Raw genomic sequence first — 57,671 nt, forward strand, 5'->3', positions numbered from 1 at the left:
CATGCGGGAACTCCCTGCCTGCCCGGCAGCGGTTTTGTGGGCGCAGTCGCTCCCAAACGGTAGGCGGAGAACCCTGCCTACCCTGCCTTGGGTAAGGGTGAGAAAGAGGCCGCTGCCCGGTGAAACAACAAGTTGCGACTCAATAATTTCAACCGAACGGAGTTTACACCGGCTCTGCCCGTAGACTTGGAGCAACGGTTGTTTCACCGGTACAGCGGCCCAAAAGTACCGGTGCAGCGTCTTTTCGCAGCTCACCCTACGTCTTTGATCGGAAGTAGGATATTTCTACCCTGCTTTTATTTTAGCCGGAGGGAAAAAGAAATGGTCCTTTTGGGTCAAAAATATACATCCTTTAAATCAGTTAACTGTCTTCTGGCGGTTGTAATTTCTGTAACCTTTTTGGTTACCGGGTGTGTAGAACGGCCGAAAGACGGAAAAAGCCCGGAAATAACGGTATATCCAATCCCCGGAGACAATAACGCTGCCAACAGTTACATTGTCAGCAGTGGCGGCAAAGCTGCCGTAATCGATGCCGGAAAACCGGCAGAAATTATGTCCAAATTGGAAAAAGAAAAACTCTTGCCCATTCATGTAATCCTGACCCACGGGCATTTTGACCATATCATCGGCCTTACTGCTCTCAAAGAAAAATATCCTTCATTAGAAGTCTTTATCCATGCGGCTGACCAATACAAGCCGGCGGACCCGGTGAAAAACCTGTCCGCTTTATTTGGGTCCAGGGTAAAAACCGGAGTGCAAACCGTTCCATTGTCGGGGCGGTCTGCCCTTAAAATAGGTCGCGTCACTCTGGAAATCATAGAGACGCCGGGGCATTCGCCGGGCAGTATCTGCATTAAGGCCGGCAATCTCCTGTTCAGCGGCGATACCCTCTTCAAAGGCGCAGTAGTGGGCCGTACAGATTTCCCCGACAGCAGCCCCGAAGCTTTAACTGCTTCACTAAAAAAACTCCTAGCCCTCCCGGATAACACAGTGGTTTATCCGGGGCACGGTCCGAGCACCACTCTTGGTACCGAAAAAGAAAACATTATTTCTATTTTGGATAAATAAAACTAAACCGGTCAGCGTGTTCCATCTCATCAATCATGATTTCAAATAACAGGTCCCTTATGTGCATATCCCGGGTCGCCAACAGCATGGCCCGGTAAAACTCTGCCGCCTCCAATTCGTCCTGAAAAGCTTTTCTTAACCCAGCCTTATAAGTGGTCTCGGTCGGAACAGGCTCTTCTACCGCCGGATAGCGGCCCGTAAGACTGTAATATAACCGGCGCAGTTGGCACAAATGCTTTCTTTCATCATCACGGGCATGTTTTATTTGCTCTTTGTCAAATTCCTTCTCGGCCATATCCATTAGCTGCGTATAAAACAGCGCCGCCTGTGCTTCATCATTGGCAGCCTTCTCCACATCCCGCAAGAACTTACCAAAATTGTCAAACAGAGACCGATGGTCGGTGGGATAGTGATAAGGAAACATAACATTATCACCTCAACAGTTTAGTTTCCTTATAATCTATGCGCCCACCCCCCAAAAAGTTATTAGCTTATCACCACAGAGAATTCATTACTTATAAGTTTCTGCTTCTCAGGTATTCTTTGGTTTTAAAAAATTACCACAGAGGACTCAAAGAGCACTGAGAAAATACCGAAAAAAGTGAACGGTAAAATTTATTAGTAAATAAATTAATACACCATTGCCAGATAAACTTTTACAATAAATTCTCTGTGTCCTCAGTGGACTCTGTGTTCTCAGTGGTTAACTATACCTGTCCATAAATTTGCGGGCAAAAAGGGCCTTGCCGTTTAAATAGTCAAATTTGGCCCCCTGCTTGGTATCCAACCGTTCCATCGTCTCCTCGATCAACTGTTTGATCTTCCACCAACTCGTGTCCCAGTTGCAAAAATACATGTTCCCCTGCGGTCCTTTGCCTACCAGCCTTTGGATGACTATAGCCGGGTCCAGGTATTCCAAAAAAGTCACCACCCGCCGCACATATTCTTCCAGGGAAATAACCTTAAACTCCCCGCGACTGTACATATCGCCCAAAACCGTCCTTTTCACTATATACAAGGAATGCAATTTAACATAATCAACCCCCAGGGCCGATAATATCTTTGCGTTTTCGATAACATCGGTTTCATCATCCCAGGGCAGGTTCAGGATGATATGGCTAACCACCGCAAATCCTCTCTGCTTGATTCGCAACACGGCATCTATAAACTCCGCCAGTCCGTGCCCCCGGTTGATTTTCTGCAGCGTATGATAATTTACTGTCTGTAGGCCCAATTCTATATCAATGGCCAGATTCCGTTCCCTTTGCAGGGAGGCCACGAAATCAAGATAAGCGTCATTTATACAGTCAGGCCGGGTGGAGACAGAAATCCCGATTATATCTTCGTCCTCAACAGCTTCCCGCATATTGCTACAAAACCGGTCAAAAGGCAGGTAGGTATTGGTAAAGGCCTGAAAATAGGCAATAAATTTTTGCGCATGGAAACGCTTCATAAAGAATTTTTTATTTTCCCTGATCTGTTCCCTGACCGTGAGGGTGTTGGGCAGACACTCAAAACCGGACCCTTCCTCATCACAAAATATGCACCCACCGTGCCCCAGCACACCGTCCCTGTTCGGGCACGTTCCCGGTATGTTTACAGGCAGTTTATAAACCTTTCCGCCGAATTTTTCAGCCAAGTGGCTGGAATAATCGTTATACCTTTTTCCCTCTGCCAATCTCATCAAATCCCCATTTCCTTATCTGGTCTCAGTGATATTGTACACCGATAACAGGCCAATATAAACCCTATCTTTACAGGGAAAACAAAAACTACCTGCCATGCCTTTAAATTTGCAGGTAAATACTAATTGCGTAAATCTTTTATCGGGGGTGGTTTCCTTTTGCTGCAGTGTTTACAGGATTTGCCTTTCAAACCACACCAATACCAGATCGAAACGGCACACCGCATACTCCACCAGATGGACTGCCGGGCCTTAATCGCCGATGAAGTGGGACTGGGCAAAACAATCGAGGCAGGACTGGTGATTAAAGAACTGGTTCACCAGGACAAAAACAGGAACATCCTGGTGCTCACCCCGGCAACACTGCTACACCAATGGTGTGACGAGCTCTATAAAAAATTTGACCTGAATTTCTGGATTTGCCGTAAAGGACCATGGGGTTGGGATTATAACTTTGTGATCGGTTCTCTCGATAAAGCCAAGCGGGCCGAACACCGGGAGATGCTACTTTCCCGTTTTTACGACCTGGTCATTGTCGATGAAGCACATAAGCTGAAAAACAGGAAAACTGAAAACTGGAAACTGGTCAATGACTTAAAAACCAGGGGATTGATATTATTGACTGCAACCCCACTGCAAAATAACCTGGAAGAAATCTATAACCTGGTCAGTCTGGTCCGCCCTACCCTTTTCAGAGACTATAAAAGTTTCCTGGAATACTACCAACTGCATCCCAAGGCCCTGATGGCCGAATTGAAGGATAAGCTGTCCGATATAATGATTCGCAATCTCACCAGGGACCAGACAGAAAAGAAGGTCCAGAGAAGGGTACAACTTATACCTATCAGGTTGCGGCCGGAAGAAAAACAGATCTACGAGGCCCTGCAGGAGCTCAGGGGGTCCTTTCTGCGCCTCACCCTGACCAAAGAGTATTGCAGCAGCCCTTCGGCTTTGTACGCCACTTTGCAGAATATGGGCCGGGAAGAACTACTGCCTCTGCTCGAAGAATGCCCCCTGCCCATGAAATTATATCATCTGCAGGCTATTTTGCAGAAACATCCAGGTAAAATCCTAGTCTTTACCGAATACATGCAGACGCAGTTCTTTATCGGGCGCTGGCTCAACGAATTGGGTATCAACTTTATCCATTTTAACGGCAAGTTAAGGCGCAATCAAAAAGAGTACACCAAATGGCTGTTTCAAAACAAAGATTACCGGGTCATGATATGCACCGATTCAGGAAGCCAAGGCTTAAACTTCCAGTTCTGCAACGTGATAGTAAACTTTGACCTGCCCTGGAACCCCATGAAGGTGGAACAGAGGATTGGCCGGATTGACCGACTGGGCCAAACCGCCGACGAAGTATACGTATATAATTTTGTGCTGCAGGATACGGTAGAAGAGAAGATTTTTCACATTCTGGGCAGTAAAATCGCCCTGTTTAAGGAATGTATCGGCGAACTGGACAACATTCTGACCGGCGAGGAAGATACAGCAGAAAATGAGAAACTGCTGAAATCCATGCTCAGGCTTTAACAGTTGCCCAATGTTTCCGGCTGAGGTAAAATTAAAATAAGTAAAGGCTTTGGCCGTCCACCTGGGACAGGTGGATGTCAATATTGACGGAAAACCGGTGACCGGTTTCTGACAGTTTTTCCTACATTATTTTTGATATGGTATCAAGAATCACCAGGGATAATCCCGCCATGCAAAGGATTAAGCCAAAGTTAATTAAACTCTCTTTCCAACCATGGTTTTTAAACAACTTATTAAAAAACAAAGTTGTTCCGACCAGGTAAAGAACAGGAACAACAGCCATAAAAACTACGGAATGCGCCTCTTTGCCCGGCATAAATGCATAGGCCGTCATGATTAACAGAACGAAAAACCAAAACAAAAATCCGGTGACAAATGAAACGGCTAATTTGATGGGCAATAACGAATTCATCTCATTCACCTCTAATAACATTTTTCCACCAAAAGCCGTTTTTGTATGTGACCGGTGTCACGAAAAAAATTATTTTGTTTGGGGCGGTTATTTGGTAAGCAAATCAGTTCGTAATTGATAAGCAGCGGTAAAAAAACTGCGGTAAGCCAATGTACTTGCCACAAAGCAGGATATACTCACAGCCGCGCTGATCATAAACACCACCATGATTTGATAGCGTACGGCAATAACGGGATTTGTCCCGGCCAGTATTAAACCCGTCATCATGCCCGGTAACTGGACAATACCCATTGTTTTCAGGGAATCAATGGTTGGCATCATGCCCATTTTAATTGCTTTCTGCAGGCTACCGACAACAGCCTGCCTGGGCGTCGCTCCCAGAGATAAAGAAGTGATAATCTCCCAGCGTTTTTCTTCGATAGCCTGTCTCAAACGAGTCAACGTCAGGCCTGTAGCAGCCATGGAATTGCCGATCACCATGCCGGCCACGGGGATAGTCTCTGAGGGAACAAAAGCAATTGCCTGTACAGTTATAAGAATGGCAAGGGTAATGGAGGCTCCTGCCAGAATGGCGGAAGTGGTAATAAAAAGTACTCTGGGAATGCCCTTCCCTCTTTTGGCGGCATTTACTGAGGCTACAACGGTCATAACAAACAGCATCGCTAACGTGAACCGCCAGTCGTTGAGGTCAAATATGTATTTGAGAACAAACCCGATCACAAACAGTTGCACAACTGCCCGGACCGTACCGATAAAAATTTCTTTTTCTAATTTTAGGTGTTGCCAATATGAAATAAGCAGGGTAAAAAGAACCAATCCCGAAGATGCTAAAAGCGCCGCGTTGCTCACTTTATTCCCCCCTATTTTTTCCACTGGTTAAAAAAGCCCTGGCCTGACGATAAGCAGGGTCCGTCAGAATTGTTTCAGTGTCTCCAAAAGCCGCTGCCCTGCCGTTGATCAACACAAGGATTTTGTCACTGATACGCCGGGCCTGCTCCAGGTTATGGGTAATCCACACACAAGATAGACGTTTTTTCTTTTTTAAAAGCTGGACAGTCTTTTCCACCACGTCTGTTGAACCTGGATCCAGGGCCGAGGTGGGTTCGTCCAGGAGAAGGACCGCCGGTTCATTGGCAAGGGTTCTCGCCAAGGCAACCCGTTGTTTTTCCCCGCCTGAAAGTTCACTTACTTCCCGGTCCAGTGCAATACCGCCCAAACCGGCCAGGTCTATATATTTCCTCAGGTCAACTACCCTATCCCGGCCTGCCAGAAACGGCCCATAAAGGATATTTTCCCTAAGGGTACCCGGGAATAAGACCGGCTGCTGCAGAACCATGCCTATTTGCCGACGCAGTTCCAAAACAGGATAGCAATTTAACGGTTTGTCCAGATAATATATGCTGCCTTCCGTGGGGTCTGCCAGCCGGTTCAGCAAAAAAAGCAAGGTACTCTTCCCCGCTCCTGAAGGTCCGACGATGGCAACAGTTTCACCTTCCAGCACTGAAAAGCTAATGTCCTGCAGGATAGTTTTTTCACTCTTACGAAACCCAACCCTATTTAATCTCAAGACTTCCTTTTGCCCTTCCATCTAATCCTTCGCCGCTTTCTGTCAAAAATTGTTAAGCAAAGAGCTCTTTTCTTCCGGCATTAATTACCGATTCTGAGTTTATTATACCATGAAAAACGTCCTTGCTAGATAAAATTCTGTAGGGGCTCCGCTGAATCTGGTTCACCAGGAGACTTGCCGCAGGATATATCAAACCAAGGTTCCCTGCATATTCGAAAAATTTTCTATTTGTAAATAAAAATCCGGCATATGAAAACAATAATAACGACTGGTAGTAAAATAAGCGAGGTTCGGGAAATAATGAGTAAAAAACTGTCACTTACCGATTGGGTCTGGATTATTCTTATCGTTTTTTTAATAGCGGGCTGGTTTTATCCCCCTATCGGGATAGTAGCCGTTGTATGTATGGCCGCCCCCGTAGTATATGGTTACGTTAAAGGCGGCCGGATATGGTGCGGTTCTTTTTGTCCGCGGGGTAGTTTTTTGGGTAAGATAATAAGCCGCATGAGTACCCGTGGCAAAATCCCCAAACTACTTACCACAGATTACGTAAAAAACGGCATATTAATTTTTCTGTTGGGTAATTTTGCCTGGGGCATCTATAAAGCCCATGGCAACCCCGCCCTCATCGGCCTTGTTTTTGAACGGCTGATTTTGATTACAACCTTTTTTGCCATTGTACTGGGCATAAAATACCAACCCCGGACATGGTGCTCCGTTTGCCCCATGGGAACCCTGTCCACCTTTGCCGTGAGAGCCAGAAAAAAGCTGGACAAACACAATAAAGACAAAAGTTAAAGCTGCCGCCGGGCAGCTTTTTTTCGGCAAAACATTCCTAAAGGTGAGTATCTTTATTTATAGAATTATTTTAACTTATAGTAGTAATTCCCCGGAGACACAAATGTGCACAAAAGCCAAAATATGTTACGGGCAAAAAACGAAACAAATCTTGCCTTAGAGGCAGGAAAATGCATTGTTTTGGCAGAAGATAAGTAATTTACGGTCAAATCACACAATATATTTGAGAAATTATTAGCCTTGGCGTGATAATGGAGGTCTACGATATGAGCAATAAGGACTACCTTGAGTTTATTGACGAACTTACTGTACTAGCTAAAACCAATAATAAAATTAATACAGAAAATTACACAAAATACGATGTCAAAAAAGGTTTGCGCAACAGTAACGGAACAGGTGTATTGGTTGGGCTTACCGAAATCGGCGAGGTACACGGCTACATCGTTGACGAAGAAGAGGTAATCCCTGTTGAAGGGCGCCTTACTTACCGGGGGATTAATATCCAGGACATTGTTAACGGTTTTCAAAAAGAAGGGCGCCACGGTTTCGAGGAAGTTTGTTACCTGCTCCTTTTCGGCCAATTACCTAATGCCGAACACCTGGCTAAATTCCGGCAAATGATGGGTAATTACAGGATCTTACCGGAAGGCTTTATGCGGGACATGATTCTGAAAGCGCCCAGCAAAAACATCATGAATAAATTGGCCCGCAGTGTTTTGGCCTGCTATTCCTACGACCCCAATCCCGACGATATCAGGATTAAAAATGTCCTCAGGCAGAGTATTGAATTGATCGCCCGTTTCCCTGTTTTTGTGGCTTATGGCTATCAGGCCCTGGCCCATTACCATAAAGGGCAGAGTATGTTTATTCATAAACCCCGGCCCGAACTCAGTACAGCGGAAAACTTCCTATACATGATCAGACAGACGGGAGAATATACCAAAACAGAGGCTGACCTGCTTGATCTGTCACTGGTCCTGCATGCTGAACACGGTGGCGGGAATAACTCAGCTTTCACTACCCGGGTGGTGTCTTCCACCGGTACTGATACCTATTCAGCCATTGCCGCAGCTGTGGGTTCCCTGAAAGGGCCCAAGCATGGCGGAGCCAACCTGCAGGTTATGAAGATGATGGAAAATATTAAAGAGCATGTTACCGACTGGACCGATGAAGAAGAAATCGAATGGTACCTGGAAAAAATCCTGACCCGGGAAGCTTTTGATAAATCGGGGCTGATTTATGGCCTCGGGCATGCTGTTTATACCTTGTCAGACCCACGGGCGGTACTGCTGAAAAAGAAGGCTTTCGACTTGGCTCAGGAAAAAAACCGGCTGGACGAATTCAATCTCTATACTACTATAGAAAAACTGGCTCCCAAGGTCTTTGTGCGGGTAAAAAAGTCAAAAAAGCATCTCTGTGTAAATGTAGACTTTTATTCAGGCTTCGTTTACGATATGCTGGGTATTCCCAGTGAACTGTGTACACCGCTTTTTGCCATTTCCAGGATAGCCGGCTGGTGCGCCCATAGGCTGGAAGAACTCATCAGCGTAAAGACTATTATGCGACCGGCTTACAAAAGCGTAGTTACCAGAAAGGAATACGTGCCCCTGGCGGAGCGGCAGTAATAAATTAATTTCCAGCCGGGAAGGCAGGGAGTTCCCGCATGTTCGAAGATGGCGAAGGCCGCCGGGAAGTCCGGCGCTCAACGCAGGTTGAGTGCCCGGACGGGAGGCGGCCTGACTTATTAGAAATGCAATATGAGCCATCGAGTTCGGGAACGCTGCCTGCCTGGCCAGGGTTTGCAGCACAAAGCTCCGGGGTAGCCGGGTCACCCCACCCACCCCTCCTATATACTGGCCTAGTTGGTTTACCCTAGTTTCCTGAACTGGCTGGGCGTCCTGCCTTCTCTGCTTCTGAAAACCCTCGTAAAGTAGCTGGGCTCTTTAAACCCCAGTTTTTCTGAAATCTCATAAATACTGTATTTAGGGTTGCGAAGAAGTATCTTGGCTTTTTCTATCCTGACTTTGGTCAAATATTCTATTACCGAAATCCCTTCAACCTCTTTAAACAAGTGGCTCAGGTAATACTGGCTTATGTGAACAGATTTGGCTATGTCCTCCAAGGTAATTCGCCTGTGGTAATTTTTTAAAATAAATTCCTTAACCTGCTGTACCAATTCCTCTCCTCTGGGGTTTTTTGCTGGCCTACTTTCGATATAAGCCTGTAAAATCTGGCGGGCAAACTGAGATACGCCTTCAATCGTTTTCAGGCCCGCAATATAAGTTACAAAATCGTGGTTTATCTCCGAAATTTTCCCGTAGTCGGCTCCACTGTCAATTGCCGCCCTGGACAATACCAGCATGAGTTCCAAAACCCTGACCTTTATTACTTCAATATTATAAAGTTCCATTCTATATATATTCATAAGTATATCATCAAAAATATCCCAGACATGGTCAAGTTCTCCTACCCTAATCTTGCTTGCCAGTTCCCGTTCCTTTTGCAAAAGATGTTGATTGCGGTTTTTAGTTATAGTGACTAAAGGGCTCATCACTTATGTACTCCTTTCGAATTCCTCTTAGTTTCCTTATTTGCCCAGGACAATTTTCTCCACAGCAAAAATGTATCTACTTGTATATACATGTATTTAATTATAAATTACCACGCTGTCTACCTTTTGTCAAGAGCAGAAAATGACTAAGTCTAACTATCTTATTAGGAATTTCTACCAAACAAAAAAATGACAATATTCGAGAGAATATTGTCACCCCCAGTAATTGACATATAGCTTATAAAAACCTGTTTGCCAACCTCTGTCCCGACCCCTTACTCCTACAGGTTTTAAACCTTGGCTATTCGCCGGCGTATTAGAAACATATAGCACAGAACTGACCCAAAGCCGGCGGCAGCAATCACTACACCAAGAGGTATGGCTGTATGGCTCCCGCCAAGACCGACAAGTGGGGCGGCGAAAGCGCCTAAAATAAATGAGAGCACTCCAAGCAACCCCGATGCGCTGCCTGCCGCATGCCCCTGATTTTGCATGGCCAGCGAAAAACCTGCAGAGCCCACAATCCCAACACTCGAAACTACCATAAACAAAGGTGGTAAAATGGGGAATAATCCTGCCTTAGTCAATATTGCGACAAGAAGCGAAATACCTCCTAAAAACGATATTCCAATTCCCGTGGTAAACAGTTTGGTTTCACTGACTATCCCCGCCAGTCTGCCGGTAACCTGACCGGCAATAATAATTCCAAAGCTGTTAATTGCAAATAACAGGCTGAACATCTGCGGTGAAACACCGAAAATATTTTGCAGAACGAAAGGCGAACCGGAAATATAGGCAAACATGGCCGCAGAAACCATGCCTTGAGCTAATGCATATCCCATAAAAGTGCGGTCGCAAACCAATTGGCGCAATACTCCTAAGGTGTTGCCGATCCCTCCCCTGGCCCGGCTTGCAACAGGCAGTGTCTCAGGTATCCAGAAAAAAACTGCCATAAATAAGCTAATCCCCACAACAGTCAAAACAACAAACACTCCGTGCCAGGAGGTGAACCGCAAAAGCTGGCCCCCCGCAATGGGTGCAAGGACCGGTGCGGCACCGTTAACCAACATTAAACGGGAAACAAATTTGGTTAGCTTTGACCCCGAATAAAGATCCCTGGCAATGGCGCGGGCTATTACTATACCCGCAGCTCCCGCCAGGCCTTGCAGGAACCGCAGCACAATCAGCATCCAGGCAGAAGGGCTAAGAGCACACAGCAACGATGAAACCGAATAGATTATAAGCCCACCGAGTAATGGTACACGGCGCCCGCGTATATCACTGAAAGGCCCGGCCAGTAATTGTCCTAATGCTAATCCTAAGAGAAAAGAAGTCAAGCTTAATTGCGCGAGGGATGCAGTGGTATGCAAATCCCTGGCCAGCCCAGGCAAGGCCGGTAGATACATATCAATGGATAACGGCCCCAATGCGGTCAATGCGCCCAGCACTATGGCCATCCGTACCCGCTGTGGTTTTGTAGACAATCGAACTGAAGTCGTAACACTTAAACCTTGTGCAAGATTTGCCATTCTGAACACTCAAACCTTTCTTGGAATATATCTAATCATTTTGACAATAGTTCCTCGGTACTATCAATTAACAGCGCTTAGACCCAAATTTATTCATATTACAGTTTTTTTGACGGTCGCAAAAATCACAATGGGTTTTCCCTTTCATGTCCGGCAGATTTTGTCCCACCCCTGTTACCATCGCAATGGATTTACGGGGTATAATAATGTTTGAATCCGTCAGGTGAAGGCCGATTTTACCTGCTTGAAGAAAGTGAACAATAGTCTGCATATCATCAAGAGATGTCCAGTAGGAGTGACCGGGTCCCAAAGGGAAAGTTATTTCCCGTCCCGAGTGTCGGCATACCTCCTCAATTTTCCCCACTGCGGACATACTGCTTTTGGCAACAAAGGCGCTCCCGGCCGCATCAAGGACAAAAGCCTGAAATATTTTGCCCGTCTTCTTATAGTAATCTACACGATCTTCCAGGTCTTTTCCAATAGTCACGGCAAAGAACATTAACTTATCGGCCGTTCCTGCCACCTTCACCAAGAGCCGACTGGTTAACTTCTGCCCTCCCTCAAGAAATAGCTCCTGTCCCCCGGTGCCGGATATACCAACCTCACGCCATATCGCGATGGGACAAATCAAAGATGCTGCTTCCTCTAATATCTGGCGGCGTAATTCCACCATACCCGGGCGGGGAGGGCTTTTAAGGTAATCCGCCCCTTCGGCCTGGAAAAGTTCGTCCAAAGTCACTTCCGGCAGAGGAATTTCCCAAATTGTCGGTTCTTTCATTTTCCATCAATCCTTTTTCCTTAAGCTTAGATAAACAAAATAAAGCAATTAAACACTAGAAACAAAGTAAAGCAACTAACCGGAAGCCTTGCTGAATATAATTTCCAACCAAATAACCGGTATAATTAACGAGTCGGCTGAAAATACGTAGATTGGGCAAAAATGCTGTTGAATTTGGGGTAACTGCCTAATTCAACAAAATTTACCTTACCGGCAATTTCAGCAGCTCTGCGGTATTCACTTGCGGAAAGTAAAGCCAGTTTGGCACCGGTACCCGCAGCGTTGCCAATTGTCTTAATCTTGCTTTCCAGCTCCGGCGGAATCAGTCCGATCACACATGCGCTGTGCGGGTTTAAATAGTTGCCGAAAGCACCGGCCAGCAGAACTTCTTTTATATCACTTACCCGGATACCAAGCGTATCCATCAAAACCTGCACACCTGCCGCCATTGCGCCCTTGGCCAACTGCAATTGCCGGATATCGTTCTGGGTAACCATAATCGGCCTGCCGTGGCCCGTTTGCTCTGCGTCCACAAGCATAAATGCCGGTTGGTCCTCATACTGAACAAGGTGGTCTTTGTATACTTTAGCCGCAGGATTGGTTAATTTATCATAAGACAGTAATCTCCCCCGTTTATCAATAATGCCCAGCTCCACTAATCCTGCTATTACGTCAAGTAAAGCAGACCCGCAGATACCCAGGGGACTAACCCCTCCTATCACAGTATAATCCAGTTTATCTCTGAAGAAAACATGGTCAATGGCACCTATGGCCCCCCTCATTCCACTGCTGATCTGGGCCCCTTCAAAAGCCGGCCCCGCTGCAGCGGAACAGGCCACCATCTTTTCTTTTGATCCGAGGGCAATTTCCCCGTTGGTGCCAATATCTATGACCAGCTTGATATCGTCACTCCGGTCCAATTCCACAGCCAATAATACCGCTGCCGTATCGGCCCCGACAAAGCCGGCAATATTGGGCAGCACAAATATCTTTCCGGCCGGATTTATGTCAATTCGGAGTTCTGCAGCCTTTGCCACTACCGGTTCACTGACAGCCGGTACATATGGCGATACGGCAATACTTTGGGGACTAATGCCCAAAAAAAGATGATGCATACAGGTGTTGGCAGCAATTGAAACCCCGTAGATATGGTTCCTGCTGATTCCTGCTTTTTCTGCCGCTTCACCAATCAGTTTATTCAGTGCTTCTACTACAGCAGTCTGCAACTTATTAAGCCCCTGTTCTTCCTGACCTACAAAATTGATACGTGAAATGACATCAGCGCCGTATTTGGTCTGAGGATTAAGAGTTGATACAACGCTCAACTCTTTTCCAGAATAAAGGTCCAGGAGGTATCCCACAATGGTAGTGGTCCCGATATCAAACGCCATTCCCAGCATAGTTGCAGTGGTATCCTGTTCCTCGATTCCCACTACTTTACCGCCATACATAACGGCAGTGACCCGATGTTGAGCTGCACGAAGGGTCTCCGGCAGCCGGCGAAGAAGGGCAATCGGCGTCTCCCCGTCAAGACGGTCGTAACCGCCTCTGGCAAGACTGTCCCTGAAACGCTGCCAGTCTGAGCGCTGGTTTTCCAGGACCGGCCTGTCCACTTCAACAAATACTTTCTTCAGGTGCGGCTCAACCTGAAAAGACCTTTCCTCTGAAGCTATTAAGATATTGTGCTCCAGCTTTTTATAATTTGGCAGCTCTACGGAAATATTGCCGTAAACTTTAGTTAAACAAGCCAGGCGGACACCCTGTTTAAGTTCTTCTTCTTCAAGGATATCCATTTCCTGAGCTGTCGGTTGACCCGCTCCCTGTAAAATTTTCACCCGGCATTTGCCGCACTTCCCCCTGCCTCCGCAAGGGAAATCTAAGTCGATTCCCGCCTCATTCATTATTTCCATTATAGTACTGCCTTCCATTACTTCTACTTTCAGGTCCCCCGGTTGAAATAATACCTGGTAACGGTTCAATAGTAATCACCCCAGTTATTGATATGACTTCGCAGTTTGACTGCCGAGACAAATTGCCAACCTTCATTATGCCAGAAGATAATACAAAGAGAGAGAAAAACTCTCTCTTTGTATTAATCTTCTTTTTTCTATTCCCAGACATATTTTAGCTCTTTCAGCGCATTTGTTGTTGCGCCTGCACCATTCGTTAGGCAGCAATACTCTTTCTGGCCTGAATTTCCTGTCTTATTTCCTGAACTCTTTTTTCATCTAGGCGGTAAAAAAATACTCCGATAAGTGCCAAGGCAGCTATAGAGCCCGGTACCATAGAGGCTACCAAAATAATGGACCTGGTTAACTCAGCAGTTGGTTCTGCCCCGGCCACATAGCCAATGGCGGCCAGACTAAAGCCGATAATGGCGCCGCTTAAAGCTACCCCCAGTTTAATTGGAAGAGCGCTTAAGGACATAATCAGTCCCTTAGCATTCTTACCGGTTTTCCATTCACTGTATTCAGATATATCGGCATAGACAGCGTACATCACCGAATTGGCCAGGCCTGTGCCGAAGGATACTAAACCGTTCAGGGCAATAAAAGCTATAGGATTTTCAGCAACTACCCACATCAGGGCAAAGCAAATGACCTCAAAACTCAAACCCAATACATAAATTTGTTTCTTGGTAGCCTTTTTGGCCAGTAATCCACCGGCAAAAGCACCCACTAACATTCCCACACTGACAACGGTAAAGAAAGCAGAGGAGAGCATCATGTTCTGGGCGACATATTTGAAATAGTAAACGTTCAGCCCCAGAATCATGTACCTGGCAGTAAGGATACATACCTCAACCATAAAGAATATCAACAAATACTTGTTAGAGAAAATCTGCTTCAACATATCTCCCAGTGTCACGGTCTGCTTTGCTTCCGTTTGAAGGTCCATTACCCAGGGTTTGGACACACGGGCCATTAATCTATAACCGAGCACCTGCAAAATGGCAAAAACAGTAACGGTGAGGAAGAAGCCTCTGGCCTCGTTACCCCCTCCCAGGGTGATGACCATGGGCATGGCAATAATACCCAACAGGATCTGAGCGGCAGAAACAGCTTGCTGTCTTCGGGAAGAAAGGGCTACCCTATCCTCCTGTTCTACGCCGATAACAGGTATAAGGGCAGTTTGTGCGCTCCAGGCAAGGTTCACAGAAAAATGCGCACACACATATAATACCCCCAGGACTACAGCCTTTGTTGCAGTGTTCATGGCGCTGAAGTTAGTAAACATCAGGATAAACAGGATGGCCGTGACCGGAGGCGCCATCAACAGCCAGGAACGGTATTTTCCCCATCTGGGGTTGGTTTTTTCTATGATCGCCCCGGCAATAGGCACGGAAATCGCATCACCGATGCGGGCAATTAACAGTATTGTACCTGCTGTTGCCGCCCCAACAGCCGCCACATCCGTTAAAAAATAGGCATAATAGGTAACCGCCAAATACATCATAAGCTGAAAGCCCGTTTCTCCAATACTAAAAAGATTTATAACACTGGCAGAAGGTCTGACCGCCATGTGACTTCTCCTTTCTGTATAAACATTTTAACTAACCATTCGTCATTGACAAACAAAACAATTCATGCTATACTAGACATGTATATACAAGTAGATACCATTTTAAACGGTAGATTTTTTGTATATTATTTGCAAGGTATTCAAACTTTTTACTTTTTTATTTATGGGAAGAGAGATGATCCCAGTCATCTCTCTTCCCCGTGTTTTTGCAATGCGCTTCTCTGGCAAGGATCAGCTTGTTCAAGCAAATAGCTTAAATTAAACAGCTTGTCCTGCCTTTCCTGCTGCAATCTCTTTTTGCATTTGCTCCAATTTCTGAGGCGTGATTTTATACAGGAATGATATTAGTAACAGCCCTGCCAACAAGATAAGAGCAGGTATCAGCGTAATTCCGCTTTTGATACCGTTTACCAGTTCCGGTGTAGGCGCCATCTCCGCAACATACCCTGCCCCTGCAAGGATAGCAGTAATAACAACGCTCCTTAAAAGTATCGCAGTCTTAATGGGGAAACTAATCAGCGACATAATAAAGCCTCTCGCATTTTTCCCTGTTTTCCATTCACCATATTCAACAGTAGCTGAGTACATGGCAACACTTAATGCATCAGGCATTGCATATCCCAAATAGGCCACGAACATTAAGATCATAAAAGAAACGTAATTCATTGGAAATGCCCATATTGCCAGCAAGCAGCAAATAAATATTAACAGTGATAAAATATAAACATTCCTCTCACCGAATTTTTTGGCCAATGGGTTGGCAAGTGCAGAACCCAGGAATATAACCACGTTAAGACCGGTAAAGAATATGGTAATTACAGCCAGATTGTTAACAACATATTTGAAATAGTAGAAGGCCAAACCGAATATAACAAATCTTCCCATAAACCTACCAAGTTCACCTAACATTAACCCTATAAGAGGCGGGTTGATTACAATTTGCTTCAGCATGTCTGCCACAGACAGTTTTTCTGACGGCTGACCGGCTTCTGCCGTTCCGCTGTGAGCGTAGTCCTTAGTTATAAAGAAAAGCACATAATAGCAGGCTATCATTACAAGACCGGTAATTACAACAGTAAGGGTATAACCTATGGCCGGATTGTCTTTGCTTCCCAGAGCAGTAATCAGCGGCATACCGACCAATGAAAAAGCTATGGCTCCTAATCCGTTGAACATACCCCTGTTTGACGCCATAGCAATTCTTTCTTCTCTTACAGGCGTCAATGAGGAGTTCATGGCAATGTGCCCTGCATAATATATGTTCCAAATCAGGTGGCTTACAACAAAGCCGATTGTAATTAAAACAGCATTCAACGTTGGGGAACCAATTTTAGAAAACTGCAAAACGAAAAACAAAGCTGCGAAAGGAGGCCCTACCAGTAACCATGAACGGTATTTGCCCCACCTCATGTTGCTCTTTTCCAAAATAACTCCTGCTGTAGGCACCCATACAATATCGAATATACTGGTAATAAGCAATACGGTGCCGACTAAAGCCATCGGGAGCTTTGCAAAGTCAGTCAAAAAGGCTGCAAAATAGAATACTTCCATATTTACAAACAACTGAAATCCGAATGAAGGTAATCCGTACAAATTAATAATTGACTTTTTTAATTGCTGTACCATTACATTCTCCCCCTTTTAATCAATGTGGCCTCCTCTACCCTATTTATCCGCCGGATTATTCCGGCGGACCATTACAGCAGTAAGTTCAAAATGAAATTGAACATCATGTCTTCATACTTTTCTATTTTCGGAGCGATTACTTTTTCCGGTCGTCCTTCCAGTTCAGGATGCTTTTCCCTGTATTCTTCCCAGGTCATGTAATATTTGGAATTCATATTCCCCCTCCTTCCTTGGCTAAATGTAGCCGCTTTAATAACTACCGTTTTCCATAATGTAGCTTAATACAGCCCGCAGGTTTTTGGCTACCTTGCCTTCTTTATCAGCGTTGATGATACTCTTGTCAGCCTGGAACCAATATTTGCCGGTTGGCGCCAGAATATCCAGTAATTCTTTAGCTTTATCAATACATTGTTCTTCAGTTCCAGTCTGCAGCAAGGTAACAGGATAGAAGCCGGAAATAATGTGCTTTTTGCCCAGTTTTTCTGCAACAAGTTTCGGGTCACCGTATTCAAACCTCATAATTGTGTTTTCCGGTAATTCATACAGGTAATCCAGATATCTCATCCAATCATGTTCTACAAACAGTTGCACATTTTGTCCCATAGCAACACATTCTTCTACCAGTTTCTTAAACGTGGGCCAGTAGAATTTTTCAAAGTCCTTATCACGCATATAAGGAGCCATGTGCAAAGGAATAAAGGTAAAACCAAGAATCCCCGGAGCCGGCAGCTTGCCCTTCTTGATCATCAAAGGCAGTACTGCTTCACAGGCCGCCAGAACCTTATCAGGATATCTCCTTACATCACCGGAAATCCCTTTAAAGCTCCTCAGAAAATCAGCTAAAAAATCAAAAGGAGCTTCTGTCAAGGCAACCGCCGGGGCCACCAGACCATGTTTGGCATTAATTCTTTCCCTAATCTGGGCCAGGGTACCGTAATCGTCGTAATAAGCCTTCATTGCTTTGGCCAAAACCAGAGCCTTTTGACTGGGCTCTGCATCAAGCTCGGTATATAACCTGGGCAAAACAGTGTCAATAATAAAATCATAGGGGGCTGCAATAAAGTCATCGTATTCTTCTGCCAGCAGACCCACTACCTCCGGGTGCTGCATAAAACCGCCGGAACCCATGACAATAGCCTTGGAACCCAACATTTGGTAAAAGGCAGGGAGCCTTAAACTGCCTATGGGAGTAGTATCCGTCGGAAACTCCTGGCAAAACTTGTCAAGAATCGGTTCCATGCTGGGTACATCCCATTGAACCACTGCCAGGTCCTCACCATAATACTGAATCGCATATTCCAGAGTTGCCGGATTGCTCACCGGCACCCTTTTAGGGGTCTTTCCGCTGAAAAGATCCCTGAAAATCTGTTCCCTTTCTTTGGCTAATGCGGTAACATCCGCCATCATTACATCACCCACCCCTGACAGATTTTTACGCCTTCAGCGGCGTTGGTCGTGAATGCATCAGCGCCTATCTGCTTGCATGCATCGTCAGTAACAGGGTTTCCTCCGATGATTATTTTTATGTCATCACGCAGTCCTGCTTCTTTAACGGCATCTACTGTCTTTTTCATGGCATCCAGGGCAAGGGTCAGCACCCCGCTCATCCCCAGGATTTGCGGCTTTATTTCTTTTACTTTTTCTACAAACTTATCGGCCGGCACATCTATTCCCAGGTCATATACCTCAAATCCTGCCGCTTCAGCCATGCTGGCAAAAATATTTTTGCCTATGTCATGTAAGTCCCCTTCAACTGTACCAAGTACTATTTTCCCAATCTTGGAGGCCTTCTCCCCACCTAAAACGGGTTTTAAGGTATCAATGGCTGCCGTAAGTAATTCCCCGGCAAATATCAAATCCCCAACAAAGTACTCGCCTTTCTCAAATAAATCTCCGACTATGGCCATTCCCTGCTGACACGCGTTAACTACTTTGTTTGCTTCTTCCCCACTTGGGTTAGTTCCCACAAATTCTTTCAACATCGCCAATACTTTTTCTTCGTCAAGTTCTCCTACTGCCTGAGTCAACTTTTCCAAATCCACCATAATCATTTCTCCTCCTTTAATAGTTGTATTAGGCCGAATCTCTCTGCACTTTTCCGGTTAACTCAATTACACCCCCTGCCCGTCATCAAACATGCTAATATTTCTTATTTTCTGACAATTTTAGTCGCTCATAAATTTCAGACAATTGCATTGCCAACTAATTTCAATTGTAATGCCAATTATTTTTCGACCACTTTAACGGGTCCAATTTTGTTTTTCCGGTATGCGTTGGCAAAGTTCCTGCAGAACCGGTCGCGTCCAAGCAACGCTTCCGTTGCCAACAGCGTCGTTAACATGTCCCTGTTACAGGGGTCCAAAATGGCTGAATCCATGCCGGCATACATTGCTATAGTTAAAAAGTGTTGATTTATTACCTTTCTTAAAGGCATACCAAAAGAAATATTGCTTAAACCTGAGGTAACTTTTATGGTGGGGTACAATTCTTTTACAGCGGTCAGTGTCTCAATGAAGTTCAGCAGAGATTTGTTATCAGCGGAAAGGGCCATTACCAATGGGTCTATGTGGATCCTGTCGGGGGTTATGCCGTATTTTTGTGCTTTTTCTACCATAATCTTTGTTATATCTACCCTGGTCTGAACATCTGACGGAATTCCCCTGTTGTCGCAGGTCAATGCGATAACCTGCCATTCTGTGCCCTGTATCATCGGGTAAATAACTTCGCATTTGTCGCCTTCCTCGGATACTGAGTTAATTATTCCGGGCCGCTTGGCATATGGAAAAACCTTTTCAATTGTTCTTGGATTGGGGCTGTCAATGCATAATGGTTTATCAACGGCATCCTGGACAATGTCCATCAGCCAGATCAAAGTTTCCTCTTCGATCTCCGGCGCTGTACCTGCACAGACATCGATGTAATCGGCTCCTGCCTCGGCCTGCCTGACAGCCAGGTCCCGAATAAACTCTTCATCCTTGGCCTCTATTGCTTTTTTGACACTTGGAATGGTACCGTTAATTTTTTCCCCAATGATAATCAATTAATTCACCCCCTTTGTCTTCTCGTAAGCAAGTAATTACCTGTATATACATGCAATTTCATTTTATCACATTTTATCATTTTGTCAAGAAGTACTAAAATGCGACAAAATATGAATTGCCCCCAATCCAACTGCCTAAGGCCCCGAAAAAAATAAACTGCACCAAAATTTTTGATGCAGTCCTTTCCAAGGGTTTTTATATTGCAAAATATTCATTGGCTAATTCCCTGCAATTTAATATAGTCTCCACGAAAGTATGTAATTCCCAGCCCCATTGGCTTATCTTCACTGTTATAAAGTTTCTGCTCCACAACCATTAAGGCCAATTCATTATAAATATTTAGATATCGTTTTATATCCTCATCCGGAGTTCGAGCATAAATGGTGAGTTCTTTTTTTATCGCAAAAAGGGACGTGCTGCCGGAAATCATTTCTGTGAAGGTAGCATGTTCGATTTCTTTTTCCACTATAGGCATCCCCTTACGGTAAATTAAATATTTAACGTCATAAGCTACAGGGTCGCCGTCAGTATAAAACAACCGACGGATCATAATAACGTTTTTGTTCCTGGTAATCTGTAATTCATCGGCCAGCTTTTCATCGGGCATGATAATATTGACTTCCAGCAACTTGGTTTTGTCAACACTATTAATAGCGTTGTTCATTTCGTCGTAATAAAGAATATATTTATTATGTTGCGGCTTTCGAACAAAGTTACCTTTACCGGGAATTGAGTAAATGTATCCTTCGTTGGCCAGAATGGCCAAGCTTTTTCTTACAGTCATCCGGCTGGTCCCAAATTCTTTACACAATGCAGCTTCCGAAGCAATAGCATCACCTGGTTTTAATTCGGCGCGGTTTATCTTATTCTTTATTTCTTCAGCTATTTTTATATAAACAGGATTACTCATTTTTATTTACTCCCTGTCCGGTCCGATTAATCCATTCGATGCATTTTTTTACGCCAACAGCAGCGTCATTGGCAAAAGCATCGGCGCCAATAAATCTTAATGCATCCTCTGTAAGATGGTTACCGCCAACGATAAATTTAGCTTTATGTCTTAACCCGGCTTCCACAAAAGCATCAATTGTCTCTTTCATTGCATCCACAGTAGATGTGAGTACACCGCTTAACCCAACAATATCGGGTTTGTGTTCCTCAACTTCTTTTACAAAAATCTCTTTCGGAACATCTACCCCGAGATCAATAACTTCAAAGCCGTTGGCTTCCATCATGCCCCTGAATATGTCTTTTCCAATATCATGAATGTCGCCTTTTACAGTTCCAACGATAACTTTCCCAATCTTTTGCTCGTGGTTGCTTTGGAAATGAGCGGTCATTTTATCTAATTCCAACACTTGCTTAAAAATAAGCCCGGCCATAATCAGGTCTGCTATATAATAGTCCTTGCTCTCATACAGCTTGCCAACCCTGTTCATACCTTCGTTAATCAGTTCCAGCAGGCGGAGCGGATGCATTCCTGCATTTAGCGCCTCGTTAGCCAGTTTTATGGCATTTTCTTCGTCTAATTGCTCTACCAGCTTTATAATTGTTCCTTCCATTTTCTTTAGATCTTTCATTTGATCCTCCACAATAAAGTATTTTGAGGTGGTAACCTAAATAGCCTGGTGGGATGGCTCACTGTACTGATGCCGAAAATGACCGATATTGACTGTTTCACCCTTTTTAACGACGCAGAAATTTTCATCATATGGCCCTGTTAACAGCTTTTTCAGAAACCAAATGCCGCCTTCTGTTACAGCCAGTTCCAGGTGGGTATTTTGGGCTAACTCCCGGGCTTTGTTCAACCACTCTTCCAGGTTATATGCTTTTGTGTCAATAAGCATTAAATGATGATAGTGCTTGAGCATTAGCGCAAAAATTTTCTTAGCCCTTTTTTCTCCATAACGTTTTAAAGTATGCCAGTATTCATTCAACAAGCCTTTAGAACTTTCCATCCAGCCTTTAGTTAAGAAATAGGTTTCTTTCCGGCGTTCAAATATTTTGCCGGGCTCGCTTAATACCATAGATATGCAATCATCAGTCTTAGGAATAATTAAATTAGCCGTAGAAGCCTTTAAACCTACCAGACCGTTACCGCAGCAACCGTAGGCGAATAATATGTTGTCCACGTTAGTCAGTGCATCTATTTCCTTTTGCAACCTTTTCCTTAATTCATTAGGATCTATATGATATTCTGATTCTACCCAAATTACCGGATATTGGCATCCCGTTTCCCGTATCGCCAAATTTAATTCATCAAGCAGCGTCTCACAGGCAATAATTGTATAATTCATATAAATCATTCCTCGCCTAAAATAATGTAAGGTCACAATACAGCATCTGGTGTTAGTTTAACCGGGAAAACCGCCCTCAAGACGTATATACAGCAGTATACCACTAATTATTATATTATAATTATTAAATATTTTTGTCAACTCTTGGATTCCGGTGGTTTTCTCTTTTATGACCCGATGCACATGTTAGGAGGTGCCGGGGGCCAGGCGCCTCTTTTGGCTAGATGGCTTCTATAGAGTTAGGACCCGCCTCAGCCCGGGCTTTGGCGCCCAATTCAGGCAGAAACAAGGCCACTACGCCCATCATTAAAAATGACAAACTGCCCAGGGCAAATAGCATATTGTAGTTTTGGCCCGCCAACGGGGCAATAATAAAAGATGGAATAAAGACAGCCCCGACAACTTGCAGAGTACCGATGATACCTCCGGCGCTTCCGGCATAAACAGGGCCTATTTCCGGAAGCAGCATCGGGAACGCCATAAGTAAAGGCGTGCATATTCCCGAGAAGATTCCAAGCAGGGCAAGCAGCGCTACCATGTCTGCCCCTTGAGCAACCAGCCAGGACGAATATCCGGCAATTGCTCCCAGAACCGCCACAGGGGCCAAAAAGGGCTTAATTTTTCCAATGCGGTCGGACATAACGGGACCTAAGATGCTGCCCACAATGGTACCAAAGGTCACTATAGAGGCCATAAACCCGGCTGTTACCGGACTCATCCTATGCACTTTGTTTAATGCATTAGGAAGAAAACCGGAAAATACCATTGATGAACCCATGAAAAACATCAAGGCTAAACCCACCAGCCAGACATTTTTGCTTCTGGCAGCTACGCCAATATATTTGGTCACGGACATGACCGGCAGATCAGGTGCGCCCTCAGGCTTGGGCTTAATAAAGGCCATCCATAAAATCCATATTACCAGCATAATTAAACCCGCAGTAATAAAGGCGCTCTTGGTTGTTGGAAAGAAAGCCGACGTGGCCAAAGCGACACTCATACCAACACCGCTGGCAGAAAAATAGATACCCATGGCAGTGCCCATCTGTTCCCTGGGAAACCATGCCCCCAGCAGCTTGGATACGTTGGCGTTCAAGAGGCCCGGACTGATTCCGGCCAGGAACATCAGCATAAACATTTCCCAGAAGTTGTGGGCGGCAAACCGGAAAAACACTCCTACTATCGAAAAGACAAACCCTACTGCTACCACTTTTTTGACACCAAAGCGGTCAGCTAAGGCGCCCGCCGCGAAACTGAAACATACACCGGCCAACATAGGCGCTGTCAGGATCATGGAATACTGCCCAGGTGTCAGTTTGAAATCAGGGATAATTTTATATGCCAAGGCTGCTACCTGAAACTGGGCGGCGATACCGATAAATACAGCAGACCACATGATTATGAGAATCACCCAGCGATATGGCGACAGCAAAGGCTTTGTACCTTCACTCATGATTTAATTCACTCCTCTCCTGCATCATCAATTTACTTGGTAAAAAAATAAAAAAACAGAAAATAATACAGAGAGAGAATCAGGTCTCTCTCTGTATCGATTAGTAAGCAGTTTTCTAGATACACAGGAACATGATAAATGCAAACAGCCGTTCCTCATAACTCTGCATTTTAGGAGCGATTACCTTCTCCTGTTTCTCATCAATTTCCGGATGTTCTGCCTTATACTGTTCCCAGGTTTTATAATACTTGGCCTGCACTTACAACCCCTCCTTAATAATTAGCGTTGGTAGCTACGTATTCCAGCACAGCCTGGAGGTTTCTGGTGTTAACACTGTCCACTGTGATAGGTGACTTATCAAAACCAAAGAAGTACCTGCCACCCGGGGCCAAAATATCGATAAGCTCTTTAGCCTTGTCAATACACTCCTGCTCGGTCCCGGTTTTTAACAGGGAAATTGGATAGAAACCGGTAATGATATGCTTTTTGCCAAGTTTTTCTTTGACTAATTTGGGGTCACCGTACTCAAACATCATGATGGTGTTTTCCGGCAGTTCAGCTAAATAATCAACATAACGCATCCAGTCTTGCTCTACGAATAGGAATGACTTAATGCCGGCCTCCGCTAAACCATCAACGGTTTTCTTAAAGGTTGGCCAGTAGAATCTTTCAAAGTCCTTATCCCGAAGATAGGGTGCCATGTGCAGAGGAATAAATGTAGCCGATGTTTTTGTCGGGTTAGGCTGCATGCCCATTTTGATCATCCATGGGGTAACTGCCTCAACGGCCGCTTCCACTTTATCAGGAACCCGGCGAACATCAATGGAAATATTCTTAAAACCCCTTAACTGGTCAGCGACGAAGTCGAAAGGTGCCTCACACATGCCGCCAAAAAGGTTAACACGGGCATAGCCGTATTTCTCTATCAGTTTGTCATATAACATGGCGGCAGCGCCCATGTCATCGTTAAAGGCGGTGAAGGCTTTGGCTAAAGTCATAGCCTTACCCACTGGGTCTTTATCAAGTTCACTGTATAACCGGGGTAATACCTTTTCTACTATACAGTCGAAGGGTGATTCGATGAAAGCATCATAATCTTCTAAAGCCAACCCTTCAACCTCAGGATGCTGCAGGAATCCGCTGGAGCTCATGACAAAATTGCGGGCACCCAGGATCTTGTAAAAGGAAGGAAACCTGAAAGCTAGTACAGGCAGTGTATCGGAATAAAAATCCGCACAAACTTTTTCAAATATCTCCGGAAGTAGTGAGGTATCCCACTGAGCTTCCGCCAAGTCTTTTCCGGCATACTGAATAGCAAACTCGATGGGCAGATTGTGGCTAACAGGCACTCTCTTGGGAATGACACCGTCAATTATATCTTCAAACAATTTAGTCCGCTCTTGGGACAATGCGAGTTTATCGGACATTCTATTTCACCCACTCCTGACAAATTTTTACGCCTTCAGCAGCGTTGGTTGTGAATGCATCGGCGCCAATTTGCTTGCATGCATCCTCGGTAACAGGGTTCCCCCCGATAATTATTTTTATGTCATCACGCAGCCCTGCTGCCTGAAGCGCATCCACAGTATTCTTCATTGCATCCAGAGCAAGGGTGAGCACACCGCTCATGCCCAAGATTTGTGGCTTAATTTCTTTTATCTTCTCTACAAACTTGCCGGCCGGAACATCTATCCCCAGGTCGTAAACTTCAAAGCCGGCCGCTTCGGCCATGCTGGCAAAGATGTTTTTACCGATGTCATGCAAGTCACCTTCAACTGTACCGAGAACTATTTTCCCAATTTTGGTGTTGCTCTCCCCACCCAAAACAGGTTTTAAGGTGTCGATGGCTGCTGTAAGTAATTCCCCGGCAAAGATCAAATCACCAACAAAGTACTCGCCTTTTTCAAATAAATCTCCCACTATGGCCATTCCCTGCTGACACGCGTTAACTACTTTGTTTGCTTCTTCCCCACTTGGGTTAGTTCCCACAAATTCTTTCAATATCGCCAATACTTTTTCTTCGTCAAGTTCTCCTACTGCCTGAGTCAACTTTTCCAAATCCACCATAATCATTTCTCCTCCTTTAATAGTTGTATTAGGCCGAATCTCTCTGCACTTTTCCGGTTAACTCAATTACACCCCCTGCCCGTCATCAAACATGCTAATATTTCTTATTTTCTGACAATTTTAGTCGCTCATAAATTTCAGACAATTGCATTGCCAACTAATTTCAATTGTAATGCCAATTATTTTTCGACCACTTTAACGGGTCCAATTTTGTTTTTCCGGTATGCGTTGGCAAAGTTCCTGCAGAACCGGTCGCGTCCAAGCAACGCTTCCGTTGCCAACAGCGTCGTTAACATGTCCCTGTTACAGGGGTCCAAAATGGCTGAATCCATGCCGGCATACATTGCTATAGTTAAAAAGTGTTGATTTATTACCTTTCTTAAAGGCATACCAAAAGAAATATTGCTTAAACCTGAGGTAACTTTTATGGTGGGGTACAATTCTTTTACAGCGGTCAGTGTCTCAATGAAGTTCAGCAGAGATTTGTTATCAGCGGAAAGGGCCATTACCAATGGGTCTATGTGGATCCTGTCGGGGGTTATGCCGTATTTTTGTGCTTTTTCTACCATAATCTTTGTTATATCTACCCTGGTCTGAACATCTGACGGAATTCCCCTGTTGTCGCAGGTCAATGCGATAACCTGCCATTCTGTGCCCTGTATCATCGGGTAAATAACTTCGCATTTGTCGCCTTCCTCGGATACTGAGTTAATTATTCCGGGCCGCTTGGCATATGGAAAAACCTTTTCAATTGTTCTTGGATTGGGGCTGTCAATGCATAATGGTTTATCAACGGCATCCTGGACAATGTCCATCAGCCAGATCAAAGTTTCCTCTTCGATCTCCGGCGCTGTACCTGCACAGACATCGATGTAATCGGCTCCTGCCTCGGCCTGCCTGACAGCCAGGTCCCGAATAAACTCTTCATCCTTGGCCTCTATTGCTTTTTTGACACTTGGAATGGTACCGTTAATTTTTTCCCCAATGATAATCAATTAATTCACCCCCTCTTAATATATACACGTATATACAGGTTTATTTTCATTTTATCACTCCCCGACGTTTTGGTCAATATGTCGGTTTTATTATTTTTTAGTATTATTGAATTACGCACATTGGGCATAGCACAGGCTAACAGTGCAAGTAGGTTAATACCAGCAAAAAAGCGCTACCCATTTACGGGTTGCGCTGTTAATTTCCTCCTGACAATTCCGATATTTTATACACTGAATTTAGATACCAGGCCTTGGAGTTCCTCGGCCATCCTGGCAAGCTGTTCAGATGAAGCCGAAATTTCTTCAATGGAAGCAGTCAATTCCTCTGTTGAAGCAGACACCTCTTCCGCCGCCGATGCGTTTTCTTCCGAAATTGATGCTACATTCTGTATCGAGGAGTTCACCTGCTGTGCGGAAGCAGACATTTCTTCGGTTGCTGCAGAGTTCCCTTCGGTGATAGCCGCTACGTTATTCACAGCCTGCGATACTTCCCTGCTTCCGGTTAATATATTGTTTATCAGCTCCATAATTTTGTGTATATTTTCTCCCGAATTTTTGACGCCATCCACTATTTCTTTCAGGGATCTTCCGGCCTCCTGAGCCAAGACTACTCCCTGTTCGACTTCCGTAGTACCCGTTTGCATTGAATCTATGGCTACTTTAGTACCCCTTTGGATGTCTGTGATTAGCTGGGCTATCTCCTTGGTAGCTTTGCTGGACCTTTCGGCAAGTTTTCTTACCTCATCGGCAACTACCGCAAAACCTTTACCGTGTTCACCGGCCCGTGCAGCCTCAATCGCGGCATTCAATGCCAGTAGATTTGTCTGTTCAGCAATGTCATCAATAACCTGGATAATTTCCCCTATTTTCTGTGAGTGTTCACCCAGGTCGTGAATCCTGTTGGCAGTCGCAAAGACTGCTTCTTTAACCTTCAGCATACCGTCAACGGTTTTTTCGACAGCTTTGCCTCCGTTTTCGGCTACCAGTCCATTCTGTTCGGCCACTTGTCTGATGTTTTCCATACTTTCAGCCATAACAGCTATCTTTTCAACCATTTCGTTTACCATGTCGGTCGTAGTAACAACGTTTTTACTCTGTTCGCCCGCCCCCGCAGCAACCTGTTGGATTGACTGAACCATCTGGTCCATAACCTGTACAATCTCAGTAACACTCTGGGCTTGGTTCGCAGATCCTTTGGCAACCTGCTCAATTGTCTGGGCCACCTGCTGAGTGGCTTTGGTAGCTTCTTTGGCATTAGAAGAAAGCTCCTTACTGGTCATGCTCACCTTGGCTGCCATCTCAGCGGCATGTCTGATCAACCCATTAGTCTGAGCTTGCATTTTATTAAAGGCATGCACAAGACCGCCAAGCTCATCCTGGCGCTGTATCTCCAAATGGTACGTTAGGTCCCCTTTAGCAGTCCGCTCCATTGCCTCAAGCAGCTTTTTAATCGGCCCAGTCAAGTTTCTGGCAATAATTATGGCTGCACCCAAAGCGAGTAACAGGGCTATACCACCAATCACAAAAAATTGCACACGCACTTGGTTAATTTGAGCCAAAACTTCCCCGGACTCTATTACTGAAGCTAAAACCCAGTCAGTATTAGGCACTTGCCGGAAAACAATTATTTTTTCTACACCGTTTAAGGTATAAGAACCGCTCCCCTGTACCTCTTCACGCATCCTCTGGCTGATCCTGGCCAAGTCAGGTCCCTGCTCGTCCAGATCCTGTTTCATAACCACGGAGGAGTCCGGATGAGCAAGAATTAATCCCTGTTTGTTGGCAACATATGTAAAACCGGTTTGGCCGATTTTAGTTTCCGTGATCGGCTTTGTCAGCGTATTGAAATCGATGGAAACACCCGCAACACCAATTGTTTCACTGCCGTTTTTGATTGGCGCTCCGATAACAAAAACGGGCCTGCCGGTAACCGGAGAAATACTTACTTCGCCCAAAGTTAATTTGCCCTCAATTGCTCCCTTATAGTACTTCTTTTTTCGCAAATCTACCCCAACAGACTTTCCGCCAATCCCGTCAGCCAAGGACCGGCCATTTTTACCGGCAATAAAAACGTTTTCATATAAGCCGTTGCTTTTTTGATAAATGTTCTTTAGATGACTACTGAGCTCCGCTGTATTTTTAAGAATTTGGCCGGCATTGGCAGCAGCAACATATTCCCGTACCATAGGTAAACCGGCAATCAATTCATCGGTTTGTGCGCTGTTTTTAATGATTACTTCAAAAGTATTGACTTTTTCCTTTACCACCGTATCGAGCAATTCATTCTCTTTTTGCCCAATAATTTGTGCCGATCTGTAGTAAGAATTTACGCTAATACCTAATGTAACCACCATAACGAGAACAAACATGTAAAAAAACAATTTTGTGAATAGATTTAACTTAATCTTTGGCATACAGCCGCCCCCTTTGACAATTTAACTAATCATTTGGCCCGGTTGTTTTTAAGAACAGTTTTCCACTAGTCCAAATCTATGGATCTTTTCCAGAAGCTTCTCTTCATCGATTGGTTTGGTTATCCAACCATCGCAGCCCTCCTTGAAGGTATCCAATACGGAGCTGTGCCGGTGCGGAGAACTTAAAACTAATATTTTGGATTTTGGTGACCCCGGTTTCCCGCCGCTTTCTTCGAGAAGCCTGATGTTTTTTACTAATTGAGTTACATCCATGTCAAATAGATTATTATCAACGATGATAAGTTGATAAGGTCGGTCCCGCCCTAATGTTAATTTGACGTAATTAATTGCTTGCCGACCACTAACAGCAATTTTGCAGTTGGCAAATTTGCTAAGGGTTAACTGTAGAAAGCGTCTGCTAAAAAAATCTTCTCCGATTATTAGTACCTCCATCACAAGCAACTCCTTTGTGAATTAAATCTCTGCTTGTACCATGGACTCATAATATTCAGAATATTTGCCGCTAGATTTAATTTAATCTTTGGTATACCTCTGCCCCTTTTAAATAATTTTGAGCCAGGAAATACTTGTATATACAGGAATATTATATCACATGGAAATAATAATGCAAAGAGGTTAGAGTAATTTTCTTATTGAAATTTTACAATAATCTCCACCACTTCAGGATGACTGCCTATTCTTAACGGTGGCCCCTCCTCTGTTGACACGTAATCTGCCTTCCGAAAAACGGAGGCATAAACAGTTGTTATAAAATATTCTGTATCTAAGAAAAAAGCCTCCCCAAATGGGGAGGCTCACCGCTACAGGAAAATCAGACTGACAGTTATTCAGAAACCAGAGTCACTGTTTTGAGCTGGTTTTTGGCCAGTGAATAATTATACACCGCTTCGACATATTTTGCTTCTGCATCTGCCAGATCCACCGTAGCCCCCAAAACATTATCGTAGGTACCAACTCCAATTTGGTAGCGCTTTTGAGCCAGACTATAGTTATCTTTGGCCTGGTCCAGATTCCGGGCCGTGATGGTTACAACCTCATCGGCTTTCTGCACCTGAAACAGAGTGGATATCACATCGGCCCTGATACTCTGCTCCTGCTGCAGCACGTCGAGTTTTGCTTTTTCCAGTTCTATTTTATTCTTCCTTGCCATAAAGGTGTTGGGTGCCTGGTAACCAACAACCAGGTCATAGTTTAACTGGGCAATAGTCTGTGTATTTCTGGCCTTTTGCATGTCCAACCTGGTTTCCAGAGCCTGTTTGGTCAATTCTTCCACAGAGGGCAGGGTTACTTTTTCATACTTCAGGACCTGAGCCGGTTTTATGTCAGTGTTTACATCCAAACCAAGGGCTTTGTTCAAAGCCACCTGGGCATTTTTATAATCCCTCTGGGCATTGGCCAAATCAGCCTGAGCGCTGGCCAGATTGATCTCTGCCCGGTTTACATCTGTTTTGATGGCAGAACCTGCCCTGAACTTTTTCTGGACCAGGGCTAACTGTTCCTGGGCCCTCTTCACTGATGCTTCCCTGACTTTTACCATGTTGTCGGCCTTCAGGACATCGTAGTAGTACCCTTCAACGAGAATTTTAGTTTGTTCCCTGGCAATCTCGTAGGCCTGTTTGGCTATATCCTCGGCTAAGGCTTTCTGTTTTGTGGAAACATATTTTGTCTGGGCATCCTGCAAGGTGTTTACGGAATCTCCATCTATTTCGTCTGCATTATAATAGGCCTGGTCAGCGTCAATAATGGCGCTGTCATAATCCAAAGCGGCCTTTTTCAGGTCAATATTATTCTCCAGGGCCAGTTCATAGGCTTCCTCCAGAGTCAAAGTCTTGGCCGACGCTTTTGCTGAACCTGTACCGGAACCGCCCGTTTCCTGTTGGGCATTTGTTGCCCCCTGAGCCAAACCGGTTGTTTCCGCCAGAGACGAATTTACAGCCCCGAACAAAAGAAGCGCAACAACACATAACAAACCCAATTTCAAACCCCATTTTCTGGACAAGCGAATACCCCCTTATTTCGTCAGTTACTCAAAGCGCAAGGCATCAATCGGTTTCAGGCGGGATGCTTTGTTGGCCGGGAACAAGCCAAAAAAGATTCCCACCAGCACGGAAAAAGAAAAAGCCAGCAACGCCACGCCCGGGGATACGGTCATGGTCATATTCATGATTGTGCCTATTGCTTTGGAGCCCAACATACCCACAATTATGCCCAATATGCCGCCCATACTGCTGACAACTACCGCTTCCACCAGGAACTGGCGTAAAATATCCCTGCGTTTGGCCCCTATGGCCTTTCTGATGCCGATTTCCCTGGTTCTTTCGGTAACAGATACCAACATGATATTCATAATACCAATACCGCCAACCAGCAAGGATACTCCCGCTATTCCGCCCAGCATCAGAGTCATGGTTCCCGTTACCTGGTTCACTGTTGATAACATTTCCGCCTGGTTAAAAACCCGGTAATTGTCCTCATCCTTAAACTTTCTTAACAAAGCTGCTTCTACCTGTCTGACAACAATATCCACATCCTCTTTCGATTTAGCCTGCAAGGAAACAGAACTGATCTGCGGGTTGGCCAAAAGGCGCATGGCGGTTGTAATTGGGATGATAACTTTGTCATCATTGGACCCACCCATGCTGCTCCCTTTCTCTTCCAATAAGCCAACCACCTTGAATTTCACGCCGTTAATTTTTACTTCCTGGCCTATAGGATTGCCAAAACCAAAGAGCTCCCGGCTGACTTCGCTGCCCAACAGAACTACTTTTTGCCGGTATTCAATATCAACCGGGAGAAGAAACCGGCCGGCACTGGTCTTTTGATTACGCACCGTAGCGTATTGCTCGTTGGTGCCTTCCAGGGAGGTATCTACTTTTTTTGTCCCATACTTTACCGTTACACTGCTGGATATGGTCGGGGCTATTCCGCTTACTCCCGGCCGATCCCCCAACTTCAGGGCTTCCTGATAACTCAAACCACTAACCTCTCCCCGACCTCTAATGTTAACTGATATCAGGTTGGAGCCCAGGCTTTCAATTTGTCCGGTCACCTGTTTAGCTGACCCCTGGCCGACAGAAACCAGGATAATTACGGCGGAAACACCGATAATCACTCCCAGCATAGTCAGGAACGACCGCATTTTATTAGCTCTGATCCCTGCTATGGCCAGCTTCACCGCCTGACTGAAATTCATCTAATCACCCGCTTTCGTATCGCTGACAATCATACCGTCCTGAATGCGCACAATGCGCTGGGCCTGCCTGGCTATATCCAGGTCATGAGTAATAAGTACAACAGTATGACCAAGCTGATTCAGTTGATGCAGCAACTGAATCACTTCCTTTCCCGATTTCGAGTCCAGAGCACCTGTAGGTTCATCAGCCAGAATGATAGGGGGCTCCCCGGCCAGGGCCCTGGCAATAGCCACCCTTTGCTGCTGCCCGCCGGAAAGTTGGGACGGCAGATGGTCCATCCGGTCTTCCAGGCCTACCAGTTTGAGAAACCTCACTGCCTTTTCCCTGCGCTCGGCGGCACTGGTACCACGGTATATCAGGGGGAGTTCCACATTTTCCAAAGCAGTCAGTTTACTGAGCAGATTAAAGGCCTGGAATACAAAGCCAACTTTTAAGTTGCGGATCTCGGCCAGTTCATCGTCACTTAAACGGTCAGTGGGGTGATTGTCTATTATTACTGACCCGGAAGTAGGGGTGTCAAGGCAACCGATCATATTCATTAAAGTTGATTTCCCTGATCCCGATGGCCCGATAATGGCCACAAATTCCTTAGGACGGATGTGGAGAGATATGTCTTTGAGGACCTGCAAAGGAGTACTGCCGGTTTGATATATTTTGGACAGATTTTCAATCCTTATCATGTTATCCTTCCCCTTCCGGTGTCTGGACTAATGCCAGGCTCCCGATCCGCTGCTGCGGGTTCCGGAATTTCTGTTACTGCCTGGCGGTGGCCCGCCGAAACCCGGCATCATGGTTCGGGCATTCCTTGTATCAGACTGCTGGCCGGGAATAAGTATTTTGTCCCCTTCCTGTAAACCCTGCGTTATCTCGGCAAAACTTTCATTCATCAGTCCTACGGTAACCGGCCTCATATTACGGCCCGAACCGTCGTCAGCCGGCACCAATACAAATTTCCTCTGGCCCCTTTCCTGGAGGGCCTCAACAGGTATCAATACAGCGTTGTCTTTTCTGGCCACAACAATGGTCACATTGGCTGTCATCCCGCTCTTCAGCAGCTTCTCAGAATTGTCCACCAGGATGGTAACGTCAAAAGAAGCAACATTATTGGTTACCTGACCTTCTTCGGCAATCTCCGTGACCTTACCTTTAAATACCCGGTCCGGAAGAGCATCCACTGTTAAATTGGCCACCTGCCCGATTTTAACCTTGGCAATGTCCACTTCATCCACCGGGAATGAAACTTCCACCTGGTCTGTATTGATGATTTTTCCAAAAGTTTTGGCGGACCCTGTCGTCGAACTGCTTGCCGAACTTTGCGTGTCGCTGGTTTTCGTACCGGTACTACCCGAACTTCCGGTGCCTATTTCGTCACCTTCCTTGATATCCATCCCTGAAACAATCCCATCTATGGGAGCCGTCACCTTCAGGTCAGCCAGTTGTTGCTGCAAATCATTTAAGTTCAGCAGTGCCTGTTCATATGCTACCTGTTGGGTTTTCTGTTCGCTCTGGGCTGTATCACTGTGCAAAGCAAAAAGCTTTTGCCCTTTCTTAACGGTTTGGCCTTCCTGCACATAAATTGCGGCAACTTCGCCGTTCAAGGTCGCCTTGAGCCCCGTCTCGTTCATCCACTGCAAGGAACTGACCGCCAAAGCATCCACCTGTTTCCCGCCTACAGTCACCGTACCAAAAGCCTTCATTCCGGAAGAAAGATTACCCCTGGCGGCAACGGCCACTTTAATGTAAACCCGGTTTTCGCCGCTGTAGCCCGAAACGGGCTGGCTGTTTTTAACAATCACCCGTCCTTCTACCGTCTCACCCTGATCCGGTAAAAATACTTCAACTTTTTGATTTACATAAACCTTTTTGGCAGTATCGCTGTCTACAGGCATATCAAAAACAAGCTGGCTGTCATCCTGCAACGTTGCCAGAACTGCACCTTTGGAAATTTCCTCACCCTTTTTTACTTCCAGGTTTACTATCCGTCCTGAAAAAGGAGCCGTAATTATGTCATCAGACAATTGAGTTGAAGAATCTTTCAGATTTAACGCAGCTTTTTCCAGTTCCAGACGGGCATTGGCCACCTCCACACCAAGGGATTCATTAACCACCTCTGCCAGGAGGTCGCCTTTTTTCACTCTGTCACCGTTTTGCACATATATTTTTTTTACCGTACCTGATACATTGGGACCTATATTTTCTGCTGCAACGGGAACTATAGTACCAGTCCCCGTTACCGTGACCTCGATGGAACCTCGTGTTACCTCTGCCTGGGCCGTATTTTGCAGCGCAGAGGCGTCCGTCTGCTGGGTGGTTCTATAGGTACCGTAAACCGCAACTACTAGCACCAGAGCTACAGCGGCAGTAATTTTTTTATGTTTCACCATCAAATTTTTCACCGAACCGAAAAGAGCGGAAATTTTCCCGGTGCCAGACACATTACCGCCAAAATTTGCAGGCAGCTTCAACCAAAACCCCTCCTTTATATCGCATTTTTTAGCCAACCTCCCCAAAATTTTCTATCACAAATAAACTACATATAATTATAAAGACTCTTTGTGTCCGTTCTGTGAACATTATGTGATTTATCAGATAAATTATGGCTAAGCCGTCACGTATACGGGACAGTCAAATATCTTTTTTGTCAAATAAAGAAAATCCCAGGGCAAACAGAATCAGACTGTGAGACAGCATAATCAGGAAGGTGTTAATAAGTCTCCCGGCGCTGACAGCGCTGCCGGTCCACATCATGTACCAGTCCGTATACGAAAAAGGACTTACTTTGGCCAGTGTGGGAAAAAGAAATGGGGTAGCCTTTCCCGCCAAGTATACAAAAACAGATGTTATCAAAGCAGCCCCGCTATTCCTAAAAAATTGGGCCAGGAAGACCCCTATGATACCAAGGACGAGCATGGGCACAACAGCCATAATATAAGCCAGGAGCGTCTGAAATAAATCTGTCAGGCTTAAGGCACCGCCATTAAGAAAAAAACCTGCAATAACCGAGACGACAAATAGTAGTGCAAGACTCACAACGACAAAAAACGCAATGGCGATATTTTTTGAAAGGAACACCTTAAACCTCGTTACGGGCCGGGTCAGGGTAAGTTTTAAAGTTTTATCACCCAGCTCACCCGAAAAAAGATCTGCTGCCATACTGAAAATAAAAAGGGGCAGCAGAAGTGAGGAGAATAACCCCAGCATCGAAATAGGAAAACTGGCCGAGTTAACTGCAAAAATTCCTAACGCATTTTGACCAAAAACAAATAAGGCTGCCGTCCCGGCAGGAACTAAGACCGTAATTATCAGAAAAACAACAGTTTTTTTCCTCTGGAATATCTTTTGCGTTTCGTTTACTGAATTAACTATGATTCTGTTCATCGCAAGAAACTCCCCCCTTCCCCTCTTAACTGGCTGATATAGTAATCTTCCAAAGAATTATACTGATCACTCAATAACTCGCTGACCCTTCCTTCCCTGATCAGTTGTCCGTTAATAATAATACCTATCCTGTTGCAGATAAGTTCTATTTCATGGATTAGGTGGCTGGAAATAAAAAAGGTAATTTGTTTTTCGCCGGCCAGATGAGTAATGGTATTTCTGACGTCAACCATTCCTTCTATATCAAGGCCGTTAACGGGTTCGTCCAAAATCACAAATTCCGGTTCCGATAGGATGGCCAGCGCCAGGCCAAGCCTTTGCTTCATTCCCAATGAAAAAGTTCCCACCTTTTCATGTTTGAACGGCCCCAGACCAACATCTTCCAATACTTCTTCAATTCGCGTCTTTTTTATATCACTGTAAAACCTCGCCGCCAATTCCAGGTTTCGATATGCGCTCATATATTCATAGGCATCGGCCGTTTCTATAAGGCACCCTACTTTGGCCATTGCCTTTTCAAACTGTTCTGTAATGTCATATCCGAAAATTTTTACTTCACCCTTGTCCGCCCTGGACAGACCGGTAATTATTTTCATTACGGTGGTTTTGCCCGCTCCGTTAGGCCCGAGAAAACCGAAAACATCGCCTTTGAATATGTCAAAAGTTATATTTTTTATACCTCTTCCATTTCTGTAAAGTTTGGTCAGGTTTGTTACTTCCAGAATCTTTTCCATGTTTTTTCCCCTTTCCCAAAAAAAATTGGATTACGGACCTATTAACACAAAGACCATGCAGATAAAAAGAAAGGCCGCAAAGTTCATGTCGAACTTTGAGGTCTAAAATTTTGGGGTCCTTGTACCGCTGGGGCATTAGCGTTTTATTTTTCGTGCCTGTAATTTTCAGGGGAAATTATATTTACCTGCTTCCCGCTGAGGTCTACCGTATCTGGAGTGGTACTGTTGTAATTTGAAAAGCCGGTATCAATATTGATGACTACCTCGTGACCATTTCCTTTAGCGTCAGTGCCGGTAATAGTAATGTTTTCAGTCTGTTCCTGAATAAGGTTGTCTTTGTTGATTTTTGCCTCTACATCAATATGGCTCACCCTGATATTGTCCACCAGTCTGGGCAATTTATCCTGCAGGCTATTTTCGAACGCGAAATCCATAGGCTTATTTCCCATGTGTTTTAGCTCTTTGTCCAGATTTTTCACCATCAGGGAGGCCACAGCATTAATTATCGGCGAAATCTGTTTGTCTGAAAGTTGCAAAGCTACTTCTTTCGTTCCGTCGGGATTGCTATTTAAGGTAATATAGTTTTGGATAGTGCCCGTCAGAGCGTCAGCAACATTTTCTATGTCCTTAATCCGGCCCGGGTCGTCTTCCCGCCATTCCTTTTTATGATTTCTCTCCCTGCCACGTTGCAGTACGTTGTAGACACTGCTGTCACTGCTTTTAATAACTGTTTTATTATCTTGTCTGTACATATCCACGGTTTTCTGAAGGCCCCCGGAAGTAACCGTAACACTGTTGCTCATAGACTCTTTTTCTTTATCCAACTTGGATATGGCATCGACTTTAAATAAAAGTTTCCCGTTGTCTTTTACTGTAACTTCCGTTTTCGGTGTTATGCTGTTTACAGCATAGGTATTTTTTAGAGCCTCTTTGTAAACATCGTACCCAGAAGTCCCGGATATGGCAGCAAAAGCCGTGGTCCCTAACAATACGCCACCCACTGCCACAGTTCCAAGGATAGCCATTAACTTTTTGTTCATGTTTTCCCTCCTTCGTTTCTAAATTAACCCGATTTACATTTACAATTTATACCTCCTTCATCACCTCCGGTGTAATTAATTAAGCCGGCCCACACTTTTATTTTGAAATACAAACCTTAAAACCACCTTAAAAATGTTTTTTAAAAACCTCTTTTCTTAATGTAATTCCAAGGAAAATAGGTTAACATTATGTTGAGGTGATTTTATGAGGCTGCTTCTGGTGGAGGACGAAAAGAGGCTGGCAGACGCTCTCGCGTATATTTTTAAAAAGAATAACTACGGTATTGACGTGGCTTATGACGGTATAGCCGGGCAGGAAATGGCCGAGACGGGTATCTATGACTTAATCATCCTGGACCGGATGCTCCCCAAAAAAGAAGGCGTTTCTGTCCTAAAACACCTTAGAAGCATAGGAATAAAAACACCGGTTCTCCTGCTCACCGCCAGAGATGCCGTGGAAGACCGGGTGGAAGGCCTGGATGCAGGCGCCGATGACTATTTGGTGAAACCTTTTGCCACAGAGGAATTGTTAGCCCGGATCAGGGCCTTGGCCAGACGGCAGAGTGAAAATTTCCACAGCGAAAAAATACGTGTCGGCTCTCTTACGCTTGACCCGCTTCACTGTGAAATTACCTGCGGAGATGAAAAAGTCAGACTGACATATAAAGAGACCCAACTGCTTGAACTTTTTATGCGTAACAGCGGGCAGGTGATAACCAAGGAACAAATCCTGGACAAGGTATGGGGAATTGATTCGGAAGTGGAGATAAACAACGTGGAAATTTACATTCATTATCTGAGAAAAAAAATAGTTCCGGAAAAAAGCAAAGTGCGGCTGGAAACTGTAAGAGGGGTTGGCTACTGCCTGAAGGAGGAACCCGATGTTTCGCAGGCTAAAAATTAAACTTATATTGATTAATGTAGTTGTGGTAACTATAATATCCGCTTTCTTTATGATAGGTATCTACGCCCTGATGATGCGAAGTATGCACCGGGAATCGGACCAGTTAATGCAACTTATTGCTTCCGATGCAGGTTCAAATCCGGGGACCTACACTTCCCGTCCCAGATGGCAAAGACTTAATTATTTTTATGTAAAAGTAGACCATTCCGGCGATATTCTGGAAACGGCGCAAAATATACCCATTTCCCAGGAACAACTGCAAACGCTGATTAAAGAAGCCTTGAGCCATCCAGAGCAAAGGGGCTTCATAAGGCATCGTCAACACGACGAATACTATCGTTTTCTGAAAGCGCCCCTGAAAAACGGGCAAGGACTTACAATCGTTTTCTTAAATTCAGAGTCCGAGGAAAGGGTTATTGGTCATCTGTTGGCAGCCTTTGCTATTACAGGCCTTGGCGGAATAGCAGTAGCTCTGTTAGGCAGCCTTTTTATGGCCAACAGAGCTCTAATCCCCATTAAAAAGTCCTGGGAACAACAAAAAAATTTTATTGCCGATGCCTCCCACGAATTACGCACTCCCCTTGCCGTAATTCAAACAAATTTAGATATTGTGAAAAGCAACCCCAATGAAAAAGTAGCAACTCAAACGGTATGGTTGGAAAATATCGAGGCTGAAACCAAGCTAATGACCAAAATGGTTACCGACATGCTCCTTCTGGCCAGAGCTGACTCCCACCAATTACCTGTTCACATGGAATCTTTCAAATTAAATGAAGCTGCAGAAGAAGTTTTAACGCCATTCGAACCGGTAGCAGTCCGGCGAGGTCTGAGACTAAACAAAAAATTTGGACAACAAATCAACTTTGACGGGGATCAAACGCGGATTAAGCAGTTGATTAGGATTTTAATTGACAATGCAATCAAATATACGCCCGCCGGTGGCGAAGTCAGCCTTGAAATACATGACCATCCCTATAACATTGAAATTATAGTGACAGACACCGGGGAAGGGATTGAAAAAGAACACTTAAATAAAATATTTGAACGTTTTTACAGAGTGGATAAAGCCAGGTCTAGGGAGAGCGGCGGTACAGGGCTGGGCCTCTCCATAGCCGAATGGATAGTCAAGGAGCATCACGGCACTATAAAGGTTTCGAGTTCACCGGGTGCGGGGACCACCTTTCTGGTGAACCTTCCCAAACGAAAATAGAGGTCGTCAGACCTCTATTTTTCTGCCAGAACAACGGTTGCTTTCTTAATCGTCCCATCCCGGTAGACTTCTACAACCAACTTATCATTAACTTTGCTTTTTTGAACGATCTCCTGCAGGCCTTCAGCAGTTGTTACCGTTTTCCCGTTGACTTTCTGAATAACATCACCGGCCCGCAAACCGGCCTTCTCAGCAGGACTGCCGGAGAGTACGTTAGCTATGATAACGCCTTCAGTTTTCTCAATTCCGTAATATTGGGCCATACTGGAATCAAGGGTTTGGATATTCACGCCCATATAAGGCCTTACTACCTTACCCTTCTCCAACAGGTCTTTTAATACATCCGCCACAGTGGAAGTAGGAATGGCAAACCCAATTCCCTGGGCTTCGGCATTTACGGCTGTATTAATACCTATTACCTCGCCAGCCAGATTTAGCAGGGGGCCGCCACTGTTCCCTGGGTTAATGGCCGCGTCGGTCTGCAGTAGGTTCTTATATTCCCGGGAATCTATGGTGACAGGACGGCCCTTAGCGCTTACCACCCCAACTGTGACGGTGTGGTCAAGGCCGTATGGGTTTCCAATGGCGATGGCCCAATCACCTGCGTTCACCTGATTGGAATCCCCCATTTTCAGGTAGGGTAAATCTTTGCCCGCATCAATTTTAATCACAGCCAGATCCAGGTCATAATCGGAACCAATCACTTTAGCCTTAAAGGGCCTGTCATAACTTACTACCTTGACATTGATTTCGCTGGCGCCGTGAATTACATGTTCATTGGTAAGGATATACCCGTCTTTATTAATAATGAACCCGGAACCTACACCTCGGTTTGACTCTGCCCCAGAGTGATAAGGCATTTGACGGCCAAAAAAATCTCTATAGAAGGGGTTTGTAAAATAAGAATTCCCGGAAATTTGAGTAACGGTTTCTATATTAACAATGGCGGGACTTACCTTTTTAACTATACCGGCGATATCGGGCAGTTTATTGGCCTGACTGACGGAAAGACTGGCAGGTACAACGTTCTGGGCTGCGCCGGTCTGAGTTTTAGCCAGATCCGAAAAATAATTGGCGTAAGCAAAAATCCCCCCCAGGACAAACATTGCTCCGACCAGGAAACTGACCATCGTAGCAGCGACAGCGCGGATAAACTTAGGTTTTGTTTCCATTGACATGGTCTAACACTCCTTTTGCTTCTTTAATCCCCTTTCAAAGTGACAAGTTTATTATAAAAACTATATGTGTCCACCTTGTGAACAATATGTGTATTTTAGGTGAATATGTGTTATAAAAAATTAAATGAGGCTAAATGTTTAGCATTCAGCCTCATCAATTTCAAACCAAAACAGGACTCCATCGTCTTTATTTTCAGCTCCATAAGCATTGTGATGGGCTTCAAGAATCCCCCGTACTACAGATAATCCTAAGCCCGTTCCTCCATAAGTCCGGGTCCTGGCTTTATCAACCTTATAAAAACTGGTCCAAATCTTATCCAAGGAATCTTCGGGGATAGGGTTGCCGGAATTGTACACACTAACCCGGACTTTATTGTTTCGGCAGGTTACCTCTATTCTTATGATCTTACTCTCATCGATATGATTAATAGCATTATTAAGGTAATTGATTAAGACCTGTTCAATTCGGACAACATCACCATAAACAAACAGGCTTTTTTCATTTTTAACGTCTAACCTAATTCCTTTTTCCGCAAAAATGGGCCGGAATTTTTCTAGTACATGCTCAATAAAAGCAGAAACTTCAAACACGGTCTTTTCCAGTTTCAAATATCCCGATTCTATCTGCGACAAGTCCAGCAAATCTTTGACCAGCCTGTTCATCTTGTCCGCTTCATCCATGATTACATCACAGTAAAAATTCCTGCTTTCCTCATCCTCATTAACATTTAACTTTAAACCTTCTGCATACCCCTGAATTAAGGCTATAGGGGTCTTTAACTCATGGGAAACATTCGAAATAAACTCCTTCCTCATCTTATCGATACGCCGTTCACGCTCGATATCTTCTTTCAATATTTCATTGGCTTCTTTTAACTCAGAAATTGCCTTATCCAATTGATCGGACAACGAATTAATGCTTTGACCTAACTGTCCGACTTCGTCTTCAGATTGGACAGGGTATTTCCTGCTGAAATTCAGTTTGGACATTTCCTGGGCAATGTCATTTAATTCAAGAATAGGTTTGGTGAACCGGTTAGCAAATAAAAATACAGCAATGCCCCCCAGAACAATTGTGAGCAGACCGGTAAACAAGAAAAACCTGTTGGCTATAGCAGTACCTTCGTTAATTGCCGCAATTGGGGTGTTCAAAACCAACATTTCACCGTTACTCAGCCTGGCAGCCAAGGCGAGAAAGTTTGTTTTCAACCGGGGGTCTGTGGCCACATCCATAATATATTCTCCTATATCGAGGTCCTGCAGTTCCATCATCATATGGGGGGGTAGGGGCAACAGCTCGAACAGCTTTCTTCCATGTTCTAAACTAAATAACCTGAAGGATGTATTGTACTTCAGCTCATAGTCCGGGCTGAGAATGCTAATATTTATACCTCTGTTCCTTTCCAAATTTTCTAATTCAAGGGCTATCGACTCGGGATCGCCCTTATACAGATTGTCAATCATCTTGGCGCTCTCTACTAAAGATGCCCGCTTCTGCCCGATGTAGTACCTGCCAAGAAACTGAGAGTTCAATACCAGCGAGAAGGCTACAAAAAATACAATTAAACCGCTCATGCCCAAAAAAAGCCTGGTCCTTAAGGATATTTTCACTTCCTCACCTCAAATCTATATCCCAGCCCCCGGACAGTCTGGATAAGATAACTTTTTTCTCCTAACTTCAGCCGGAGTTTCTTGATGTGCGTATCCACCGTTCTTACATCACCGAAATAATCGTAATCCCAGACGGCATTTAAAATCTGCTCCCTGCTCAATGCTCTGCCCGCGTTTTCCGTCAGGTACAACAGCAGTTCAAATTCCTTGGGGCTCAGGTCTACCGGTTCACCGTCCACATAAACATACCTGCCCTGCTCATCAATTTCCAACCCGTCAAAGGCCCTGACTGCTCTGTTATTCTGAACGCGCCTTAACAGAGCCTGTATCCTGACGGCCAGTATCTTCAGACTGAAGGGTTTGGCAATGTATTCGTCAGCGCCCAGGTCAAAACCAAACAGCTCGTCGGATTCCTCTCCCCTGGCAGTGAGCATGATAATAGGAACCTGGGATGATTTTCTGATTTCCCTGCATACCGTCCATCCGTCGTAACCAGGCATCATTACATCCAGGATAATTAAATCTATATCGTTATTACCATAAAACAGGTCAAGAGCCTGACGCCCATCGGCAGCTTCAATTATTGCATAACCTTCTTTTTTCAGAAAATCTGCCACCAATTTTCTCATCCGGGCTTCATCATCGGCGATCAATATTTTTCCGGCACCCATTTCTCCACTCCCCCTGTATCCGGTACAGCCAGTACAGGACACCACTATTATACTGTAAAATATAATTTATCTTTAATTACAGTGTATACAAAAACGGGTTTGAAGAAAAGCATAATGTTGCAAAGGAAAAAGCTCCATAATTTTCGGTAATTATGGAGCACAACTTCTTAAAGAAAAATATTCTGCATCTACAGACTATTAACGTCTGCCGCCTCTGAATCCTTCGGCTTTAAAACCTCCCTGCGGGAGTACCTTACGCACTGCATCGGCCTGTTCCTGTGTAATTACCCCGTCAGTTACCAGTTGTGTTAATGGGTTTTTAAATTCTTTCCTGTTATTTTCCATGTATGCCCGGCGCTCTTCAGGAGTCATATCCTTTATCTTTTCAAATAGAGCCTCCCGGTTCTTTTGAGCATTTTCAAACTGTTTTACAATTTTATCAGCCTGTTCCTGAGTAATGGTGCCTTTTTCTACAAGCCCTTTCAGACTGTCAGCGGTCCTCTCAAGTTGCTGTTTCTGTGCCAATTCCCGCATTGCACCGTAAAACGCGTCAGCCTGTTCCTGCGTAATCACGCCGTCAGATACCAGTTGTTCAACAGGGCTTTGTGGTTTTTCCCGGTTTTGCATGTAAGAGCGAATTTCTTTCAGGGTCATGTTTTCCATTTTCTGCGCCATCTCTTCACGCTCTTTTTCAGCTTCGTTGAATTTCTGCAGGATTTTATCCGCCTGCTCCTGGGTAACAGTCCCTTTTTCTACAAGGGCTTTCAGGCTGTCTGAAATCCGTTGTTGGTGTTGCTGGTCTGCTATTTCCCTGATTTTTGCCTTAATGGTATCGGCCTGCTCCTGCGTAAGGATGTTGTTTGTTACCAGTTGGGTAAACAGGTCCTGTCTGGCCCCAGGCCTTGTTCCAGGATCTTGGGCCTGCCTCTCTTGGGCTAATTTGTCAATATAAGCTTTTATTTCATCGGCTTTGTTCTGAGTAATTACTTCCTCCTTCACTAGTTGGTCAAGGGTGTCCTGGGACAGCATTTGCCCGCCGGCCCTAAAATGCCCTCTGCCTTTCATCATTCCTCCTGCACCTTGTAACAATTTTCCTACCACAGGAATTTTCCCTGCCCAACTGTTTGAAGCGGCGTTGTCTGTGTCACCCGCAAAGGCCAGCCCTCCTGTAAGCAGTAACCCTCCTATCAATACTCCGCTGAGGGCTGTAACAACAGTTTTTCTTTCCATGGTCTCATCCCATCCTTTCTGTTATTTGTTTTTCTTTTTCTTTTCAAGTTCAGTATATCCAGCCATTGTGTCCGTTTTGTGAACAGTGGGTGAAAGTTTGATGTAAATCAATTTTGCCACTCACTTATCCAAAAAAATTTTAAACCATCGCCTAAGTAACGTTACTTTTCAATAAACTTAATATACTTCATATACTCCTCTCCCCATTTGTACATTATATCCATAACTTCTAAAAATTTTTTACCAATGTCGGTTAACGAATACTCTACTTTAGGCGGAACTACTTTATATACTTCCCGGTGTATAAGTCCATCACGTTCCAGTTCTCTTAATTGTTGAGTCAGATAACCCTGCCTGATATCAGGTAAAGCGCGCTGCAATTCACTAAAACGTTTTACACCGTCTTTTAATAACCATATGATTACCAGTTTCCATTTTCCTGCCATTACGTTTTGCGTTATACCTATGGGACATTTAATCTCTAATAATTCTTTTCTTGGTTTCAAATTTAGCTCCCCCTTCATAGTACGTTTTTTTATACTATGTTCAAAAAAACATCGTACTTGCATATGCAGTTCTTATATTATACCATGTGAACAAAAGGTAATTCATCAATTTAAATAGGAGGTTTTTTAATGAAAGAAATAGTAGAGTTTCTAAATGAGAATAAGATGGGCGCTTTTGCAACAGTAGACAACGGTCAACCGCGAGTCAGACCGTGGGGGTTTATGATGGAGGAAAACGGCAAATTCTATTTCTGCACTGCCAACACCAAGGATGTATTTAAACAATTGCAAAAAACACCGTTTTGCGAATTTACGTCCACTTCAAAAAATATGGTAACTGTCAGACTATCCGGTAAAGCAATCTTTACTAATGATGTAAATATCAAACGCAAGGTTCTCGAAAATAACCCTGATGTAAGAGCAATTTATCATTCTGAAAATAATCCTGTTTTTGAAGTATTCTATATTGAACACGGCGAAGCCTCCATATCTGAGTTTGGCCAACCACCAAGAAAATTTAATTTTTAATAAATATACATAATCAAAAAATTAAAGGCCGATTAAATAACCTGAGGAGGAAGGATGATTGCTGACCATGAATGAAACTTTAAAAGTTATTCATAACAGGAGGAGTATTAGAGCGTATAAATCCGAACAAATAACCGATTCTGAATTGCAGCAAATATTAGATGCTGCTTTGATGGCCCCTAATGCTGTGAATCAGCAAAAATGGCATTTCACTGTGATACAGGATAAAGGCCTGCTTGACCGAATGGTAAACACAATAAAAGAAAATATTTTGAATTCGGGTAATGAGTTTTTAAAACAAAGAGCAAGCGCCCCTGATTACCATACCTTTTATCATGCTCCTACAGTTATTCTAATTTCCGCAGATGAAAAGGCTCCATTGATACAAATCGATTGTGGATTAGCAGCCCAAAATATTACATTAGCGGCAGAATCACTGAACATAGGGTCTTGCATTATTGCATCTTCTGCTTTCCTCTTTGCATCGGAAAAAGGCAGCCAATTCAAAAAGGAATTGGGAATTCCGGAAGGGTATAATCATATTTGCACAATAGCGCTTGGCTACAAAGCCGGTGAAAATCCGGCCGCACCACCCAGAAACAAAGATGTGATTAATTACGTAAAATAGTATCCGGCATACAAGCTATACAAAGCGAGTAGGCCCATGATTAATTCATGGGCCTACTCGCTTTACTTCTTCTCCGGCACCTTGAGGAAAAACCTGATGGTCGGACCTTCCCGCAAAGGCTCCCGCAGTACAATATAACCGTGTTTTACCGCTTCTTCCGGCACTGTGCGGAAGGATTGCGGGCAGTCAGCCAGCACTTCCAGGGTCTGACCCGGCTGCATTTTACCAAGGGTCTCCAAGCTGTAAATCAGCGGGTACGGGCATGGCTCTCCCCGCAAATCAAGTACCAGATCAACCGATAATGCCTCTCCGGCCAAATCATTCCCCTCCCCTATTGATTATCCGAAACCGCAGTGGTGTTGACTTCTACCGGCAGGCGCAGTTCCAGCGCGTACTTGTGGCGTTTCTCCCGCCAGCGGGCCCAGGTGTAGATGAGCCCCAGGAAAACAAAAGTTGCTGCCAATGCCCCCCAGGGGCCAAGGATTTTAATCAGATCCACTTTGGGATACGGAGCTACCAGGAAAGTATAAAGGCCCTTGTCCCAGGCCACCGCCAGGATAGTGGCGCCGATGATATTGCCCAGGCCAACGACCCAGAAATTCACCTGGCCTTCCATAGCCCGGTACATCCAGCCGGTCTCGCACCCACCGGCAATAACGATACCAAAACCGAAGAGCAACCCGCCGATAACAGCCCCTGCTCCGGCCCACATCACCTTGGCCGGTACTCCCTGCATAATGAAATATAATGTACCCAGGGACTGCACCGCCATACCCACGACAATTGCCTTGGTTACCGTAGCCCGGCCCACCAGCCAGAGGTCGCGGAAAGCAGAGGTAAAGCAGACCTGTCCACGCTCGATTACCGCTCCAAAGGCTAACCCGAACAGCCCGGCCAGGGCCAGCTTGCCATTACCGGCCTGCCAGGCAAGTACCGCCCAGCCCAGGGCCACAGCAGCCAGGAACCAGCCGATGACAGGCTGCCGGCTCTTTACCGTTTCTGCCGCCACTACCCGGCGACCGGGCAGGATTACAGGTTTACCTAAGAAAAAAGGCATCAGGCTTACTTTGAGGCCGAAATAGGTCCCGGCAATGGTAGCTAATGTAAAAAGCCACGCATGCAGGGTAAACTGCGGAATTCCCGTAAACATGGCTGCCAGGTTGCAGCCCATGGCCAGCCTTGTACCAAAGCCGGCAATTATTCCGCCCAGCAGGCCCTGCACCAGCCGGCGCCGCTGCACCGGCACCCGGAGCTTGAAATTACCGGCCAAAAGAGCGGCAATAAGAGCCCCACCGAACATACCAAAAACCACCCAGCCATCCACCCGGTCCCACGGTAGCCCCTTCAATTTAATAATTTTAAAATAACTCATATTAGCCGTATCATAGCCCAGCAACTGTAGGATATGACCACCCCAGCGGGTAAATTCGCCGGTCACGGCCCAAACCGTCTGTAGGAGGCCGAAATATAGGGCGCTCAGGACGCCCAGTACCAAAACAGCAGTCATCGGGTGCCAGTGGTCCCGGAAGGCGCGCCGGTAAAACCTGCTCCAGCCGGTTTCCTTAACCTGAAACATTTCCGTCATTCATCTCCTTTTGACTGAAGATTAGGATTATCCTTGGCCAATATTTCCGGGATATATTTTATTACAATAAACTCTTATAAGTCCAATAAATTATTTTTATTACCGCCAGCTATAAAATAATGGTTTTTTATCGGGCTATTGTGAAAGTTACATGGTAGGAAAAGGGGAGGTTAAATAATTCCTCCGCTCTGGGCGAAATAAAAAACCCCTTACTCTAAAAATAAAAACGGCAACAGTCCCAAAACCACTAATATAAATACAAATCATGCCATTATATTCCATTAATATTTTGTACTAAGACTGCATACCTATTACTAATCTTTAATTAAAGGATTGTGAATACCATGTACGTTTTGCGAAATTTAATTAATTATATTGGAATCGTTTCTCCACAGGAATACCCTCCGAAGCCATTACACTTCAAACAATTTACTCTCTTAAAAAAAATTGTTGTGCCGGATGCAAAGCCTGATATTGAATCAATTATTAAAGTAATATCAAGTGCTAAAATAATTAATACCAGGCAAATAGAAACTCCCTACAATAAAAAATATATAATTGAAGGAAAAGTATCTCAACGCTTTATTTACACAGCTGCTACACCAAAACAATCAGTACACAGTTTTGAATCAAGTAGTTATTTCTGTGAAATTATTGAAGGAAATTTTGAGCTAGAAAATATAACTACGAAAGTCGTGATAGAAGATATAAACATAATCCACCACGACCTTCGTAGTCTTTTTGAATGTAAAGTATTATGCGCAATCATCGAGTATACCGGAGACGAAGAAGAAGAGGAAGAAGAGGAAGAAGAATAACTAAGGTGCCAATACTGGACCCAATGCGGCAACCAAAGTGGTGTATACAAACAGGACTACACACTTGTCAACTGTCCTTGGGTCCAGCAAATTTACTTCAACATCTTCGATAATCACATTAACTGGGCCAGCTAATAAATCTGTTAGAGATAAACCTAAAGAAGCCAATAAAGTTTCAACTGTTCCTCCTGCTGGAATAATTAACGGAACATCAATATACGTACAAAACGGTTTTTCATAATAAGCTGAATGAACAGATTGTTCTGGAACTAGTGCAGTATAAATTATCTTTTGTTTTAATAATCCTTCTACAACAATTTTAATCCCTGTTGGAGTTAATATTGTCCTACTATCAGTCACTTGTGCTTCCACTAATAAAGTATTAATCTGTTCAATATCCGGTTTCGCGGCAGGAATAGTTAAACTTTCCTGTATAGCTGCTTGATTATGCGGGTTCAATGGACCAATAACAGGAAACTCCGTCGGATCGGTAATCCCAATTATCTGTACAAAATCTCTCAAAACACTTCCAGCCAAAATAATCACTCCTTATGTTAATTTACCACTTGGTTGTGGTATATTACATCTTATGAAATATCTATAATTGTTGACACTTTTTTATTAACTTACTTGAGCATCTTGGTCATTTACAGGTTGGGGAAAATTAGGTAAGGAAGTGTCGCTGCTCGGCTTATTTGACCACAATATGCTCAGGTTCTGTGGCCGTTAGTTTTACTAATAAACCCTGTCCGGCCATAACCCGGACAGGGTTTTAATTACCAGTCAAACTTCTCTTCAATAATAAATCATACCATGTGGTCGTCGATTAATTTTGCTTGCTGCTCTGCTGTGTGCATTAGGCATGCCGTGCATAATTTGTTTATCTTCCTATAGACGCACTGAAAAGGGCTATAAATTAAATTTGAGAAGTACTTATTACCTCTCTTTTTTACGTATTAATTTGTGAGTTACGTGTGAGTTATCGCCCCAATTTTCAACGATTTTTAACGATTTTTAATGTCATCCGCAACAAAAACAAAAAACCCTGCGATACTTGATATCACAGGGCTTTCAAGGTTTCTTTTTTGGTGGAGATAAGGGGGTTCGAACCCCTGACCTCTTGAATGCCATTCAAGCGCTCTCCCAACTGAGCTATATCCCCACTTTTTATATCTGGTGACATTTATATATTATATATATTTCTGCGGCTTTGTCAAGCTATCTTATTTGCTATTGTTATCCAGCGGAATAGAACCGCCCGGGCCGTGCGGGTTAGCAGTTCCTGGAGAAGCAGCACCTCCTGTGCCGCCCGTGGCAGGCGGCATTCCCCCGGTCGGCATACCGGCTGGCGCACCCATACCTCCCATACTGCCACCCATACCGAGATTAGAGATAAACCATTTGTTACCTTCTTTAACCAGTTCCGCGTATAAAGTTACTTCGGGCATTTGGGCATTACCGGTTTTAAAGACTACGGAACCGGTGCCTTTATCACCTTCCGTTTTTACATCTTTGACTTCAAAGTCCTTAAACTTCATGGAACCGGATTTCTTTTCCTGTACGTATTGTTCCTTGGACTTACTGGTCTTTAGGTAACTGTAAGCCTGTTCATATTCTTTATTTTGCAAGGCCTGCACATAAGCCTTCAGTACTCCCTCTGCAGAATCAGGAGTTGCGGTTACTTTCGAACCGCTACAGCCCGCTGCAAATAAAAGTACCAAACCCAATAATAATGCGGTAACTTTTTTCAATCCCTTCCCTCCTTTCATGTATTAGTCTTTTATTCTACTCCATCTGCTGATTTCCTTTTGGTCTCACGGATAAATTTAGGGATCTTAAATATTAATATTTTCCGGAGACTAATTTAATCTGCCGGTTTTTATGGAGGGGTGGGTGGGGTGACTGGGCTACCCCACCCACCCCTCCTATAGCCCGGCCTAAAAATATCGGAGCGGAAAAATTATTTAAGCTCCCCTTAATCGTGGTAATTTTGTCTACAAACTGAGGGATAGGTATTTAACCTATCCCTGCACTTCAACGCTTTGGGGCTGCCTTTTCGACAGCCCCCTTTGCCTTACTAGCGGTTAAGATCGTTATTAGTGTTAAAAGCTGAAGTACCGGTTGCTACGTAATCGCCGGAAGCGCCGTAAATACCGGAAGTAATACTTGGGCTGATATTAGTGTTAACAGGACGGTTTGACCAACTGCTGCCCATGGTTTCGCCCATACCTGTCATGGACGGGCCCATTGCAGTACCAAATTGACCAGGACCGGTAAATTGAACACCTCCTGAAGCGCTCATCATTTGACTCATCTGGGCAGTAACCTGTTGGCAAAGTTGAGCCGCATGCTGTAGTTGTTGCGCAGTATTGCGTTCGGCTTGGCTCAACTGGTTGCAGATCTGGGCAATTTGATTCAGGTTACTTTGAATTTGGTTCATCATAAAAAAATACACCTCCTAGTTAATTTTCGTAATCTATTATTTATTGAAATTGGTTTTTTTATACCATAAGCGCATAATATAACCTCTTATTTCTTTTTGACCGTGATTACTCGCCAGGCAGCTTTATCGATTCGTTTATGCTTCAGTATGGTGTCTCCACTGAAAAATACCTGGTCAACCCCATCCAAAAAATCATGCGGTAGGCTTACGATTAAACGGTTACCCTTAACTTTGACGCTTGTTGTAGTAGGCAATGCAAGGCTGTTTTTTGCTAAACGCAGGGCGGTAATTCTAAAATCATATATACTCAAGTCCATTCTTTTCACATCATTATTACGCCGGAAAAGGCGTATCCGGAGATTATACCTGATATCTTTGCGCAAAGGCTTTCTTGTTTGCAATCCGACATAAAATTCATTATTGCCTTGAGCAGCGCTTAATCGAACAATATCCCCGCCACCTTCCAACTCTGTCAAAATAGTATCTGCCGAAGGCTCGGAAAAATACGTTTCAAAAAGTTTATCAAAGTTTCCGTTGTCCACCCCTCCCTTTATAAAAGGCAGGTAGTGTTGAGGATAAGACCCAATCAGGTCATTTTTCCGGATAAACGCCTCAAGAAACGGGTCCATTACTTTTGTCTGGGTAACATATTTCTTCACCGCTTCTGATTTCAGATGTTGTTCTTTTGAAGTTAAGGCCAGATAATGCCACCGGGTATCCAGGTTTTTTAATACATAAGGAGGATGCAATTGTTTATTGGGAGCATATTCCCATGGCCATGGATAATCACCGCGATGGACCAAATAAGTCCACTCCTGAGTCCTAAAATTATTTTTGGCCAAAACATATTTGACAAATGCATTAGTGGCCCAGTGGTCGTGATGCTGGTCGTATGGATCCGGATAAAGAATATCTGTTGGTTTAAATTCATTAATAATACTGGTTAAATTCTTGACGACGTTCGCCCCGCAATATGGGGCTCCCTTCTCATAACTAAAGCTATAAGGAGAATGCCGGAAGCCATTAAGACCCTTGTGAAGATTGGTATAATCCCAGTTATATTCCCAAAGGCCGTTAATACCACCGTCAGGATATCCGAAAAAGATTACATCTTCCTGTTTCACGCCCAAAACCCCGGTGGCTTTTAAAGATTCCAAATGCCTTATTCTGCCAAGTTTTCTGAAGTCGGCAGGCTTAGGTTCGGATACTCCGAAATTTTTTTCTACGGCAACCTTGTATCCATCGCCACAGGTCATAACGATTATTTTTATTTTTTTCCCTTCCCGCAGAGCTTGTTCTATCACCCATGCTCCACCAAGGGTTTCGTCATCAGGGTGAGGTGCGATAATAAGTATACGTTCACCCATGCTAACAGGCTGTTTGTTGGTTTTCTGCAACGGGGTAAACCAATCAGCTATAATAAATCTGTTAAAATAAGCACCCAGACCTAATATAATGGTCGTGATGGCAATAAACCATTTTATATGCTTTTTCGCTCCCATAGATACTGCTCCTTAAAGAAAAGAACTTTATTAACTTAGGTTGTCTTAAAATCTAGTTTCTTAACCTGAAATTTGATTGGTTTCCGCTTACATTTTTCTTACGAATATCCTCTTGATTATGCAACATTCCTGGCCGGATTTGGTAATTAGAACTCACCGGCCCGGTCGTCAATAAACTCCATCTTAAACGGCTGCCTGGTCAAAAATTGTTCGAACTCCTTGGCAGGCACCGGTTTACCGAAGAAAAAACCCTGAAATTCATCACACTGCCGTTCCAGCAGGAATTTTAATTGTTTCTCGTTTTCCACTCCTTCCGCAACCACTTTCAGTTTCAGGTTCTTGGCGAGGACAATCATGGTTGCCACCAAAGCATCGGAAGCATTCCGGGGATTTTGAGAAATATCCCTGACAAATGACCTGTCAATTTTCAGGGTATCAATAGGCGGAAAAAGCTTTAGATAACTAAGGGAAGCATAACCCGTACCAAAGTCATCTATAGATATATGCACTCCCAGGTCTTTTAACTGTTTCACCAATTTTATGGTATTTTCAAGGTTTTGCATAGCAACGCTCTCAGTAATTTCCAACTCAAGGTAATTAGGGTCCAAGCCGGTTTGCTTTAATACCCGGGCAATCATTGATACCAGATTCCTTTGCTGAAACTGGCGTGCGGAAAGGTTAACGGCCACTCTAATGGGGGCATACCCTTTCTGCTGCCAGTATTTATTTTGCATACAGGCAGTATAGAGAACCCACTCGCCTATAGGCACAATTAAACCCGTTTCCTCAGCAACAGGTATAAATTCCGCCGGTGATATCAAGCCTTTTTCGGGGTGCTTCCAGCGGATAAGGGCTTCCATGCCAACAATTTCACCGGTCATACCGTGGACCTGGGGCTGGTAAAAAAGGGTAAACTCGTGCCTTTCCAAAGCCGCCCGTAGGCTGTTTTCCAGCTCCAGTTTTGCCATGGCCATTTCATTCATGGCAAAGGTATAAACTTCATAACTGTTGCCGCCTTGTTCCTTGGCCTTATACATTGCTATGTCGGCATTTTTCAGCAAAGTCTTGGTATCTTCTCCGTTATCCGGGAAAACCGTTATGCCAATACTTGTGGTAACATGAAAATTGCGACCGGCTATAGTAAAGGGTTTTCTTAGGTTTTCACAAACGTCTTCCGCAAATTTCCGAACATCTTCTATACGGCCCACATTGGGTAGTAAAATAATGAATTCGTCACCGGATAACCGGGCCACTACCCTGCCTTTACCGACCCGTTTTTTAAGCCTTTTGGCAACATCCTTCAACAGTTGGTCGCCTACATCATGGCCCATTATATCATTAACGGTTTTAAAACGGTCCAGGTCTAAAAACAATATAGCCAGTTTCTGCTTCTTACTGCGGGACTTTATAATAGCTGCCGTTAATTTTTCTTTGAAAAAAGCCCTGTTGGGCAGTCCTGTAAGACTGTCATAATATGCCATACGCCGCATCTTCTCTTCGGCCTGTTTGCGTTCCGTTATGTCTTTACCCACGCCAAAAACCACTGCTTTCCCTTGCCAGATAGCAGGAGTAACCGTGAGCTCCATAATCTTGATTCTGTTCTTTATCAAATACTCGGCTTCGATAACACCTTCTGTTTTCCATAATATCTTGTGGGCTTGGGGCCTTTTTTCCCACCCTTTGGGCAAAAGGTCCCGCACGTTAAGAGTCAGCAGTTCTGCCCGGCTGATTTCCAAAAACTGACAGGCTGCCTCATTGCAGTCAATATAATTTCCCTTTGTATCGGTAACCAGGATAGGACTGGCCGTCCGTTCAAAAAGGGTTCTGTATCTTTCCTCGCTCTCTGCCAGAGCCTCTTCCGTCTTCTTGCGTTCAGTAATATCCTCGAAGGTTTCTATACCGCCAATAATTGCTCCGTCATTATCCCGGAGCAGGTCTATATTTTTCAAAATTATGCGCACCAAGCCGCTCCTGGTCTTTATAATCCCCTCGCCTGAGGCAGGTTTCGGTACGCTGTCATCAAATAATCTGCAATGCGAACAACAAGGGCCATAGCAAAATTCCGTGCAACTCCTTCCCACTATTTCTTCCGCCGAATACCCAAATAAGTTTGCCGCCTTATCATTTATACTGGTAATAATCCGGTTAGTATTTACGGTAAATATGGCGCTGGGAATCATATTATACAATTGGTCCAGGTTATTCCACGTAAAAAATTTATGCACAACAATTCTTCCCCTGTCTCTCTGCAATATTTAAATTAATTAATACTACACAAAACGACATTTTCCTTATTTTTACGCCATTTATATTTTTTATAGCCACATCAACGTTTCTTTTATCCATAAAGAACATAGTTACGTTTATACTATGGTTATACTGCAATAACACCTACAAATTTGTCCTAAAAAGAGCGGTCAAAAATAAAGACGGAGACGCCTGTCTTGGCTTCTCCGCTCGAGTTATCACATTTATCTTTATAAATAATTGCAGTATCATCGTGTTTTACTTCTTCTTAACATAGGGCTCGATACCAAACTTCTTGGCGGTATGATCCCGGCCAAGGTAGAAGTTCAACCAGGAAGAAGTCTGGTGGAAATCCCAGTTAGCCGGCGGAATAATTTCTTTGCTTAACTGCTCTTCTTTCCCGGAATTTTTCAGCCTGGAGTAAGCCCTTACCCAAGCACACTTCTTCTTACCGGGGTATACTTCACACCAGCCTTCAAAACTTCCGCCGCAGGCGCCGTTCCGCTGGTTCTTGGGACACTGAGACATGGGGCAGACATATGCTACGTCCATTAAAGCACAGTCACCGCAGTCTTTGCAGTCAAACAGCCCTACTTTAATCATGTGCTCAAATTTATGATATTTCTTCTCCATAGAAGTACCGTCCACAGCTTTGGCTACAGCAGTCATCGGTCCCCAGAGCGGTGTGCCCGGCTCAAGCATAAGATTATGCATGAACTTGGATAAGCGGTAAGTAAATTCCACCGGTGCATCGAGGGGACGCCCCTTCCTGTTAGTGGGTGTGGTAGTATTTAAGCCGGTTTTCTCGTCCTTTTCGTAGTAATAAAACCCGTTGGGTTGCGGATAATCAAACTCATGTATAAAGTCCATCCAGTTCTTGCTGAGTTCTTCACCCTTGTCAATAATGAATTCCACATCCTCATATTTCATACCGTGGCCGCCGATGTGGACGCCGTTGTAACCCATACCTTTCATAAAGGCATACATCTTGGCCGCGCGCAGGAGCCTTGCCTCTTTGCCTTTATCGGGCGCCTGAGCTTCTCTTTCGAGGTCTGCCACCAACTTATCCGTTACAACACAACCCGGTATCCTGTTCTTATTCATCACTTTAGCAGTACCGAGAGGTAAGATGTAAATATTGCCCACTACAGGAATATCCCAGCCGTTCAGCCTGATAAACTGAATTATTTCATGGAACTTCCGGGCATCATAGCCCAACTGAGTAACAATAAACTGGGCTCCTGCTTCAATCTTCTTTTTCAGCTTATAATATTGGAGCATTTGCTCTGCTTCGGTGGCCTTGAACTGGGATGCGGCAGCGCCGGCAAAGAAATCACTGGGTTGATGCTTTATTGTGCCCTTGAAACCCTGATATTCCAAGCCTTTGTTCATTTCACCGATTAAACCAAGAACATGAATGGGGTCCAAGTCAAATACCGGTTTCGGTCTACCTTTATATCCGGTAACGGTATAATCACCGGTCATAACCAACAAGTTACGTATACCGGCACGGTCCAAAGCATATAATTGGCTCTCGATTTGGTTCCGGTTTTTATCTTTACAGGTAAAATGGACAAGCGGCTCAATACCTTTGGCCAAAACTTCTTTCGCCAGGGCGTCAGCCAAAATAGCCGGGTTTCCACCGGGGTTATCAGTAAGGGTAAGAGCATGAATCCGTCCGCCTTTGGCAGCTTGTTCAGCAGCCGCGATGGCTTCCTCCTGGGATTTCTCCCTGGCCCCCCTGCCCGGTACCAATTCCCAGGTCACGGACATGGTATTTTTGTCCAACAAGGACTCCTTAAAACGGTTTTGCATTTGTATACCAACTCCTTTGAAATTTTTATATAGACACTTTTGAATATACCGGGTAGCCTGCCGAGGGGCAAAAACAGCATGGGTGGTATTCAGGCCAATAGTAAGATGATCTATCACAAACCGGAGATAAAAAGCTATGTGGAATGAAAAGTTGTGAGAAAAACATGCAATGACCTGTGTAAGTCTTTGTTAACAGCTATTTTGACACATGGACAATGCAGCAATCTAATATAAATTATATTAAAAATTTAATAAAAGGTAAAGCTCGAAATTATCTGAAAATTGTACAAGTTTATCGAATAAGCCCAACCTTGCCCGCAAAATACTTTTTTTATATTATATTGGTGCTGACCAACATTTAGGCCTTTTTTTCACAAGCTATGGTATAATTGCCTTTAAATGGAACAGCAAACTCAATTATTAAGCATATTATTCGATACAAATAAACCAGTTCCCTTTATTTCTGACAGCATTTTTGTCTTTCAGACAAATATGAACAGAATGGACAAACAACAAGCAGGGAACGGCCGCAACCGTTCCCTATTGTTTATTCGCCGGAAAACTCCGTAATTCATATTTGAGATAGAGATTATTAATTCACATTGAGGTAATTATAAACCAGGCTAAATGCCTGGGCCCGGGTCAAGGCAGCCGTAGGATAACAATTCCCGCCGTTCCCGCCAATTATATCAAGCCCGTAAGCAACTGCCATGTAACCGTACAGTTCAGGTTTTATTTGCTGCGCATCTTTAAAAGGCAAGGCAAATATTTTTTTCTTCACCTCAGCCACCCTGTCAAAATTCAGGGCCCGTACAACGAATTTCACAGCATCCTGTCTGGTCACAAAGGAATCAGGCAGTCTTTCACCGTCTTTTACAATTCCTCCGCTAATAAGCGCATTATAAAGATTATCATCGTTTTTGGAGTCATTAAGATCCACAGACAGGTACGGGTTTGTCGCTTTCAGCAGAAGATAGAGAAACTCCCTTTGTTTTATCCTTTGCTCCGGCTTTAATTGATTACCCGGTAAAGAAATTCCGTATTCGGCCAGGACCTTAATCTGGTTTTCAGCCCAATGTCCCTTAATATC

General features: G+C 44.4%; 55 protein-coding genes and 1 tRNA gene (1 of these 56 running past the window's edge). 9 read left to right on the top strand and 47 right to left on the bottom strand.

The genetic code is table 11. The features are described from left to right. Positions 1-321 precede the first annotated feature (321 nt). A complete protein-coding gene (locus Tfer_RS06165; RefSeq protein ID WP_052217355.1) occupies positions 322-1,068 on the top strand; it encodes an MBL fold metallo-hydrolase in 747 nt (248 codons plus the stop codon). On the opposite strand, the gene Tfer_RS06170 is transcribed toward Tfer_RS06165, so the two are convergent. Then, entirely contained in the window at positions 1,052-1,492 is a 441-nt protein-coding gene (locus tag Tfer_RS06170; RefSeq protein WP_013121433.1) for a ferritin-like domain-containing protein, read from the bottom strand. The genes Tfer_RS06165 and Tfer_RS06170 overlap by 17 nt on opposite strands. A gap of 279 nt (positions 1,493-1,771) precedes the next feature. Further along, positions 1,772-2,752 carry a tRNA modification radical SAM protein MnmL/YtqA gene (gene mnmL, locus Tfer_RS06175; protein ID WP_052217356.1) on the bottom strand — a complete coding sequence of 327 codons (981 nt, stop codon included), beginning with the start codon at positions 2,750-2,752 and terminating at the stop codon, positions 1,772-1,774. Between the two features lie 159 nt (positions 2,753-2,911). Between mnmL and Tfer_RS06180 the strand changes: the two genes are divergently transcribed. Continuing rightward, the gene (locus tag Tfer_RS06180; RefSeq protein WP_052217357.1) at positions 2,912-4,288 is read left to right on the top strand and encodes a DEAD/DEAH box helicase; all 1,377 of its coding nucleotides are present in this window, start codon (positions 2,912-2,914) and stop codon (positions 4,286-4,288) included. 121 nt (positions 4,289-4,409) lie between these two features. Here Tfer_RS06180 and Tfer_RS06185 read toward each other — a convergent pair whose 3' ends face one another. The 3 genes from Tfer_RS06185 to Tfer_RS06195 all read right to left on the bottom strand — a co-directional run bounded on the left by Tfer_RS06185 (position 4,410) and on the right by Tfer_RS06195 (position 6,288). Further along, positions 4,410-4,700, bottom strand: coding sequence for a hypothetical protein (locus tag Tfer_RS06185; RefSeq protein WP_152908989.1), 291 nt, complete (start codon positions 4,698-4,700; stop codon positions 4,410-4,412). An 87-nt stretch (positions 4,701-4,787) separates the two neighbouring features. Then, entirely contained in the window at positions 4,788-5,549 is a 762-nt protein-coding gene (locus tag Tfer_RS06190) for an ABC transporter permease (RefSeq protein WP_052217359.1), read from the bottom strand. 1 nt (position 5,550) lies between these two features. Then, on the bottom strand, positions 5,551-6,288 hold the full coding sequence (locus Tfer_RS06195; protein WP_052217360.1) for an ABC transporter ATP-binding protein: 738 nt from the start codon (positions 6,286-6,288) through the stop codon (positions 5,551-5,553). Between the two features lie 279 nt (positions 6,289-6,567). Between Tfer_RS06195 and Tfer_RS06200 the strand changes: the two genes are divergently transcribed. Both Tfer_RS06200 and Tfer_RS06205 read left to right on the top strand, forming a co-directional pair. Next, on the top strand, positions 6,568-7,065 hold the full coding sequence (locus tag Tfer_RS06200) for a 4Fe-4S binding protein (protein ID WP_052217361.1): 498 nt from the start codon (positions 6,568-6,570) through the stop codon (positions 7,063-7,065). Between the two features lie 266 nt (positions 7,066-7,331). Continuing rightward, on the top strand, positions 7,332-8,690 hold the full coding sequence (locus tag Tfer_RS06205) for a citrate/2-methylcitrate synthase (RefSeq protein ID WP_052217362.1): 1,359 nt from the start codon (positions 7,332-7,334) through the stop codon (positions 8,688-8,690). Positions 8,691-8,932: 242 nt separating this feature from the next. Here Tfer_RS06205 and Tfer_RS06210 read toward each other — a convergent pair whose 3' ends face one another. The 27 genes from Tfer_RS06210 to Tfer_RS06330 all read right to left on the bottom strand — a co-directional run bounded on the left by Tfer_RS06210 (position 8,933) and on the right by Tfer_RS06330 (position 37,705). Next, on the bottom strand, positions 8,933-9,616 hold the full coding sequence (locus Tfer_RS06210; RefSeq protein ID WP_052217363.1) for a helix-turn-helix transcriptional regulator: 684 nt from the start codon (positions 9,614-9,616) through the stop codon (positions 8,933-8,935). A 290-nt stretch (positions 9,617-9,906) separates the two neighbouring features. After that, positions 9,907-11,073, bottom strand: a complete 1,167-nt coding sequence (locus Tfer_RS06215) for a multidrug effflux MFS transporter (RefSeq protein ID WP_052217364.1) — start codon at positions 11,071-11,073, stop codon at positions 9,907-9,909. 139 nt (positions 11,074-11,212) lie between these two features. Continuing rightward, positions 11,213-11,923 (bottom strand): Vitamin B12 dependent methionine synthase activation subunit, encoded by a 711-nt coding sequence (locus Tfer_RS06220; protein ID WP_052217365.1) that lies wholly within the window; start codon positions 11,921-11,923, stop codon positions 11,213-11,215. Between the two features lie 125 nt (positions 11,924-12,048). Further along, on the bottom strand, positions 12,049-13,902 hold the full coding sequence (locus tag Tfer_RS06225; protein WP_152908990.1) for an ASKHA domain-containing protein: 1,854 nt from the start codon (positions 13,900-13,902) through the stop codon (positions 12,049-12,051). A gap of 187 nt (positions 13,903-14,089) precedes the next feature. Then, positions 14,090-15,445: an MFS transporter gene (locus Tfer_RS06230; RefSeq protein WP_052217366.1), complete on the bottom strand. Its 1,356-nt coding sequence runs from the start codon at positions 15,443-15,445 to the stop codon at positions 14,090-14,092. Positions 15,446-15,703: 258 nt separating this feature from the next. Further along, positions 15,704-17,071, bottom strand: a complete 1,368-nt coding sequence (locus Tfer_RS06235; RefSeq protein WP_052217367.1) for an MFS transporter — start codon at positions 17,069-17,071, stop codon at positions 15,704-15,706. Positions 17,072-17,142: 71 nt separating this feature from the next. Continuing rightward, positions 17,143-17,286, bottom strand: coding sequence for a hypothetical protein (locus tag Tfer_RS16705; protein ID WP_200901013.1), 144 nt, complete (start codon positions 17,284-17,286; stop codon positions 17,143-17,145). A 34-nt stretch (positions 17,287-17,320) separates the two neighbouring features. Then, a complete protein-coding gene (locus Tfer_RS06240) occupies positions 17,321-18,475 on the bottom strand; it encodes a uroporphyrinogen decarboxylase family protein (protein WP_052217498.1) in 1,155 nt (384 codons plus the stop codon). A 2-nt stretch (positions 18,476-18,477) separates the two neighbouring features. After that, entirely contained in the window at positions 18,478-19,116 is a 639-nt protein-coding gene (locus Tfer_RS06245; RefSeq protein WP_052217499.1) for a cobalamin B12-binding domain-containing protein, read from the bottom strand. 179 nt (positions 19,117-19,295) lie between these two features. Further along, positions 19,296-20,111, bottom strand: a complete 816-nt coding sequence (locus Tfer_RS06250) for a methyltetrahydrofolate cobalamin methyltransferase (RefSeq protein ID WP_052217368.1) — start codon at positions 20,109-20,111, stop codon at positions 19,296-19,298. 212 nt (positions 20,112-20,323) lie between these two features. After that, the gene (locus Tfer_RS06255) at positions 20,324-21,022 is read right to left on the bottom strand and encodes a GntR family transcriptional regulator (protein ID WP_013121451.1); all 699 of its coding nucleotides are present in this window, start codon (positions 21,020-21,022) and stop codon (positions 20,324-20,326) included. Further along, on the bottom strand, positions 21,015-21,692 hold the full coding sequence (locus Tfer_RS06260) for a cobalamin B12-binding domain-containing protein (RefSeq protein ID WP_013121452.1): 678 nt from the start codon (positions 21,690-21,692) through the stop codon (positions 21,015-21,017). Before Tfer_RS06260 ends, Tfer_RS06255 begins: the two co-directional genes overlap by 8 nt. Positions 21,693-21,728: 36 nt before the next feature. Next, on the bottom strand, positions 21,729-22,409 hold the full coding sequence (locus tag Tfer_RS06265; RefSeq protein ID WP_013121453.1) for a DUF1638 domain-containing protein: 681 nt from the start codon (positions 22,407-22,409) through the stop codon (positions 21,729-21,731). Between the two features lie 220 nt (positions 22,410-22,629). After that, positions 22,630-23,862: an MFS transporter gene (locus Tfer_RS06270; RefSeq protein WP_052217369.1), complete on the bottom strand. Its 1,233-nt coding sequence runs from the start codon at positions 23,860-23,862 to the stop codon at positions 22,630-22,632. A 115-nt stretch (positions 23,863-23,977) separates the two neighbouring features. After that, positions 23,978-24,121: a hypothetical protein gene (locus Tfer_RS16710; protein WP_013121455.1), complete on the bottom strand. Its 144-nt coding sequence runs from the start codon at positions 24,119-24,121 to the stop codon at positions 23,978-23,980. Between the two features lie 13 nt (positions 24,122-24,134). Continuing rightward, positions 24,135-25,289: a uroporphyrinogen decarboxylase family protein gene (locus Tfer_RS06275; RefSeq protein ID WP_052217370.1), complete on the bottom strand. Its 1,155-nt coding sequence runs from the start codon at positions 25,287-25,289 to the stop codon at positions 24,135-24,137. A gap of 1 nt (position 25,290) precedes the next feature. Further along, positions 25,291-25,929 carry a cobalamin B12-binding domain-containing protein gene (locus Tfer_RS06280; RefSeq protein ID WP_013121457.1) on the bottom strand — a complete coding sequence of 213 codons (639 nt, stop codon included), beginning with the start codon at positions 25,927-25,929 and terminating at the stop codon, positions 25,291-25,293. A 179-nt stretch (positions 25,930-26,108) separates the two neighbouring features. Then, complete coding sequence (locus tag Tfer_RS06285) at positions 26,109-26,924, bottom strand: methyltetrahydrofolate cobalamin methyltransferase (RefSeq protein WP_052217368.1); 816 nt, start codon at positions 26,922-26,924, stop codon at positions 26,109-26,111. 224 nt (positions 26,925-27,148) lie between these two features. Further along, entirely contained in the window at positions 27,149-29,338 is a 2,190-nt protein-coding gene (locus tag Tfer_RS06290) for a methyl-accepting chemotaxis protein (protein WP_052217371.1), read from the bottom strand. 48 nt (positions 29,339-29,386) lie between these two features. Further along, positions 29,387-29,791, bottom strand: coding sequence for a response regulator (locus Tfer_RS06295; protein WP_052217372.1), 405 nt, complete (start codon positions 29,789-29,791; stop codon positions 29,387-29,389). A gap of 391 nt (positions 29,792-30,182) precedes the next feature. Next, on the bottom strand, positions 30,183-31,358 hold the full coding sequence (locus tag Tfer_RS06300; protein WP_052217373.1) for a TolC family protein: 1,176 nt from the start codon (positions 31,356-31,358) through the stop codon (positions 30,183-30,185). Positions 31,359-31,382: 24 nt separating this feature from the next. Next, positions 31,383-32,552 carry an ABC transporter permease gene (locus Tfer_RS06305; protein ID WP_052217374.1) on the bottom strand — a complete coding sequence of 390 codons (1,170 nt, stop codon included), beginning with the start codon at positions 32,550-32,552 and terminating at the stop codon, positions 31,383-31,385. Next, the gene (locus Tfer_RS06310; RefSeq protein WP_052217375.1) at positions 32,553-33,233 is read right to left on the bottom strand and encodes an ABC transporter ATP-binding protein; all 681 of its coding nucleotides are present in this window, start codon (positions 33,231-33,233) and stop codon (positions 32,553-32,555) included. It abuts the gene before it with no gap. A gap of 27 nt (positions 33,234-33,260) precedes the next feature. Further along, a complete protein-coding gene (locus Tfer_RS06315) occupies positions 33,261-35,018 on the bottom strand; it encodes an efflux RND transporter periplasmic adaptor subunit (protein ID WP_052217376.1) in 1,758 nt (585 codons plus the stop codon). Positions 35,019-35,178: 160 nt separating this feature from the next. Beyond that, positions 35,179-35,931, bottom strand: a complete 753-nt coding sequence (locus Tfer_RS06320) for an ABC transporter permease (protein WP_052217377.1) — start codon at positions 35,929-35,931, stop codon at positions 35,179-35,181. Then, entirely contained in the window at positions 35,928-36,665 is a 738-nt protein-coding gene (locus tag Tfer_RS06325; RefSeq protein ID WP_013121465.1) for an ABC transporter ATP-binding protein, read from the bottom strand. Before Tfer_RS06325 ends, Tfer_RS06320 begins: the two co-directional genes overlap by 4 nt. A gap of 143 nt (positions 36,666-36,808) precedes the next feature. After that, positions 36,809-37,705: a hypothetical protein gene (locus Tfer_RS06330; RefSeq protein WP_052217378.1), complete on the bottom strand. Its 897-nt coding sequence runs from the start codon at positions 37,703-37,705 to the stop codon at positions 36,809-36,811. 205 nt (positions 37,706-37,910) lie between these two features. Between Tfer_RS06330 and Tfer_RS06335 the strand changes: the two genes are divergently transcribed. Both Tfer_RS06335 and Tfer_RS06340 read left to right on the top strand, forming a co-directional pair. Continuing rightward, positions 37,911-38,609 (top strand): response regulator transcription factor, encoded by a 699-nt coding sequence (locus tag Tfer_RS06335; protein ID WP_052217379.1) that lies wholly within the window; start codon positions 37,911-37,913, stop codon positions 38,607-38,609. Then, positions 38,587-39,819, top strand: a complete 1,233-nt coding sequence (locus tag Tfer_RS06340) for a sensor histidine kinase (protein ID WP_052217380.1) — start codon at positions 38,587-38,589, stop codon at positions 39,817-39,819. Before Tfer_RS06335 ends, Tfer_RS06340 begins: the two co-directional genes overlap by 23 nt. A 14-nt stretch (positions 39,820-39,833) precedes the next feature. On the opposite strand, the gene Tfer_RS06345 is transcribed toward Tfer_RS06340, so the two are convergent. The 5 genes from Tfer_RS06345 to Tfer_RS06365 all read right to left on the bottom strand — a co-directional run bounded on the left by Tfer_RS06345 (position 39,834) and on the right by Tfer_RS06365 (position 45,015). Next, positions 39,834-40,997 carry a S1C family serine protease gene (locus Tfer_RS06345; RefSeq protein ID WP_052217381.1) on the bottom strand — a complete coding sequence of 388 codons (1,164 nt, stop codon included), beginning with the start codon at positions 40,995-40,997 and terminating at the stop codon, positions 39,834-39,836. A gap of 138 nt (positions 40,998-41,135) precedes the next feature. Next, positions 41,136-42,608, bottom strand: coding sequence for a sensor histidine kinase (locus Tfer_RS06350; RefSeq protein WP_052217382.1), 1,473 nt, complete (start codon positions 42,606-42,608; stop codon positions 41,136-41,138). Beyond that, on the bottom strand, positions 42,605-43,279 hold the full coding sequence (locus tag Tfer_RS06355) for a response regulator transcription factor (protein WP_052217383.1): 675 nt from the start codon (positions 43,277-43,279) through the stop codon (positions 42,605-42,607). The genes Tfer_RS06350 and Tfer_RS06355 overlap by 4 nt, the downstream gene beginning before the upstream one ends. Positions 43,280-43,477: 198 nt before the next feature. Further along, a complete protein-coding gene (locus Tfer_RS06360; RefSeq protein ID WP_052217384.1) occupies positions 43,478-44,509 on the bottom strand; it encodes a coiled-coil domain-containing protein in 1,032 nt (343 codons plus the stop codon). Between the two features lie 161 nt (positions 44,510-44,670). After that, positions 44,671-45,015, bottom strand: a complete 345-nt coding sequence (locus Tfer_RS06365; RefSeq protein WP_083436821.1) for a winged helix-turn-helix transcriptional regulator — start codon at positions 45,013-45,015, stop codon at positions 44,671-44,673. 129 nt (positions 45,016-45,144) lie between these two features. Here Tfer_RS06365 and Tfer_RS06370 point away from each other — a divergent pair, with 129 nt between their 5' ends. Beyond that, positions 45,145-45,543: a pyridoxamine 5'-phosphate oxidase family protein gene (locus Tfer_RS06370; protein WP_052217385.1), complete on the top strand. Its 399-nt coding sequence runs from the start codon at positions 45,145-45,147 to the stop codon at positions 45,541-45,543. A 67-nt stretch (positions 45,544-45,610) separates the two neighbouring features. Then, positions 45,611-46,171: a nitroreductase family protein gene (locus Tfer_RS06375; protein ID WP_052217503.1), complete on the top strand. Its 561-nt coding sequence runs from the start codon at positions 45,611-45,613 to the stop codon at positions 46,169-46,171. Between the two features lie 62 nt (positions 46,172-46,233). Here Tfer_RS06375 and yedF read toward each other — a convergent pair whose 3' ends face one another. Then, positions 46,234-46,488 (bottom strand): sulfurtransferase-like selenium metabolism protein YedF, encoded by a 255-nt coding sequence (gene yedF / locus Tfer_RS06380; protein ID WP_013121476.1) that lies wholly within the window; start codon positions 46,486-46,488, stop codon positions 46,234-46,236. A gap of 14 nt (positions 46,489-46,502) precedes the next feature. Then, positions 46,503-47,747: a selenium metabolism membrane protein YedE/FdhT gene (gene yedE / locus Tfer_RS06385; RefSeq protein WP_052217505.1), complete on the bottom strand. Its 1,245-nt coding sequence runs from the start codon at positions 47,745-47,747 to the stop codon at positions 46,503-46,505. Positions 47,748-48,100: 353 nt separating this feature from the next. Between yedE and Tfer_RS06390 the strand changes: the two genes are divergently transcribed. Continuing rightward, positions 48,101-48,574, top strand: coding sequence for a DUF3794 domain-containing protein (locus tag Tfer_RS06390; RefSeq protein WP_052217386.1), 474 nt, complete (start codon positions 48,101-48,103; stop codon positions 48,572-48,574). On the opposite strand, the gene Tfer_RS06395 is transcribed toward Tfer_RS06390, so the two are convergent. From Tfer_RS06395 to Tfer_RS06430, 8 genes are all read right to left on the bottom strand, one after another. Beyond that, entirely contained in the window at positions 48,575-49,111 is a 537-nt protein-coding gene (locus Tfer_RS06395; protein ID WP_052217387.1) for a DUF3794 domain-containing protein, read from the bottom strand. A gap of 549 nt (positions 49,112-49,660) precedes the next feature. Continuing rightward, positions 49,661-49,736, bottom strand: a tRNA-Ala gene (locus Tfer_RS06400). A 61-nt stretch (positions 49,737-49,797) separates the two neighbouring features. Beyond that, positions 49,798-50,325, bottom strand: a complete 528-nt coding sequence (locus Tfer_RS06405; RefSeq protein WP_052217388.1) for a nuclear transport factor 2 family protein — start codon at positions 50,323-50,325, stop codon at positions 49,798-49,800. A gap of 326 nt (positions 50,326-50,651) precedes the next feature. Further along, entirely contained in the window at positions 50,652-51,017 is a 366-nt protein-coding gene (locus Tfer_RS06410) for a hypothetical protein (RefSeq protein ID WP_052217389.1), read from the bottom strand. 86 nt (positions 51,018-51,103) lie between these two features. Beyond that, positions 51,104-52,519 (bottom strand): PIG-L deacetylase family protein, encoded by a 1,416-nt coding sequence (locus Tfer_RS06415; protein ID WP_052217390.1) that lies wholly within the window; start codon positions 52,517-52,519, stop codon positions 51,104-51,106. A 146-nt stretch (positions 52,520-52,665) separates the two neighbouring features. After that, positions 52,666-54,744, bottom strand: a complete 2,079-nt coding sequence (locus Tfer_RS06420; protein WP_052217391.1) for a sensor domain-containing protein — start codon at positions 54,742-54,744, stop codon at positions 52,666-52,668. 280 nt (positions 54,745-55,024) lie between these two features. Continuing rightward, the gene (locus tag Tfer_RS06425) at positions 55,025-56,581 is read right to left on the bottom strand and encodes a methylenetetrahydrofolate reductase C-terminal domain-containing protein (protein WP_052217392.1); all 1,557 of its coding nucleotides are present in this window, start codon (positions 56,579-56,581) and stop codon (positions 55,025-55,027) included. A gap of 592 nt (positions 56,582-57,173) precedes the next feature. After that, positions 57,174-57,671, bottom strand: partial view of an S-layer homology domain-containing protein gene (locus tag Tfer_RS06430; protein ID WP_052217393.1) — the final stretch only. Its footprint extends 1,656 nt past the window's final position; only the last 498 of its 2,154 coding nucleotides appear in the window; its start codon lies off the right edge, out of view; it ends in the stop codon at positions 57,174-57,176.

Source organism: Thermincola ferriacetica (genome assembly GCF_001263415.1).
Classification (GTDB): Bacteria; Bacillota; Thermincolia; order Thermincolales; family Thermincolaceae; genus Thermincola; species Thermincola ferriacetica.

Coding starts and splice junctions, on each gene's coding strand:
- Tfer_RS06360 (WP_052217384.1), bottom strand. CDS start 44,509: ATGGAAAGAAAAACTGTTGTTACAGCCCTCAGCGGAGTATTGATAGGA.
- Tfer_RS06230 (WP_052217366.1), bottom strand. CDS start 15,445: ATGGCGGTCAGACCTTCTGCCAGTGTTATAAATCTTTTTAGTATTGGA.
- Tfer_RS06345 (WP_052217381.1), bottom strand. CDS start 40,997: ATGTCAATGGAAACAAAACCTAAGTTTATCCGCGCTGTCGCTGCTACG.
- Tfer_RS06335 (WP_052217379.1), top strand. CDS start 37,911: ATGAGGCTGCTTCTGGTGGAGGACGAAAAGAGGCTGGCAGACGCTCTC.
- Tfer_RS06325 (WP_013121465.1), bottom strand. CDS start 36,665: ATGGAAAAGATTCTGGAAGTAACAAACCTGACCAAACTTTACAGAAAT.
- Tfer_RS06260 (WP_013121452.1), bottom strand. CDS start 21,692: ATGAAAGATCTAAAGAAAATGGAAGGAACAATTATAAAGCTGGTAGAG.
- Tfer_RS06205 (WP_052217362.1), top strand. CDS start 7,332: ATGAGCAATAAGGACTACCTTGAGTTTATTGACGAACTTACTGTACTA.
- Tfer_RS06310 (WP_052217375.1), bottom strand. CDS start 33,233: ATGATAAGGATTGAAAATCTGTCCAAAATATATCAAACCGGCAGTACT.
- Tfer_RS06200 (WP_052217361.1), top strand. CDS start 6,568: ATGAGTAAAAAACTGTCACTTACCGATTGGGTCTGGATTATTCTTATC.
- Tfer_RS06240 (WP_052217498.1), bottom strand. CDS start 18,475: ATGGCGGATGTTACCGCATTAGCCAAAGAAAGGGAACAGATTTTCAGG.
- Tfer_RS06235 (WP_052217367.1), bottom strand. CDS start 17,071: ATGGTACAGCAATTAAAAAAGTCAATTATTAATTTGTACGGATTACCT.
- Tfer_RS06330 (WP_052217378.1), bottom strand. CDS start 37,705: ATGAACAAAAAGTTAATGGCTATCCTTGGAACTGTGGCAGTGGGTGGC.
- Tfer_RS06290 (WP_052217371.1), bottom strand. CDS start 29,338: ATGCCAAAGATTAAGTTAAATCTATTCACAAAATTGTTTTTTTACATG.
- Tfer_RS06425 (WP_052217392.1), bottom strand. CDS start 56,581: ATGCAAAACCGTTTTAAGGAGTCCTTGTTGGACAAAAATACCATGTCC.
- Tfer_RS06410 (WP_052217389.1), bottom strand. CDS start 51,017: ATGATGAACCAAATTCAAAGTAACCTGAATCAAATTGCCCAGATCTGC.
- Tfer_RS06215 (WP_052217364.1), bottom strand. CDS start 11,073: ATGGCCATAGTGCTGGGCGCATTGACCGCATTGGGGCCGTTATCCATT.
- Tfer_RS06370 (WP_052217385.1), top strand. CDS start 45,145: ATGAAAGAAATAGTAGAGTTTCTAAATGAGAATAAGATGGGCGCTTTT.
- Tfer_RS06320 (WP_052217377.1), bottom strand. CDS start 35,931: ATGAACAGAATCATAGTTAATTCAGTAAACGAAACGCAAAAGATATTC.
- Tfer_RS06375 (WP_052217503.1), top strand. CDS start 45,611: ATGAATGAAACTTTAAAAGTTATTCATAACAGGAGGAGTATTAGAGCG.
- mnmL (WP_052217356.1), bottom strand. CDS start 2,752: ATGAGATTGGCAGAGGGAAAAAGGTATAACGATTATTCCAGCCACTTG.
- Tfer_RS06210 (WP_052217363.1), bottom strand. CDS start 9,616: ATGAGCCCTTTAGTCACTATAACTAAAAACCGCAATCAACATCTTTTG.
- Tfer_RS06305 (WP_052217374.1), bottom strand. CDS start 32,552: ATGAATTTCAGTCAGGCGGTGAAGCTGGCCATAGCAGGGATCAGAGCT.
- Tfer_RS06340 (WP_052217380.1), top strand. CDS start 38,587: ATGTTTCGCAGGCTAAAAATTAAACTTATATTGATTAATGTAGTTGTG.
- Tfer_RS06270 (WP_052217369.1), bottom strand. CDS start 23,862: ATGAGTGAAGGTACAAAGCCTTTGCTGTCGCCATATCGCTGGGTGATT.
- Tfer_RS06220 (WP_052217365.1), bottom strand. CDS start 11,923: ATGAAAGAACCGACAATTTGGGAAATTCCTCTGCCGGAAGTGACTTTG.
- Tfer_RS06245 (WP_052217499.1), bottom strand. CDS start 19,116: ATGGTGGATTTGGAAAAGTTGACTCAGGCAGTAGGAGAACTTGACGAA.
- Tfer_RS06170 (WP_013121433.1), bottom strand. CDS start 1,492: ATGTTTCCTTATCACTATCCCACCGACCATCGGTCTCTGTTTGACAAT.
- Tfer_RS06165 (WP_052217355.1), top strand. CDS start 322: ATGGTCCTTTTGGGTCAAAAATATACATCCTTTAAATCAGTTAACTGT.
- Tfer_RS06255 (WP_013121451.1), bottom strand. CDS start 21,022: ATGAGTAATCCTGTTTATATAAAAATAGCTGAAGAAATAAAGAATAAG.
- Tfer_RS16705 (WP_200901013.1), bottom strand. CDS start 17,286: ATGAATTCCAAATATTACATGACCTGGGAAGAATACAGGGAAAAGCAT.
- Tfer_RS06265 (WP_013121453.1), bottom strand. CDS start 22,409: ATGAATTATACAATTATTGCCTGTGAGACGCTGCTTGATGAATTAAAT.
- Tfer_RS06275 (WP_052217370.1), bottom strand. CDS start 25,289: ATGTCCGATAAACTCGCATTGTCCCAAGAGCGGACTAAATTGTTTGAA.
- Tfer_RS06195 (WP_052217360.1), bottom strand. CDS start 6,288: ATGGAAGGGCAAAAGGAAGTCTTGAGATTAAATAGGGTTGGGTTTCGT.
- Tfer_RS06355 (WP_052217383.1), bottom strand. CDS start 43,279: ATGGGTGCCGGAAAAATATTGATCGCCGATGATGAAGCCCGGATGAGA.
- Tfer_RS06415 (WP_052217390.1), bottom strand. CDS start 52,519: ATGGGAGCGAAAAAGCATATAAAATGGTTTATTGCCATCACGACCATT.
- Tfer_RS06295 (WP_052217372.1), bottom strand. CDS start 29,791: ATGGAGGTACTAATAATCGGAGAAGATTTTTTTAGCAGACGCTTTCTA.
- Tfer_RS06390 (WP_052217386.1), top strand. CDS start 48,101: ATGTACGTTTTGCGAAATTTAATTAATTATATTGGAATCGTTTCTCCA.
- Tfer_RS06280 (WP_013121457.1), bottom strand. CDS start 25,929: ATGGTGGATTTGGAAAAGTTGACTCAGGCAGTAGGAGAACTTGACGAA.
- yedE (WP_052217505.1), bottom strand. CDS start 47,747: ATGTTTCAGGTTAAGGAAACCGGCTGGAGCAGGTTTTACCGGCGCGCC.
- Tfer_RS06185 (WP_152908989.1), bottom strand. CDS start 4,700: ATGAATTCGTTATTGCCCATCAAATTAGCCGTTTCATTTGTCACCGGA.